We start from the raw sequence: 57,671 nt of genomic DNA on the forward strand, positions 1-57,671 counted from the left end.
TCCACGCCAATCACCCTATACTTGTTCATGGTCTTCTCCCGTCTTGAATGAAGTGACACTTTCATTCTGGCGCATTTTGACGCCGACAATGGGGGGGAGGAGACCATCTCATCATCCATGGGCGCTATTTTCGCCATCCATGGCGAAAGACCCCCGCTACGGGCTGATTCCGACCTCAATGAATAATTAACTTCTACCCATCTGTAACTCTTTAACCACGATATCACCATCAATCACAACCGGCTCATCATCGAGAAACAGTGAGCAGTTGCGCATCGGAATATCCAGGTGGCAGGCGGTATCGTTGGGGCCACCAAGTTCACTGTTGGGCCCTGTAGAGAACATCACGTTGCCATAGAAGCTGCGCGGTTCCATGCCCATACCACCGGGGAACTCACCCGGCACCATACGGTGCCACTTGGCATTAGGGTTCATACCCCAGCCCACATGGCTCATCCCCAGGCCGCGCGGGTCGTTAAAGCTATCCATATAGGATTTCACCAACTCGGCATCCAGCCCGCCGCGTATATCGCTAATCCAGCCCTTCTCAATGGTGTACGTAATGGGCTCTCGGACGTACATATTCTGCGGTAGCAAGATGTCGCCTGGCGCCACCACAATGGTGCCATCAACGCCATCGTCATCGCCGCCGGTAAATACAAAGCCAGAGGGCCAGTGATCCCAGCGACCAGGCTCATCGGTGCAGGCATACTCGGCGACGGTAGCGTACGTATTCAGTTGGTAGGTGACATCGGTGCCGTGGGGCGAGGTGATGCGCATCACCTTGGCTTTTTCCAGTAGCGCGGCGGCCAGCTCGACCTTTTCGCGTAACTCCTTTGAAGGCAGCATTCTGGCCAGCAGCTCGGGCGGCTCAACCGCTGTCAGTATGCGTGTACCGGCGGCTTGTATCGCCATTTGCTCCGGCGAGAACAGCAGGAAAATGCAGTCGATCAGCATGTCGCAATTCTTTAGCGCTTCCACTGCATCGGGCATGCTGGCAAGCCCCGTTGCTCCCACGGCCCAACCACCTGTGGGTAGCGGTGCGGGTAACCGCATATGGTACATATTGGCGCCTAAGCGCTGCCCCGCCGCCATAAAGGCATCGGCATAATCAAGGCGTTCGCTACCCTGGGTCAGCACAACGAGCTTTTCGCCTTCATGGACACCAGACATTTTTAGCTGGTGGAGACAAATTTCCGTAAAGCTTGCATGATCCATAACGTCTCCTAACTTCCCGGGCGCAAGCTCTGCTATAGCGTACCGGGAAGTGTTTGCTGAGAGCGCTTAAGCTCGCCAATGGGCATACCCAGCGCTCTATGGTTTGGCCGGGATAAGCAGCTAGGCAGCCGCCTCTTTAGACACCTGATCGGTAGAAGAGCGGCGTTTTTTACCCAGTTCTTCAGCGATGGCGGTAAAGAATGCATCCGTGGTGGCTTGATGGGGTTTGGTCACGAGACTGACGCCAACAAACAGCACACTGGCGACCACAATGCCCCATACGCCGGCAGGCAGGCCCAGCAGCGAGTTACCGGTGGCATACATCAACAGTACAAAGGCGCTAGTGCCCACCACACTCACCAATGCACCGGCAGCCGTGCCGCGTTTCCAATAGAAGGCGCCAATTAGTGCAGGCACCATGGCGACTAGGCCTGACGATGCAGCCACCGACAGCACCGCAATCAGGTCAAGCTGCAGCTCGGCAAAGGCTAACGCCATTAGCGCAATCACCGGCACCACAAACTTACCCACCAGCAGTTGACGCTTTTCACTAACGTTAGGTTTGACGTTGGCATACACATCTCGGGAGACCATGGAGGCCAGGGTCAGCATGATCGAGTCAATGGTGGACACAGCTGCGGCCATAATGCCGATCATCACGATGACGCCTAGCACGGGTGGGACAAACTCTGAAGCCAGCAGTGTCGGTGTGGCCAAATCCGCCCGTTCCAGACTCGGGAAAGCAGCCAAGGCGGAGAAGCCCCATAGCACCGACACCATGGTGTAGATAAAACCAAATACCAGGAAGCCAATCAGCATATGACGCATCGAGCGCAGCGAAGAGGGCATAAACAGGCGCTGACTGACTTGGGGATTCGAGAGGCTAAAGAAGAACCAGGGAATCGTCAGCCCCAGGAAAGTGACAAAGCTGAATAGTCCTGAGCCAGGCACCGTTAGCGACTGGGGGTGCTCCGTTGCTAGCGTATCGAATAACGCGCCAAAACCACCCAGGCCCTGAATAACCAGAAAGGCCACCAGTGTTGAGGCGACAATCATCATGATCGCCTGTAGGGAGTCGGTCCACATCACCGAACGAATCCCGGCGATATAAGAGAAAAAGATCGCGATCACCGTGGCCAATACCACCCCGGTGGTAAAGGTAATCGCCCCATCGGTAATGCCTTGCAGCAGGTAACCTACGCCAGCAAGCTGAACGGCCGAGTAGGGAATCAGGAAGATACAGCTGGCGATGGAGATGGCCATGGCCACATGCTTGCTGTTGTAGCGATGTCCTAACATCTCGCTTGGAGTCACAAAGCCGAACTTTTTGCCCACCGCCCAGAATTTGGGCCCAAAGATAGCCACCAGCGAAACACCGGCAAAGTAGATAATTTCAAAGCCCAGCGCGCCAACGCCACCGGCATAGGTAAGGCCTGCCAGACCCACCATCATAAAGGCGCTGTAAGTAGTGGCGCTGTAACTTAGCGCAGAGACAAAACCGTTCATTTGTCGGTTGCCCAGGAAGTATCCCGACATACTTTTGGAGGCGTCGTCTGAAGCGCCTTGGCGAGACATAATCGCGATGCCGATCGCAATCAATAAGTAGATGGCAATGGACCACCAGATGAGTGATTCAGTCATTGCTGTGCTCCTCAAAATCTTTAGTGATAAACACGTTCAGAGCAATAACCGCTAACCCTGCACACGCCCAAAACAGGAAGCTGCCGTACCAGAGCGCGACACCGCTCAATAGGGTGTAAGGCACTAAATAGCTCAGCAAGACGACGGCCCAAACTAGCCATATCCATTTACTACGTTTCATAGTCCACCTCGTTTTATTACGTCAGGGAGTAGAGTGAGTGTTGTTGTGGTGAGGCTGGCGTAAATCAGCAATGCGTTGTTCTACTTGTTGCCAAGGCGCTTTCTCTGGGGCAAAGCGCGCTCGAAGATAGGTCGCCAAATCAGCGACCTGGGTATTACTAAAACTGTCGGCAAAGCCAGGCATATTACCAACGCCGGGCACGTGCTCCGCGTGAACACCACCCAAAATTGACTGAATAACGTTATCGGGGTGATCACTATGCAAATTGGTATTCAGCGCCAGGTTGATCCTCGCGCTTGAAAAGGTCGGCACACCAGACGCCACATGGCAGGCAGCACAGGAACCTTCAAATAGCCGCTCGCCTGCCTCCAGTTCGGGGGCGCTAAGCGCTGCGCTTGCCACGCGCTGTTCTGCCCCCGCCACATCGGCATCGCTATTGCCTGTGGGCGCCTGCATTTGGGCGGCCACGTAATGGGCAATGGCGCGCACGTCGTATTCAGGCAACTCGCCCAAGCCCGCTACCACCGGGGCCATCGGGCCGGAAGCAACGCCATGCAGTGCCGATTCGCCCTGGCGTAGATAGTCGTAAAGCGATGCTTCACTCCACGGTACAGGGGCACGCGACAAGGTATTCAGCGGTGGCGCTTCCCAGCCATCCACAAAGGCACCGGCCAAATACGCCCCGCCACTTTTCTCGGCACCCATGGCATTGCGGGGGCTATGGCAAGCGCTGCAGTGGCCTAACCCTTCGGCAAGATAGGCGCCCCGGTTATACAGTTCGCTTTGCATAGGGTCTGGCTGGAAGGGCGCCGGGTTGTGGTAAAGGGTATTCCAACCCGCCATTAAGGCGCGCACGCTGAAAGGGAAAGAGAGTTCATTGGTGTTTTTTTCAGCCGCCACTGGCGGCTGGGCCATTAAGTAAGCATAAAGCGCCTGCAAGTCGGCATCACTGGTTTTGGCAAACGCCGTATAGGGGAAAGCGGGATACAGGTGGCTGCCATCACGGCTAATGCCGTGGCGCATGGCCCGCTCAAACGCCGCGTAGGACCACTGGCCAATCCCCGTTACTTCATCCGGGGTAATATTAGTGCTGAAAAGCGTACCAAAGGGGGTTTCGAAAGCACGTCCGCCCACATTGGTCACGCCACCTTCGGAGGTATGGCACGCCGCACAATCACCCGCTGCAGCGACCAGCCGCCCGCGCTCGATAGTCTCGGCGGAATAGAGGTTGGCAGCGGGCCGGGAAACGGGCGCGATTGCTCCTTTCCACGGCCAGGCCATGGCCGCAGTGCCTGCAATGGTGGTGAACGCAGCGGCGGCCAACCAGCGTCGCTTCGTGGAGCGCGACTGTTTAACTGGCTTAGATGGCCGCCCTGAGCCCTCGATCGCCGATTCTTCAAGTGCTTGGCGTACGCGGTTGGCGGTAAACGGCGGTTGGCGAAAACGCAGGCCGGTGGCATCAAACAGCGCATTGGCGATAACCGCAACCCCCGGCGACAGCTCTGCACCGGTTAATACGTCTTCCCCAACAGCGGCCACCGAAGCACTAGGCGAATAAATGGTTGGCGAAGACGTGGTTGGCGCTAGCGCTGAAGATTCATGTTTAGTCAGCGCACGACTGCCGTCGCCCCACTCGTCGAAACGGGGCTCATGCCCCAAAAAGGGGCGCGCTTCGCCCAACACGCGAGCCTGTAACGTCTGCTGCAGACGCGCCGTATCAATATCAGGGCCGGCATCCTGTCCCACCACCAGGCGGGTAAGCTGAACATCGCCGGTAATACGATTGACCTCCACATCGGCAATCCAGGCCGAGCGCACCCCCGCTTCCACCCGCTGATCACGATCGGGTAGTTGTGAGTAGGCAAAGCCACGCCCGCGCATCAACTGCCGGGGTAATGAATCCGCTGGTTGATCAGATGGCCTTTGCCACTCGGCCCGTTTAGCCACGGACTCAATCAACTCAATGCCCCGCGCATCCTCTAGATGGCGCAGCCGCAGCGCGATGGGGTCTTGTTCGCTCTCGCGGGCAACCTCATCTAAAAAGGATTCCCGCGCAAACGCCTGCTGTATACCGGTCAAGGTGGGGTTGGTGGTGAGCGAAGCTGGCTGGGAGCGTGCGGCAAGGTATTGATCGCGAAATACATAAGGCGAGAACGGCGGTGTGTCGTTATCTCCACTCGGGAACTCCGTCAGCTCGGCGATTGCGGCGGCGCCGCTTAGCCACAGCCCGACGGCGGCCACCTCACCGGTGAGATTGGCCTGCTGATAGCGATAACGGGCTATCTCACCGTCACTGGAGAGATCCGCATTTAGGGTAATCCGCTGCGCTTGCCCTAGCGCTTCAACGTCCTTGGCGTAGCGGGCATCAAGCCAAACGGCGACGGGGCTGCCCACTGCCCGCGACATCAACGCGGCATCTACGGCGGCATCATCGCCGCAGTGGCGGCCCAACCCCGACGCCTGCTGCGTTGAGTGGTTATTAACAGCACTGTAAAGCTCGATCTGGCTGACATCCAGCGCGGTTAACCGGCTTAAATCCTGCTTCAGCGCCACTGGGGTGGCAGTCGGCCCCCATACACTCAATTGCTGGTCGCTATAATCGGCGATTACCCAGCTGGGATGATTGCCCCAGCGCATTCGACTGGGCCAACCATACGCATGGCTCGCCGATGCGTATGGCGGATGACTCTCTTCAACGGGCATTTTAGCGGGCGATTTATCAGCGGCTTGACGAACAGTTCGCCACTCCACTTTCAACTGTTTAGCCGCATCGGTTGCCAAAGCCAAACTATCGGCCACCACCCCCACAAAGTCCCCTTCCACCACCACGTCGATAGGGCCGGAGAGTGAGGCGAGGCTATTTTTGTCGACGCCAACCAAGCGGTCACTTGCAAAGCGCCCGTCGCTCCAACGGTAGAAAGGGGGTCGCACCACCACACCGTAGCGTGCCTTCGAGAGCAGTGCGGAGGTACCGGCCGGTGCCTGCTGGCCATTGAGCATCGACCCATCACTCATAAGGTGCCTCCTCCAGCGCGACCGCATTAATCACTACGGCACGTTCAGCTGCCTGGAGAATTTCAACGTGGGTACCGCAACGGCAAAGGTTATGCTCTAACGCCGCGCGAATCTGCTCTGCAGTGGGCTGGGCATTATGATTTAACAGCCCGCGAACAGTGATGATCATGCCGTTCAAACAGTAGCCACACTGCGCCGCCTGGGCGTCGATAAAGGCCTGCTGCACAGGATCAAGCTGGCCATTCTGGGCAAGTCCATCAAGGGTCGTCACGTTATGCCCAACGGCGGCGGATACAGGCAGCACGCAGGAACGTGCCGCCATACCGTCGATCAGTACGCTACATGCACCACACTCGCCTAAGCCACAGCCATATTTCGGGCCATTGAGCGACAGGTCATTACGCAGCACATTGAGCAGCGGTGTCTGCGGCGGCACTGCTAGCTCACGTTCTTGCCCATTGATAGTTAGCTTTAGCGTCATAGGGGATCATCATCGTTATTGTTAAAGCAGCCATCTCGCTTACATAAAGCATTGGGACTGGCTTAGATACTACTAATAAATACTGCCTTCCAAACACGCTTCGAAGCACTTGATAGCTAGCCTATTTGCATCTTTGCCATCCGCTTTGCACCAGCAGTGTGCAGCGTTTTCCATGACCGCTCATTAAAGTGCATACGCCATAAAAAATAGACTATTAAACGTATAGCACTCAATTGAGGCGTCTTTCAAGTTTTTCAAAAAATCAGAAAAACCACCAAATAATCAATAAAATTCAATGTATTGAAGACAAATTTACCTATTTTACTCAAGAAAAATATTTTACGACTTAATTCTTGACCAATAATTAAATGGTGTATACGTTGTTTTATAGCATTCGCGACTGTCCCTGCAAAGGGCCTTATAGCGCTAACAGTCAAGCGAACACCCTCCCCTTAAGTGATGTACGCAGCAACCAGTACGCAGTGAATAAAACAGCGAGGAAATAACCCTATGAATAATAAACCCACCATTGCCGTCATTGGCGCAGGTCTTGGCGGTGCTGCTGCAGGCGCGCTGCTGCAGCAAGCGGGTTACCCCACCAAGGTGTACGAACAGGCCCCGGCATTTGCCCGCCTGGGAGCAGGCATTCACCTGGGCCCCAATGTGATGAAAGTCATGCGCCGCATTGGTATTGAAGAGCAGCTCAACGCCATGGGGTCGCACCCCGACTACTGGTTTAGCCGTAATGGCATGACGGGGGAGTATCAATCACGCATCCCGCTGGGTGAGTTTGCTCGTGACAACTACGGCGCGGCCTACATCACCGTGCACCGTGGCGATCTGCACGAACTAATGGTTAGCACGCTTGATCAGGACAATCTCTATTTCGATAAACGCCTGGTCGATGTGGATGACAGCGGCGACAAAGTGGTCATGACCTTCGCCGATGGCTCAATCGAAGAGGCCGATTTGGTGATCGGCGCTGATGGCGTTAACTCGCGCCTGCGCGAGAAGCTGCTCGGCCCTGAAGCGCCTATTTACAGCGGGTGGGTCGCCCACCGGGCGATTATCTCGGCGGAAAAGCTCAAAGCATACGACCTGGATTTTGAAGCCTGCGTAAAGTGGTGGTCAGAAGATCGCCATATGATGGTCTACTTCGTCACCGGCGACGAGAAAGAGTACTACTATGTCACGGGCGTGCCTGAACCCGACTGGAATCACGGCACCTCTTTTGTTGATAGCTCCCGGGAAGAGATGCGCAAGGCATTCGAGGGTTACCACCCCACCGTGCAAGCGCTAATCGACTGTACCGAAAGCGTTACCAAATGGCCGTTACTGGAGCGCAACCCGCTGCCGCTATGGCATGAAAACCGCCTGGTGCTGCTCGGTGACGCCTGTCACCCGATGAAGCCGCATATGGCCCAGGGCGCGGCCATGGCCATTGAAGATGCCGCCATGCTGGTGCGCTGCCTGGAAGAAGTGGGCGCAGAGAAGTACCAGCAGGCCTTTGAGCTTTACCGCACCAACCGATTTGAGCGCGCCTCCCGGGTACAGCAGGTTTCCCACGACAACACGTGGCTTCGTCAAGACGAAGACCCGGCCTGGGTATTTGCCTACGACCCCTTTGAGGTTCCGCTAAAACAGCCGATCAACGAAGGGAGCCCGGTATGAGCAGTACTTATCTTTATGGTGCCAACCTGCACGCCAACGATATTCGTCAGCACTACCTGCGCTTCGGCGACAGCACCGAGACATCGCGCCAGCCGTTGGTACTGATACCGGGCATTACCAGTCCGGCGATTACCTGGAGCTTTGTGGCTGAACGCTTGGGGCAGCACTTTGATACTTATGTACTCGACGTTCGTGGCCGTGGCTTATCCTCTACCGGCCCAGATCTCGCCTACGACACCGACACCTGCGCCGACGACGTGATCGCCTTTATCGAGGAACTGGGGCTCAACAACGTCATCCTGGCGGGCCACTCCATGGGTGCACGTTTTGCCCTGCGCGCCATGAGCCGTGGCGCCAAAGGCGTCGACAAGCTGGTACTGATCGACCCGCCGGTTTCAGGGCCAGGTCGTCGGGAGTACCCCAGTAAGCTGCCCTGGTATGTGGACTCGATTCGCGACTGCACACGTGGTGCCGATATCGAGACCATGCGCCACTACTGCCCCACCTGGAGCGATGACCAGCTGCGGCTGCGCGCCGAATGGCTGCACACCTGCTATGAACCCGCCATTGTTCAGGCGTTTGAAGAGTTTCATAGCGTCGATATCCACCAGGATTTTCCTGGCATCAAGGTGCCCACGCTGCTGATGTGTGCGGGTAAGGGCGGTGTCATCCAAGACGAAGATCGCACTGAAATTATCGACCTGCTGCCGACGATTCGCATCACCACCGCGGCACAGGCGGGCCATATGATTCCCTGGGATGACTTCGATGGCTTTTTCGCTGCGTTCGAAGACTTCCTGGGTACACAACTCTAACAAAGGCCAATGATCATGACCCACAACGCTATCACCCACAGTTCCATGACCAGGACATACCGTATCGGCCAGATCGTCCCCAGCTCCAATATCACCATGGAGACCGAAATCCCGGCGATGCTGGCTGCGCGGCAGTTGATACGACCAGAGCGTTTTACCTTCCACTCCAGCCGTATGCGTATGAAAACCGTCAGCAAGGACGAGCTGGCTGCCATGGACGCAGAGTCTGACCGCTGCGCTCTGGAGCTGTCTGATGCGGCGGTGGATGTCATGGGCTACGCCTGCCTGGTGGCCATTATGGCCATGGGCCCTGGCTACCACCGCGAATCCCAGCAGCGGCTGCGCAGCCGCACTAAAGAGAACGGCTGCGATACACCCGTGGTCACTAGCGCAGGCGCCCTTGTGGATGCCCTGGGTGTGATGAAAGCCAAGCGCGTAGTGGTAGTGGCACCCTATATGAAGCCGCTCACCGAGATGGTGGTCGACTATATCCGTCAGGAAGGTATTGAAGTGCTCGACTACCGGGCGCTTGAGATCCCCAACAATCTGGATGTTGCTCGCCACGACCCGGCTAATCTGCCGGAGATTGTCGCCAGTCTGGATTTAAGCAATGTGGATGCGATTGTGCTGTCAGCCTGTGTGCAAATGCCGTCGCTGCCTGCCGTTTCCAAGGTAGAGGCCCTAACCGGAAAGCCGGTAGTCACTGCCGCGATTGCGACGACTTACGCCATGCTCAAGGCGCTTGATTTAGAGCCTATTGTGCCGGGTGCGGGCGCTCTCTTATCAGGGGCTTACTAGGAGATAGCGCTATGACAAACCCCAGTCAGGCAACCAGCGGCAGCGATGTTAGTGGCAGCTCTTTAGATGACAACTTAGATAACAACTACAAAGGCGTTTGGGATGGCCGCATTGGTTTTGGCAAAAAACCGGTGCTCTTAGTGGTCGATTTTATGCAGGGCTACACCACCCCGGGCTCACCACTATTTGCCCAGGGCGTGGTAGACGCCGTGGCCAATATGCCGCCGCTATTAAATACCGCGCGGCGGACGGGCACGCCCGTTATCCATACCAATATTCTGTATCACGCCCCGGATCAGATCGATGGCGGCATTTGGGTTAAAAAGGCACCGGTGATGCGGGCCATGGTGGCGGGTAATCCCTACGCAGAGTTCTGCCCCGAGGTGATTCCTCGTGAAGACGAACTGGTAATGACCAAGCAGTATGCCAGCGCCTTCTTTGGCACCTCGCTGGCTTCCACACTGGTCGCAATGGGTGTCGACACGCTGATCATTACCGGCTGCTCCACCAGCGGCTGCATTCGCGCCACCGCGGTGGATGGCCTGCAGCACGGTTTTCGGGTCATGGTGGTACGCGACTGTGTCGGCGACCGCCACCCAGCGCCCCATGAAGCCAACTTGTTTGATATCGACAGTAAGTATGGCGATGTGATTGGGCTGGATGAGACGTTGGGCTACTTAATGAAGCGTTAGCAGTACTCGAAGAGCGCGGGTGAGAGGCGCACCTTTGCCGTGTTACCCATCCGCGTTCATTTTCTCCAGCAGATGCATCAAAGCGATTCGCTCTGCGGGGTTTAGATTTTTCATGGTCTGATCGCTGATCTGCTTGGCACTGGGCACCATGTTCTCGACTAACTCGGCACCGGGCTCGGTGATCACGACCATGACCTTACGTTGGTCGTTAGGGTCTGTGGTGAGCGAGATCCATTCACGTGCTTTAAGGCGTTTGATGACGCCGCGGATCGTGGCTGGGTCAATCGCCGTGGCGTTGACGATATCGGTCAACGAGCTGGGACCACGCTCCATCACCGTGCACAGCGTGACAAACTGAATGGCCGTGAGTTGTTTATCGCTGCTGTAGCGCTGAAAGATAGCGGTATGCCGCTGGTAGGCTTTACGTAGCAGATGCCCTACCTGTTCGGAAAAATCATAGCCCTGCTCACTGGGCGTAGGATGCTCGCCGGAAGACGAGTGGTGAAGCGCACGATCCGTTGTCATTCCCTCTCCTTTGAGTAATGGCGGCGTTGTAAAACGATTATGGCACTGGTCAGCATGGCGTTACATCAACGCACAAAATACTGCTTGCGCTGACACAATTCACCATGCTTTTATGGTGTACACGCTATAATTTTACCTTAGTTACCGCCATATCATCACCCCAAATATCAACCCAAACATTCATTTAAGCATAGCGCGGGAGGCAGACATGGCGGGTAAGCTGGACTATACAAGAGAGTCGCTGCTTAATGACCCCGACCTTCTGGTAGTCTACCGAGACCCGGTAACGCCTCCCAAGCCCGCCCCAGGACAGCCAGGTACACACTCAAACTTCACTCCGCTTGAGCCCGAGATATTCATTGCAGTATTGAGTGACAGCCATGTCGTGGCTTTCAACGGCCACGTAGACCTGGGCACCGGTATCCGCACCGCGCTGGCACAAATCGTTGCGGAAGAGCTCAACGTTGGTTTCGATAGCGTCACCATGGTACTGGGCAACTCCTGTGAAGCACCCAACCAAGGCCCCACCATCGCCAGTGCGACGATCCAGATCACCGCTGAGCCACTGCGCCGGGCCGCAGCTCAAGCGCGGGAGTATCTGTTAGCACTTGCTGCCAGCCACTTTGACACTGAGCGCGCTCTACTTGGTTGCCAAGACGGCACTGTTTATCTCAACGAGACTGTACATTCCAACGGCACTATTCATTTCAGCGACACTACTTATTCCAGCGACACTACTTATTCCAGCGACACTATTTATTCCAACGGCAGTATTAGTCCCAACAAGACGATTCAGCCCAGCGATAACCGTCCACAGGTAAGCTATGGTCAATTACTGCAGGGCGCCCGCCATGCGCTAAAGCTTGTCGATCACGTGCCGCTTAAGCCAACCAGTGATTACACCCTGGTGGGGCACTCTACCTCGCGTGTGGATATTCCCGATAAAGTCACCGGCAAGTTGACCTTTGTGCACGACCTGCGCCTGCCCGGCATGCTGCATGGACGCGTCATTCGGCCACCTTATGCAGGTTACGACAGTGGCGACTTTATCGGCACCAGCTTAGTGGCTGTGGATGAAAGCTCCGTGGCGCATTTGCCAGGGGTGGTCAGCGTCGTGGTAATCGGTGACTTTGTCGGCGTGGTGGCCGAGCGTGAAGAGCAGGCCGCCGCCGCAGCCAAACAGCTAAAGGTAGAGTGGCGGCCAATCAAAGGCCTGCCTCAACTGGACGATATCGAGAAAGCGCTGCTCGACCTGCCCAGCAAGCAGCGCGTGCTGCTCGAAGAGGGTGATCTCGACAGCGCCCTGGCCACCGCCGACCAACCGCTCAACCGCCACTATGTGTGGCCTTTCCAATTGCATGGCTCCATTGGCCCCTCGTGCTCCGTCGCCGATGCCCAAGAGGGTGCCCTGCATGTCTGGTCGGGCACCCAGAACCCGTATAGCCTGCGAGCCGACCTCGCCCGCCTTACCGGCCTGGATGAGAGTGTCATTACGATTACCCGCATGGAGACCTCGGGCTGCTATGGCCGCAACTGCGCTGACGACGTTGGTGCCGATACCGCGCTGCTCTCACGAGCAGTGGGCCGACCAGTCCGGGTACAGTTGACCCGTGAGCAGGAGCACAGCTGGGAACCTAAAGGGGCAGCCCAGTATATGGCCATTCAGGGCGGTTTGAACGCAGACGGCAGTCCGGCAGGCTATCGTTTTAGCACCCGCTACCCTTCGAACAGTGCGCCCACGCTAGCACTACTGCTGACTGGGACAGTAGCGCCTATCGATATCCCCTTTGAGATGGGCGACCGAACGTCGGTGCCGCCCTACCGCTACCCTCATCGGCAGATAATCTGTGACGACGTGCCGACCCTGGTGCGTGCCTCCTGGCTACGCGGTGTCTCAGCGCTGCCCAATACCTTCGCCCACGAAAGCTATATCGATGAGCTCGCCTATTTGGCAGGCGAGGATCCCATCGCCTATCGACTGCGCTACCTAACCGATGAGCGAGCCTGCGAGCTTGTCGAAGCGTTAGCTAAACACGCGAACTGGGAACCCGGCAGCGCCAATACCAACCCGAGAAGCGATGGTGATTGGCGCTATGGCCGAGGCTTCGCTTATGCCCAGTACGTGCATAGTAAATTCCCGGGCTTTGGCGCCGCACTCGCGGCCTGGGTGATTGAATTAAGAGTCAATGTGAAGAGTGGGCGTATTGTGGTCGAGCGCCTATACGTAGGACAGGATGCGGGACTCATGGTGAACCCTGCAGGGGTTCGCCACCAAGTGCATGGCAATGTGATCCAGATGCTCAGCCGCACCCTAAAAGAGCGGGTGACGTTTGAGAATGGCCTACCCACCAGCAGAGAGTGGGGCGGATACCCCATTCTGCGTTTCTCCGAGCTGCCCCCCATCGATGTGATGCTGCTTGATCGCCCTGAACTGCCCCCACTCGGCGTGGGAGAGTCCGCCTCCCTGCCTGGCGCCCCCGCGATAGCTAACGCCCTCTTCGACGCCACAGGGGTACGCTTTACCCATCCCCCTTTTACGCCTGCCGCCGTTCGCGAAGCACTACATGCGGCTCTTAGGCTCCCCATGGAGGCGGTCAGTTAATGCACCACCTAGACCTACAGGTGATTGAGCGCGCGCTGCAATGGGCCAATCAGGGGCTGACCGTTTGGCTGTGTACGGTGCTAAAAACCTTTGGTTCGTCTCCCCGGGAGCCGGGCGCCATGCTGGTAGCGTGTGACACCGGGGAGTACCTAGGCTCGCTTTCGGGCGGCTGTGTTGAGGAAGATTTTATTGCACGGCTACATAGCGGTGAATTTGCCCAGCCGGTGCAACGGGTAAGCTACGGTGGCGACAATGGCCCAGCGAATACCTACCTTCCCTGCGGAGGCAGCCTTGAGGTGCTGGTTGAGCGACTAGCGCCAACTACTGAAAATCTCACCCATCTTGAAGTGATGCATGCCACCCTGCTTGGCCGCCAACCGCTAACCCGCTGTATCAAATTGGATGGCAGCGGCAAGCGCTTTAATCCTCCGAATAACTCCGAGCCCGCCGTCACTTTCGATACGGCTAGCGTCAATATCCGTATTGGCCCCGCGCTACGGCTGATTATCGCGGGAATCTCCTCGATCTCTTCGCCCTGCGCGCTGTTTGCCCAATCGCTGGGGTTTGAAGTGATTGTCTGCGATCCCCGAGACGCAGCCCGTAAAAATTTCGCCGTAACCGGCGTGGAAGTCCAGGCAGTGCTGCCTTCAGTGTTTATCGCCTCGGGGGGGTGCCATGCCAATACCGCCGTTGTTGCTTTGACCCATGACCCGCGTATTGACGATTTAGCCATGATCGAAGCCGTCCGTACGGAGGCGTTCTACATTGGCGTCATGGGCTCCCAGCAAACCTCGCAACAGCGTGCCGAACGGCTACTGCGTTCTGGCGGGCTGACGGAAAGCCAAGTGGCCAGTATCTCCATGCCCATCGGGCTCAATCTGGGCAGCAAAACACCGGCTGAGATCGCGCTGGCCGTAATGGCCGATATTGTTCGCCTCTATCGAGGAAAACAGCGCCATGCCTTGTAGCGATATTATCGTCGTCGTGATGGCGGTAGACAAAACCTTAAGCATTATCGGCCGCTAATGACTAGCAGCAGCAATAAAAATTCCAGGGAACCATAAAACAACCAGAGTAAGACACTCTCCTGCATCTTCGTGTTCTGCTTCTGGCCAAACATATCGAGGCAACAAATGAAAAAAATTTCTCGTCTTTCTCTGACGCAGAAACTGCTGGTCGCTGTCGCTATCCCCCTATTAGTGGTGGCCGTCATTTTAGGGTTTGTCGTCAATCAACAGCTTAACCAGGCCATTCCTGCGTTAATTGATAATGCCGGTAAGCGGCAGGTAGAAGCGCGGGCCGATGAAATAAGCCGCTGGATTACCGGGTACCGCAATTGGATAGCAGTGTTGGCTAAAGATGAACGCCTAGTCGAAGACGTACCACTTGCATCGCACCGCGAATGGCTCGAAAAGCGCTACCCGCCCGGGGGCACCATTGAGTCACTGTTCTTTAGTGACGCATCTGGCGCGACCCTAACCCACGGGGGCGTTAATTTGCAGATATCTGAACGTCCTTATTTCAAAGCCCTAGTGACTGACGGCACCCAGGACAGCCTGCTAAGTGATCCTGTTATCTCTATGGTTAGCGGCCTGCCCACCGCTATTGTCGCCGATACTGTCTTCGATGAGCGCGGCAATCGAGCGGGGTTACTAGGTATGACTGTCTCCATGGCCGCCGTTTCTGATATCACCTCTGATATCAATGTAGGCGAGGACAGCTATGGCTGGTTAATCGACAGCCAGGGGCAAGTCATTGCTCATCCGGTGGAAGAGTATCTCATGTCGCTGAATTACACCGATGCCGACCAGCAGGGCTACCAGGGGCTGGATGCACTAAGCCAGCAAATACTCAGTGGCACCGCGGGCTCCGGCGAGATAACCATGCCCAGCGGTGAGCAGACCGTGCTCATGTGGAGCCCGGTAGAGGGCACCTCCTGGGTGGTGGGGGTCACCGTGCCTATCACCGCCTTTACGACGGTCACAAACAGGCTGCTAACATCGCTACTGTTGGCGGGCGGGGTACTGCTGGTCATATTGTTGGTGGTGGTTGCCTATGCAGCGCGGCGCTCCCTCGCGCCTATCAAGCATACTGCTAGCGCCATGGCCGATATTGCCAAAGGTAAAGGCGATTTGACGCGCCGATTGGAAGCCAAAACCCAGGATGAAATCGGCGATCTCGCCCACGGCTTTAATGCCTTTGTGGAGCGTATGCAGTCTACTCTTCAAGAAGTGCGCCAAAACGCCCGCACGGTACTTTCAGACGCCAGCAATATGGCGGATGGTACCCATGAGCTTTCGTCGCGTACCGAGCAAGCGGCAGCCAATCTTCAGGAAACCTCCGCCTCAATGGAGCAAATTCACTCCACGGTGGCGCATACCTCCCAGGCTTCCGAGCAGGCGAATAGTCTCGCGCTGGAAGCCGCCAGTGCTTCAGAGCGCGGCACGGAGTCCATGACTCAAATGGAAGCCAAGATGGCCGCGATTAACGAATCGGCCAATAAGATAAGCAACATTATCGGCTTGATTGACTCGATTGCATTTCAAACCAACATATTAGCGCTTAATGCGTCAGTAGAGGCTGCCCGCGCCGGTGAGCAAGGCCGTGGTTTCGCGGTGGTCGCCAGCGAAGTACGCACGTTAGCCAGTCGCTCGGCTTCGGCGGCTCACGATATTCGTGCGTTGATCGATATGTCCGTCAGCCACTCAAAAGAAGGCAGCGACATCGTGAAGGCGGCCGCTGAACGTATGAATGAGATTCGCCACAGCGTTACCCAGGTGTCGGATGTGATTGCCGAAATTGCCGCCGGTGCGCGGGAACAGACAGCGGGCATCCAACAGGTCAACACGGCGGTTGCCGAGATGGATATGATGACCCAGCAGAACGCCGCCATGGTCAGTCAAAGCGCTAGCCTTGCCACCAATATGCGCGACAATGCGCAACGGCTGGATCAACTGATGAGTGAATTTGTGCTCAGTGAAGGCGGCGCTACAAACGCCACGCTGCCCTATACCGCAGCGCATAAAGAGCGTTCGGCAGCACGTACTGCTTTACCTCAAACGCCTAGCCGCCAACCCCAGGCCGCCCAGCAAAAGCATGAAGTAGCGGAGTGGGAAGAATTTTAATCCTTCTTCATTATTGATGGCTAAAAGGCACCCGTTTTGGGTGCCTCTTAACGAGCACTTAATAAAAAGCCTGCATCCGAAGATGCAGGCTTACTTACACAAGAACTAAAGTGCCCAGTACTTAGTGTGAGCGCTTACGCGACGTCGAAGCGATCCGCGTTCATCACTTTCGTCCAGGCGGCGACGAAGTCTTTGACAAATTTCTCGTCGTTGTCGTCCTGGGCGTAGACTTCAGCGTAGGAGCGCAGCAGCGAGTTGGAACCGAACACCAGATCAACGCGGGTAGCCGTCCACTTTACGGTGTCGGTTTGACGGTCGCGGATTTCATAGGCATTTTTGCCCACCGGCTTCCAGCTGTTACCCATGTCGGTTAGGTTGACGAAGAAATCGTTGGTCAACTGGCCTTCACGGTTGGTGAATACGCCGTGCTTGGTGCCACCGTAGTTGGTGCCAAGCACCCGCATACCGCCGAGTAGCACGACCATTTCCGGCCCTGTAAGGCCCATCAGTTGAGCGCGATCCAGCAGCAACTCTTCCGGCTTCACGATGTAGTCTTTCTTCTGCCAGTTACGGAAACCGTCAGCCAGCGGCTCTAGCGGCTCGAAAGATTCGCCGTCGGTCATGTCGGCTGTAGCATCGCCACGCCCTTTCAGGAAAGGTACGCGAACGTCATAGCCTGCCGCTTTGGCGGCTTTTTCAATGGCTACGCTGCCCGCCAGCACGATCACATCCGCAAGGCTAGCGCCGGTATCGGCAGAGATCTTCTCGTAGACCGCCAATACGCTGGCAAGACGAGCGGGTTCGTTGCCTTCCCAGTCTTTCTGAGGTGCCAAGCGAATGCGGGCGCCGTTGGCACCGCCACGCATGTCGGAACCGCGGTAAGTACGCGCGCTGTCCCAGGCGGTGCTGACCATATCGCTGATGCTCAGACCGGCCTCGGCGATTTTCTGCTTAACCACTTCTTCGCTGTAGTCGGTGTTGCCAGCCGGAACAGGATCCTGCCAGATCAGGTCTTCAGCGGGTACTTCCGGGCCGATGTAGCGCGATTTCGGGCCTAGGTCACGGTGGGTCAGCTTGAACCACGCCTTGGCGAACGTTTGCTTGAAGTACTCCGGATCCGCCATGAATTTTTCACAAATGGCACGGTAGATCGGATCAACCTTCATGGCCATATCCGCATCGGTCATGATCGGGTTGTGGCGGATAGAAGGGTCGCTGGCGTCGACCGGCTTATCTTCTTCCTTGATGTTCACCGGCTCCCACTGGTGAGCGCCCGCCGGGCTCTTGCGCAGTTCCCACTCATAGCCGAACAGCAGGTCAAAATAGCCCATGTCGAACTGGGTAGGGTTAGTGGTCCAGGCGCCTTCAATGCCAGAGGTCACGGCATTGCTCGCCTTGCCACCCATGGTGGGGTTGCCCCAGCCAAACCCCTGGTTTTCAACGTCTGAGGATTCAGGTTCAGCAGCAAGAGCGGCTGCGTCGCCGTTACCGTGACACTTACCTACCGTGTGACCACCGGCGGTGAGCGCGGCGGTCTCTTCGTCGTTCATCGCCATACGGGCGAAGGTTTCGCGTATCTGTTGGCCGGTCTTCAGCGGGTCGGGCACACCGTTAACACCTTCAGGGTTAACGTAGATAAGCCCCATCTGAACCGCAGCTAGCGGGTTTTCCATGGTTTCCGGTTTTTCAACATCGCCATAACGCTCGTCGGAAGGCGCCAGCCACTCTTTCTCATCGCCCCAGTAGATATCTTTTTCCGGGGCCCAGATGTCTTCACGGCCAAACGAGAAGCCGTAAGAAGGCAGCCCCATGGATTCGTAGGCGACGGTGCCCGCCAGGATCATCAGGTCGGCCCAGCTGATTTTGTTGCCGTACTTTTTCTTGATCGGCCACAGCAGGCGCCGCGCTTTATCCAGGCTGACGTTATCCGGCCAGGAGTTGAGGGGAGCGAAACGCTGGCTACCGGTACCGCCGCCACCGCGGCCGTCGGCAAGACGGTAGGTGCCTGCGGAGTGCCATGCCATGCGGATCATCAGGCCGCCGTAGTGCCCCCAATCCGCAGGCCACCAGGACTGGCTGTCGGTCATCAGCGCGTGAACGTCTTGCTTGAGCGCGTCAAAATCGAGCTTTCTGACCTCTTCCCGATAGTCAAAATCTGCATCCATCGGGTTCGTTTTGCGGTCGTGCTGGTGCAAGATATCCAGGTTAATTCCTTCAGGCCACCAGTCTTTGTTTGACGTGCCTGTGGAGGTATTACCACCATGCATTACAGGACATTTACCACTCATAGCTCTCTCCCTCTCACTTCATTTTGTGCTAGCTGTTTTTGTCTTGGTTACCACCAAGCAATTAAACGGTGAGCGCCCTCACGATATGTTCGTTACTCCGCAGTTTACGCAGAAGTAAGAGCGCTTCACTCACTTGGTACTGTTTTAAAGCAGAAGTGTCATAGGCACAATTTGCTTTTAGCGACCGATCTAATAGTTTTTATGCATCGCCAGATCGCTAGCGCTACAGTGGTTAAAATTCTTCCGTGTCGATATCCGCCTGCTGAGCTTCGCTGTAGCGTGCGCCTGCCACTTGGTCTGGCGTCATCATGGCATTCAACTGAGACAAAGTAGTGGCATCAAGGTGCAGCGTTTCCGCGGCTAAGTTTTCGCGCATATGATCAGGCGAGCGAGTACCGGGAATGGGGATAATATTCTCACCTTGAGCTTTCAGCCATGCCAGTGCCAGTTGCCCCGGCGTCACGCTCAAGCCCTGCGCCAACGCCGCCAGGCGGGCAAATAGCGTTAGGTTGTGGGGGTAGTTCTCGGCACTAAAACGCGGCATATTGCGACGCATATCGCCCTCTACTAAACGCGCCGGATCCTGAATGGCACCGGTTAAAAAGCCTCGACCCAGGGGGCTAAACGCGACCAGGGCAGCTCCCACTTCGCGGCACTCCTCAATTAGGGCGATTTCTGGGTTACGCGTCCATAGCGAGTATTCCGACTGCACTGCGGCGATAGGGTACTCTGCCACCGCGCGGCGCAGCGTGATCGCTGATATTTCGGATAGCCCCACACCACCTATCTTGCCCTCTTCCACTAAACGCCCCAGCGCCCCCACGCTCTCTTCAATAGGGACTTGGCGATCCAAGCGGTGCAGGTAGTAGAGATCCAAATAGTCGGTGCGCAGGCGATCAAGGCTTGCTTCGCACTGTTTGCGCAGGGTTTCCGGGCGGCCGTCAATCACCCGCCTGCCCGATTCAGGATCCATCGCCATACCGCATTTACTGGCCAGAAAGAGCTGGTGCCGCTTGCCCTCCAGGGCGCGCCCGACCACTTTCTCATTGGCCGTGGCGCCATACAGCGTAGCGGTGTCGAAATGGCGATAGCCCATATCGAAGGCCTCATCCAGCGCCCGTAGAGCCGCGCTTTCCGGCACGATGCTGCCGTAACCGTGGGAGAGGTTCATACAGCCCAGACCAATCGAAGGGGCGTTGACGGCGTTAAGGCGCTGAAAAAAGGTCGACATCGGTATTCCCATCTTTAAAAGAATAGTTTTATAACGTTTCGCCGCCAAACTGCAACGCGGCTAAATGACGATAGAGTTCGCTGCTGTTGATCAATTCGGCGTGGGTGCCCGCCGCAACCAGCTTCCCACCATCAAGCACCAGCAGTCGATCAGCGGCAATAACTGTCGCCAGCCGGTGGGCGATCACAATGCTGGTGCGCCCGACCATCAATCGGTCTAACGCCTGCTGCACCAGGCGCTCGCTCTCGGCATCCAGGGCGCTGGTGGCTTCATCGAGCAATAGCACCGCGGGATTTTTGAGCAATGCCCTGGCAATAGCCAGCCTTTGACGCTGGCCACCAGAAAGCTGCACGCCACCGGGGCCGAGGGGCGTATCAAAGCCTTGGGGCAGCGCATCAATAAAGTCGAGAGCGCTGGCATCCTGGGCGGCAATACGCAATCTATCGATATCCGCGTCAGCATCTCCGTAACGCAGATTTTCGGCCACCGAGCCGCTAAACAGCACAGGCTCTTGGGCCACCAACCCCATGGCTCCGCGCAAGGCAGCAAGATCTAAGCTGCGGATATCGCTACCATCAAGCGTGATACGCCCCTGAATAGGATCATAAAAGCGTAGCAACAGTGCGAGCAGCGTGCTCTTACCCGCCCCCGAAGGGCCCACCACGGCCACCCGTTCCCCTGACTGGATATGCAGATCAAAGCCTTCAAGCGCTGCGGTTTCCCGGCCAGGGTAGGTAAAGCTGACGCTCTCCAGGGTAATCTCACCCCGTAAAGGTTTCGGTAGGCTATACGGCTCCATGGGCGAGTGAATAACAGGCGGGGTATCGAGCAATTCCAATAAGCGCTCCGCTGCACCCGCCGCGCGCTGCACATCCCCCGCCACTTCAGCGAGTGTCGCTATAGCGCCTGCCGCTAATACGGCGTAGAAAATAAACGCCGAAAGCTCACCGGCGCTCATGGTACCCGCCAAGACGGCTTGGCCGCCCTGCCAGAGCATTAAGCCAACGGCGGTGAACACTACCAGCATGGCAATACCGGTTAGCCAGGCGCGCTGCTGGGTGCGCTCGATGGCGCTGCCAAACGCCTGCTCTACGCGCTGGCCGTAGTGGGTTTTATCCACCGCCTCATGGGTAAATGCTTGAATCGTTTTAATACCGCTTAGCGCCTCTTCGGCATAGCGGCCAAGCTCCGCTACGCGATCCTGGCTGGTGCGGGAGAGCCGCCGCACCCGTCGGCCATACCATACGATGGGCAGAAGGGTCGCGGGGATACCAATCAGCACCATCGCCGAGAGCCATGGCTGAGTCACCAGCATGAGCACCACGGCCCCCACCAGCATGACCAGGTTGCGCAGCGCCAGCGACACCGAAGAGCCAAACAGGCTCTGTAAGACGCTAGTGTCCGCGGTTAGCCGAGAAGCGATTTCCCCGGCCGCGCGACCGTCGCTGGCGCTTTCAAAAAAGCTCGGTTCCAGTGTTAATAAGTGGTCGAACACGCGCTGGCGCAGGTCAGCAGCCAAGCGCTCGCCAATCCAGGTGACCTGGTAGTAGCGCAACGCGGAGGCCAGCGCCAGCACCGTGACCACTACCAGCATCAAACCCAGCATTTGCGCCAGCGCTTGCTCATCCGCCGCCAAAAATCCGCGGTCGATGACCAAGCGCAGTCCGTTGCCCAGCAGCAGCACGCTTCCAGAGGCCAATAGTAGTGCCAGGCCAGCAAGCGCTAAACGACTGCGGTAGGGGCGCAGTAGACCCAGCAGGCGTAGCAGCACACGGGGATTGGGGCGTTGATTCATAGCAGAAAGTGCTCAATAAAAGAGGCAGTAGCTGACCATAGCAGGAGTACTTAAAGCATGCAGCCAGGGATGTATAAGCCGCGACAAAAAAGCCCGCGAATAATCGCGGGCTCAGTACTTAATCACTCTTGATATTTAGCTTTTTGCTAGGTTGCATAGGTCGCTAGTTGCCTAGCCTAATCAATTAACGGCAGCAGCGTATTCAAGCTATCCCGGGCATCGCCGTAGAACATGCGCGTGTTGTCTTTGAAGAACAGCGGGTTCTCGATACCGGAGTAACCGGTACCCTGGCCGCGCTTGCTGACAAACACCTGTTTGGCCTCCCAAACCTTCAACACCGGCATACCGGCGATGGGGCTATTGGGATCCTCTTCGGCAGCGGGGTTAACGATATCGTTGGAGCCAATCACAATCACCACATCGGTTGTAGGGAAGTCGTCGTTGATTTCGTCCATTTCCAGCACGATGTCGTAAGGCACTTTGGCTTCCGCCAGCAGCACGTTCATATGCCCAGGTAAGCGCCCGGCTACCGGGTGAATCGCAAAACGCACGGTTTTACCCGAAGCACGCAGCTTGCGTACCAAATCGCTCACTGCGGTTTGCGCCTGGGCCACCGCCATACCGTAACCCGGCACGATAATCACGCTATCAGCATCGTTCAGCGCGCTTGCCACACCGCCAGCATCAATCGCGACCTGCTCGCCCTCAATTTCCGCTGCGGGCCCAGAGCGTCCGCCAAAGCCACCCAGAATCACGTTAACAAAGTTGCGGTTCATCGCCTTACACATGATGTAAGAGAGAATCGCACCGGATGAGCCCACCAGTGCACCGGTCACAATCAGCAGGTCGTTGGAAAGTGTGAAGCCGATGGCCGCCGCCGCCCAGCCGGAGTAGCTGTTGAGCATTGACACCACCACGGGCATATCCGCCCCACCAATGCCCATGATCAGGTGGTAACCGATAAACAACGACAGCGCTGCGAGCACGATCAACGTCCAGAAGCCTGCACCGTTCAGGTAGAGAATCGCCAACACTAGTGAAAGCACCGCCGCTCCGGCGTTAAGCATATGCCCACCGGGCAGTTGGCGCGGCTTGCCATCCACTTTGCCCGCCAGCTTACCGAACGCCACCACCGAACCAGTAAAGGTCACTGCACCGATAAAGATAGCGAACACGACTTCAATCTGCAGAAAGGTGAGCTCGTCAGGCGCCTTGGTGGCGACCAGTGCGGCAAACGCGGAAAACTCCTGCATAACGCCATCGGCCGCTTGTGCCGCCAGTACCCGGCGGCGCTCTAAATCTGCGCTCCAGGCGACAAACACCGCGGCCAAGCCGACAAAACTGTGCAGCGCTGCCACGAGTTGCGGCATTTCGGTCATCTCAACCTTGCCCGCCACATAGACGCCGATGCCAGCACCAATCACCATCATCGGAATTAACCACCAGTAGCCGCCAATACCCGGCCCTAAAGCGGTAAAACAAACAGCCAACGCCATACCCACAATGCCGTACCACACGGCCCGTTTGGCTTTTTCCTGGTTACTCAAGCCGCCCAGCGACAGAATAAACAGCACACTTGCCGCGATCGCCGCGGCAGATACGAATCCTTGACCTAACATATCGTCTCTCCGCCGCTTAGGATTTTTGGAACATGGCCAGCATCCGGCGTGTCACCAGGAAGCCACCCACGATATTGATTGACGCGATAAGCACCGAGATCGCCGCCAGCACGCCTACCACAGCGCTGCCGGAGCCAATCTGCAGAATCGCCCCCAAAATAATGATGCCCGAAATCGCGTTAGTCACCGCCATCAGCGGTGTATGCAGCGAGTGGCTGACGTTCCAAATCACCTGGAAGCCAATAAAGCAGGCCAGTACAAAGACGATAAAGTGCTGCATAAACGACACCGGGGCCACCTGGCCCAACAGCAGCATTAGTGCGCCACCGACAGCCAACAACCCCACTTGACGTTTGGTTTGCGCTTTAAAGGTGGCTAGCTCAGCGGCTTTTTTCTCCTCTGGCGTAGGCGCTTTCTCTTTCTTCTTCGGCTTAGCGGCCGCAATCGCTTTAACTTTGGGCGGAGGCGGCGGGAAGGTGATTTCGCCTTGGTGGGTTACCGTGGCGCCCCGAATCACATCGTCTTCCATATTGTGATTGATCACGCCCTCTTTCTCAGGCGTTAGGTCGGTCAGCATATGGCGGATATTGGTGGCGTAGAGCAGCGATGACTGGGTGGCCATACGCGAAGGGAAGTCAGTGTAGCCAACCACCACAACGCCGTTATCCGATACCACCCGCTCATCGGGCTTAGTGAGATCGCAGTTGCCGCCCTTCTCGGCCGCCAAATCGATAACCACCGAACCCGGTTTCATCGCCGCAACCATATCTTCCAGCCACAGTTTGGGCGCGGGACGGCCAGGAATCAGCGCCGTGGTAATCACGATATCCACATCGGCTGCCTGCTCGCGGAAGCACTCCAGCTGTTTCTCACGGAACTCTGGGCTTGAGGGCGAGGCGTAACCACCGCTTTCGGAACCGTCCTGGCTATCTTCGAAATCGAGGAACAGGAATTCAGCGCCCATGGACTCGATCTGCTCAGAAACCTCAGGGCGTACGTCAAAGGCGCGCACCACGGCGCCCAAGCTCGTGGCGGTGCCGATCGCCGCCAAGCCCGCCACCCCTGCACCGATCACCAGCACCTTGGCGGGGGGCACTTTACCCGCAGCGGTAACCTGGCCGGTAAAGAAGCGGCCAAAGTTATTGCCCGCTTCAATCACCGCCCGGTAGCCGGCGATATTGGCCATGGAGGAGAGCGCGTCCATTTTCTGCGCGCGGGAAATACGCGGCACCATATCCATCGCGATAACGGTGGCGCCCTGGGCCTTGCACTTATCCAGCAGCGCTTCATTTTGCGCTGGCCAGAAGAAGGCAATCAGGGTTTGGCCTTTGTGCAGCCGCTCAACCTCTTGATCAGAGGGCTCGCGGACTTTAATGACCACCTCAGCGTCGTTCCAGAGCGCTTCCGCTCCTTCGACCACGGTAACGCCCGCCTCACGATAAGTGTCGTCATTAAAGCCCGCCGCCAAGCCTGCGCCGCTTTCTACCAAGCACTCGTGGCCCAGCTTCTGGATCTGTTTAGCGCTCTCGGGGGTTAGCGCGACACGCGCTTCCCCCCGGGCACTCTCTTTCGGTGCACCTATTTTCACTCGCGTTCTCCTTTGTTGTTTTCTGCGTTGTTTCCTGCTGCTGTTACCTTCCCACAGCGCCACCACACAGAGATTGGGCACTGCCCATTTCGACGTTAGTCATACCATCTTTTAGCAGTCTAGGATCTAACGGGGCGGCCGCCAGATACTATTCAACCTTTGATTCAACTGGGTTGTTTAACTACAACATGGGCTGATCTGCAGCCTAGCGTCTGTTGATATATGATTTTTAAAATACCGACAGATACTTCTAGCAAAATGAAAAAGCCCCAGCAACTGTCTGGGGCACATGAGTTCCTGTATGGATTTAATTGCCCCAGCTATGAGGCGGTTAGCCAAGCTGCAGGCGCTAAAACGATGGATGGGAAAGCGGCAAGAAGCACCAATATCACGATATTAACGGCATAAAAAGGTAGCGCTGCGACGACTAGCCGCTCGACTGGCACTTTGGAGACTTGCGCAGTCGCAAACAGACACGTACCTACCGGGGGGGAGGCCAAACCCACTGCTAGGCTTGCTACCATAAAGATCAAAAAGTGGAGCGGATCAACGTTGGCATTCACCGCTGCGGGCATCAGAACCGGTATCAGCATCAGCGCGGCGGCGACGATGTCCATCAGCATTCCGACGAGGAGAAAGACAACGCCCATTAAAAGTAGCGTCGCGAATGGAGAAGAAGCAATGGTACCCAGCAGACCGGTGGTCTTTTGTGGCAACAGGTCGACGGTGAACACATAAGTGGCAATATTGGCCACCATAAGAATGAGTAGCACCGAACCCGCCGTTTGACCTGCGCGGATAATCAGCGGCACTAGGTCGCGCCAACCCATTTCTCGATGCACCACGATAGCCACTAGCAAGGTATAAATCACCGCCAAGCCAGCAGCTTCGGTAGGTGTCACTATGCCGGAGAACATGCCAGTGAGGATGATAACCGGAGCCCCTACCGACGGTACGGCTCTGAGTAGAGATCGCAGACTCTTTCGATAGCTAAATTTTGACATGGTGCCGTAGCCATGACGGCGTGCGGCGAAAGCATTGTAAGCGGCTAGCGCAAGGGCAAGGAGCAAACCGGGGCCTAATCCCCCAGCAAGAGCGGCACCCACGGATTGTCCCGCCGCCGCCGCAGCCACAATAATTAATATAGAGGGCGGCACCAGCGTTGCCAGAGTAGCGGTGATTAACGTAAGCGCTGCTGAATAAGGTAGCGGATAACCGCGCGTTGTCATGGCACGGATGGAGATAGGCCCTAAGCTTGCGATATCAGCGACCGATGAGCCAGAAATGCCACCAAAGACAAAGCTAGAAGCAATGTTTACGTGTCCAAGGCCACCTCGAAATCGACCCACCGCTACTTCTGCAGCATCAAAGATGCGCTCTGACAGCCCACCACGCTCCATGATCTGACCTGCCAGAATGAATAAGGGCACTGCGATGAGTAGAAAAGAATTGATCGACGAAGCCATCGCTTGAGTAACCATCGACATCGGCAGGTCGAACCACCATAGGGTAGTCAGGGCGGCCAGCCCTAGGGACAGCGAAAGAGGAATGCCGAGTAATGCAAGTGTAGCGAAGATGACCAACAGCCAGATACTCATGAAGAACCCTCCACCATCTTTGTTGCAGGCTGGTCGTCTTGGATAGGCGCCAGGGCGTGCATCAGTGCACCGAAAATGGCCAATGCCGAACCCATTACCAGAGGAACAGTCGTCAGCCACATGCCTAGTTGGAGAATCGCTGAAACTTCACCGAAGCGAAGCTGCTGTTGGACTAGCTTCACGCCATACCAGCAGACAATGGAAAAAAAGGCAGCGGCAGCAACCGCCTGGAGAATACGCAGCAGCGGCTGTATACGAGGAGGGGAGATGGCAGATAGAAAGTTGAGAGAGGGGTGCTGGCCCTGCCGGAAGCCGGCTGCCATACCTAGCCAAATCGTCCATATAAACAGAAAACGAGAGAGTTCCTCGGTCCAGGCCAGAGAACCTCCCAGCCATCTAGAGCCTACTTGCAAGGTGATAAGCACCACCATGCCAACTACCGTCACGAAGATCATGGCGTCGAGCAGGCGCCAGACCCAGGATTCAAATTTTTTCATCGTCCGTTCGCCTTAGAAGATGAATCCCAGGTGTCTGTAGCGGTTCAATAAAACCGGACACCTGGGATAGATGGGTTCATTCAGTGACGAAATTCAGGCTTTTTTGCATGAAATCTTCGCCAATGTTTTCGCTAAATTGTCCGTAAACACCTCTAGCGATTTCTTGAACCTTCTCTAACTCACCCTCGGCAAACACATTGACCTGCATACCTTCATTTTTGAGCTTCTCGACGATTGCTTGTTCCTGCTCTATCTCAATGGTGTTTCTCTCGTGGGCCATCTCACTTGCCGCCTGTTCAACCTCGTCGCGATATTCCTCTGGGATACGCTCCCAGGCAGACTGCGACAGCGACAACAGGAAGGCGTCGGCGATGTGCTGGGTCAGGTTGAGGTGATCTTGCACCTCGTAGAAACGATTGTTGTAGGGAACCTCAACCGGATTTTCCTGGCCATCGATGGCCTTAAGCTGGAGCGCACTATAGACCTCGGAGAAAGCCATTGGCGTCGGATTGGCTCCCAGCGCCTCAAACAAGCTAACGAACAGAGGATTGTTGGGCGTCCGCAAGGTAATGCCTTCAAAGTCCTCAGCTGTAGTGATAGGCGTTTCCCGCGTGGTCACATTACGAAAGGTGCGCAGGAAAAAGCCAAGCCCATGAATGTCCAACCGATCGAGTGATGAAAGCAACTCCTTCCCTGGTTCGCCGTTCAGATAAGCCTGGAACTGCTCATAGTCGCTGAACAGGTAGGGCAAGCTGATAGCGTTCATACGAGGTTCAAAAGAGGCATACACCGAACTAGCTAAGATAAGACCGTCGAGTGCGCCGGAACCCTGTTGATTGATAGCCGCATTCTGATCACCGCTAAACAGGACGCCGTCAGGAAAGACTTGAAAGGTGACCTCGCCGTCTGTTTTCTGCTCGACAAGCTCAGCGAATCGACTGGCCGCTTGTCCCACCGACGACTGGGCAGGATCGGGTACTGCTAAGCGGAGGTTAACCGCCGCTTGAGCCTGACTGGCGATCATGGGGATGGTCAGTGAGAACATAACGGCATAGCCGCATTTGAGCGCGTATGATTTAGTATTGTTACGCATGGTGTGACTCCTTAACGCTGTTGTTATTGAAGCTCGTTATTGAAGACTGCTATTTGACCTTATGAAGGCCCGTTGATGAAAAGCCATTGCGACGCCGCACTTCTAGATACAGCGCGCTATGGTCTAATTCACCTCCGCCCGCCTCAACAAGGTCGGCAAACAGGCGATCGGTTAACGCGAGCAGCGGCAGGTCAAGCTCGAGCTCTTGTGCCACTGCAGAGGCCGCTCGTGTATCTTTGAGCTGGTATTTAGCGGGCCCCCCAGGTAAGAAATTATCATCCAGCATTCGCTGGCCGTGCTGTTCGAGTACGCGTGAGTTGGCGAAACCTCCTAGCAGTGCTTCTCTGACCCGAGCGGGATCCGCGCCACCCGCCTCGGCGAGTAACAATGCCTCAGATACCGCACAAATAGTGCTGGCCACCGTCAGTTGGTTAACCAACTTCGCCAACGCACCAGTGCCTGCAGGGCCAATATGTACGGGGCGGCCCATGGCCAATAGAATTTCCTCAGCCAACGCAAAGGCCTCTGGGGTTCCCCCCGCCATAATTGACAGGCTGGCATCGATGGCGCCTTTTTCACCTCCTGAGACCGGCGCATCCAACCACTGAAGACCAAGCGCATCGCAGCGCTGTGCCATGCTGATGGCCTCCCCTCTACCAATGGACGACATAACGATAAGCAGGCTCCCTGCGTTCATCGCTTGGATGGCCCCTCGCTGGTCAAACAGCACCTCCTCGCATACCTGCCCGGAACTAACCATGACCACGACAGCATCGCAGCCCTTGACGGCTTCGCTGGGGCTTGCGGCCACATGCGCACCCGCGTCGCTCAGCAGAGCTGCCTTTTCAAGACTGCGGTTCCAAACGCTGACTACATAACCCGCCCGCAATAGGTTGCGCGCCATGGGGCGGCCCATGATGCCGGTGCCGAGCACAGCAATTTTTTGTTGGCTCATCTTCGCCGCCTTATGCATGTCGCCGAGTGAGAAAGCGCGCCGAAAGCTCGCGCTCGACCAAGGTAAGTGAGTCCCGGAAAGCCGCCAAGTGGGGCGTTTCTAGATGTGCGTCGAAGGCCTCTTTGGAGCGATATACCTCGTAGAACACCACGTTTGAGCTTGGCGATGACTCATCGACATTGATATCGAATTGCAGACAGCCCGGCTCGTCGGCTAACGAACAAGTGGCGTCCTGCCTAGCAGCCGCCAGAAACGCGTCAAGGTTTGCTGCGGCCACTTCAAACTCAGCGATGACAACAAAGTTAGATTGGCTTGCCATTACCGCGCCCTCCTAGGCATTACTGCCCATGGTGCGAAGCTGTTCGAGCCGTATGTCGATGACGTCTCGATCCTTGACCAATTCCACATCGGACATGCGTACCACCTGGTCTTTTTTGACCGGATTCTTAAGCTTGACGTTATGGGCGAGACCAATGGGCAGCGCATCCAGTTGCATACTAAGTGAAGCGGGAATGGCCTTGGCCCACACGGCGTACCCACCCTCACCATCGAGCATCTCCCCAGCGGCAAGATCCTTCTTGGCCGTGGCTACGGCATCAGCGCGATAGAATTTTGAACTGCCAGTAGGCTCGCCACGGAAGTAGGCCGAAAGAACACTCACTGACGTCTCTAGGCCAATCAGGTGGAAAGGCCGCCACATAGAGGCGTACCAGCCCGATTTGTCAGTCAGTAGTCCATACTGATCAAAGCAATCCCGGGTATAGACATCGGGCGCCTTGAAGGTGACAAACATGCCAAAACGGATATTGTTCAAGACTTCACGGCCATCCGGCTCCTGGCTCGCCGCTATATCGACAAGACCCGATCGCGGCAAGCGTCCGCCTTCACTTTGGGGCTTGAAGACCGAGGCAAGATCGTGAAGTCCAGACGGATAGAACGCCAAACCATCGTCAGGGCAATCAAGGCCGGTTCCATTGGCTACCGCCGCCATTTCGATGGCTGCTTTGGTGCCGTCGGTAAACGAGTTGTACATTTTGGGATTAAAGTCCCCTTCGGCTACTTTCTCCTCACTCCAGCCGAAGTACCCCCAAACAGTATCGGGGGTGGAATAGCGATAACGGGGTTCGAAATTCATGCCCTTGCCAGCCGAGGTGAGCTCGAAACCGCAGGAATGCACCCAATCAACCAATTCACAAATGGCAGCTGGCTGATCGCCATAAGCCATGGAATAGACCACACCCTTGGCACGGGCCTTTTGGGCTAAAATCGGGCCGCACATAACGTCGGCTTCCACGTTTACCATAATGACGTGTTTGCTATTATCGATCGCCATCAGGGCATGACGAACACCCGCAATGGGATGGCCAGTCGCCTCTATGATGCAGTCAATATCTTCAAACTCACACATGTCACGGGCATCGGGTGTGATGAAGGTCTTTCCGCTGGTAATGGCATCGCCCATTGACGTCGCGGAATACTCATTCTCTTCCCACCCCGTACGCTGGAACGACTCTCTAGCTTTCTGGGTATCAATATCTGCAACAGCAACAATATGATAGCCAGGAATTTTTCTTGCTTGCGCCAGCACCATGGAACCAAATTTTCCCGCGCCAATCAGCCCTACGCGAATTGATTTCCCCTGGGCATGATGGTCAGCGAGCATGGACGATAAATTCATATGGCTTTCTCCTAAGGATTGACGATACCGAATGGCAGTACCGAGCAATACAAGCGTTAGTTAAAATTATTAGCAGTGGCGATTCGTTGTTAGCACTAACACTATTGAAGGTAGGAGCATTCCATCCTTAGGAAAATTTACTTTTTCTTGGCGATAATTAAGATTAACTAAAGAGTTGAGCGTCGTTCTGATCGCTCCATTGACTGGCTTTATCCTGTATCCATTCTACAAAGCGTCTGACGTGAGGAAGGCGAAGGCTTTGGTTGGGGCACACGATCCACTGCGTACATACCGGCATTTTTGGCGTCACTGTCGATGGGATGATTAACTGACCCGTCGTTAATTCACTTTCCATCATCAGATTGCTTTCAAGAGCAATACCCAAGCCAAGGGCCGCTGCGTCCACTGACATATGAGATCGATCAAAATAAAGTCCCCCTGAGAAGACGTCCCTTTTACTGCCAATGGAAGCGAACCAATGGCGCCACTGAACCTGTGCCTTGACCGAGTGAATGAGACGATAGTCCTTGAAGTCGTTTGGCGATAACGAGTTAGGCAGGGCAAGCGTAGGAGAACATACCGGTAAAAAGTGCTCTGTAATCAGAGGCTGAACATAAAGACCAGGCCAACGGCCAGTGCCATGGCGAATTTCGATATCCACCCTTTCCCGACTAAAGTCGGTAGGTTCATTTGAGCCATCAAGTCTGACCTCCAAATCTGGATGAAAAGAGAGGAATTCACTGAGACGTGGAAGCAGCCACTTGGTGGCGATAGTTGGGGTGGCACGGATGTTAATACGGGTCAGTGTTTTAGTGCCTTTGATTTGGTCGGTGACCTTAATGATGTGCTCGATATCTTCTGAAATTAAATCAAAGTAATGCTCGCCTGCTTCAGTGAGTCGTAAGGCACGCCCAGACTTTACGACGAGGGTTGTGCCAAGGTGTTCTTCTAAAGACCGAAGCTGTTGGCTGACAGCAGAGGAGGTGATATTGAGGTGCTCCGCCGCGCCGGTAACGCTTTGGATCCTCGCCACATGGAAGAAAACGGCAATGTTACGAAAAGGAATCATTGGCACCACCACTATTAAATATAATTATTATTCACTCAAGATACTAATATTAAAGATTTTCCCTAAATCCAGCACTGAATTAATAGCATGGCTACAACGCCATAAACGGCTAATCCCACGCCCTCATGCCCCTTTACCAATGACCCAAGAGTATTCAACTCCCCGCATTACAGCTGTTATTAACGGGGTCACTAAACGCTTGCGCAAACGCCATGAGTTGCTGGTATAACCAAACCACTGCAGGATCATTGGCATACAGCCCATGCTGAATCAGGGTCATTTTCAGCACTGGTAGCTCTTTAGGCGGCTCTACCAAGCGTACCGGTAGCATCGCAACGAAACGCTCAGCCATTTGGCGTGGCAGCGTCATGATCGCCTCGGTTAGCGCGACTACCCTAGCCGCGGCGATATAGTTGAGGTTTTTAGAGATGACCCGGCGGGATAAGCCGTGCTGAGTCAAGCAGCTTTCAATATTGCTGGGGCGCAGTCCACTGATATCAGCCAGCTCCACATGGAGCGCTTGAGCAAACTGGGCAATATCCAGCGCATCGCCGACGCGGCCATTATGGGTAGCGGCTAAGCAGACTAGCTCCTCATCCATCCACGGGGTCTGAATCACGCCGCTAGGCAGCTCGCGTTGGCTATCCAACCCTACCACCATGTCGATTTGGCGCTGCTTCAGCCCCTCACTCAGCACATCCGGAGTAATCAGCTCAATAGAGAAGCTAATGCCCGGCGCATAGGCCAACAGCTGGCTTAAAAAGAGCGGGTACATGACCTCTTCAAAGTAGTCGGTGGTCGCTAACGTAAAGCGCCGCGTGCTAGTAGCAGGCAAAAACATCGCGGGAGGCGCAAGGCCCTCCCTTAGCTGCCCCAGCGCCAGCTGTACGACGGGCAAAAGTGCCAGCGCACGTGGGGTTGGCTGCATGCCGTTTTCGGTGCGCACCAGCAGTGGGTCATCCAGCGCTTCACGCAGTCGTTTTAAGGCATGGCTCAAGGCGGGTTGGCTTAAATGCAGCTTTTCTGCCGCGCGTGTAACGTGGCGCTCGTGCATCAGCGCTTCAAATACCAGCAGCAAATTCAGGTCGAAATGGCGTAGCGAGCGCATGGTTTCTCATTATTCATATCACGAATGATTAAATTCTAAACATTCATTTAATTTATCACCAGAAATTGCTTATTGTCTGCCGCTTATTCGCCCATCAGCGATCATTCAGCACGAAAGGAGAAGCACACCGGTGACCCACCCACTGTCTCAAACTATGCCCAGCCTGTATGGCGATATGATCTCTACCTTTATGGGCGTAGAGAAAGCAACGGATCCCAAGGCAAGCGACGCCGACGTTGTGGTGAGTGGCGTACCCTTCGACCTGGCTTGCTCTGGCCGTGCGGGCACCCGCATGGGGCCGAATGCTATTCGTCAGAGTACCGCCAACCTGATCTGGGAAGGTAAACGCTGGCCATGGGACTTTGCCTTAGAAGATCGCCTCAAAGTATGCGATGCAGGCAACGTTGATTACGCCTATGGCGAACCTGAAAGCCTGGTCGACAACCTGGAAAGCCATGCTGGCCGCTGGTTAAAAGCGGGCAAAAAGATGCTTACGCTGGGCGGTGATCACTATATTTCGCTACCGCTGCTGCGTGCCCACGCCCGTGAGCATGGCCCGCTAGCATTAATCCACTTTGATGCCCACACCGACACCTACGAGCAAGGCACACGCTTTGACCATGGCACGATTTTCCACCACGCCCTTAAAGAGGGGCTGGTAGTGCCTGAGCACTCGCTGCAAATTGGTATCCGCACCAGCTACGACCGCCACAACCACCCTTACGAGGTACTGGATGCGGACTGGGTAAACGATCATGGGCCGAAAGCCGTGCTGGAGCGCATTCGCGCCAAAGTAGGCTACCACCCAGCTTACGTGAGCCTGGATATTGACGGCCTCGACCCCGCCTACGCTCCTGGCACCGGCACACCGGTCTGCGGTGGCATGTCGACAGACCTAATGCTAAAAGTCATCCGTGGCATGGTGGGTATGGAATTGGTCGGCATGGACGTGGTGGAAGTAAACCCCGCCTATGATCACGGCGACATTACTTCGCTTGCCGCCGCGACGTTAGGGCTGGAGTTTTTGTATACGTTGGCGGCGTCTAAAAGCGTTTGATGGCTAAACGCTTAACGCACCATTAGTGTCAGAAGCCCCGCCGCCGTTGCATTCATAGCAATAAGGCGGCGGGAAAAGCAAAAGAACTACCCTTGAGAAGCCGCCAGCGCTTGATCAATATCTGCCAGCAGGTCGTCGATATGCTCAATGCCGATCGACAGGCGAACCATATCCCGCGTAACACCCGCGGCTTTCAGCTCCTGCTCGTTGAGCTGGCGGTGTGTGGTTGAGGCGGGAATGGAGGAGCAGCTTTTGGCATCGCCGATATTCACCAGGCGAAGAATCAGCGCCAGCGCATCGTAGAAGCGCTCGCCGGCGGCCTGGCCACCTTCAATACCAAAGCTAAGAATCCCCGAGGCGTGGCCGTTCATGTAACGCTTGGCCAGCGCGTGATCGGGGTGGTTTTCCAAGCCTGCATACTGCACCCAGGTGACCAACGGATGGCTTTCCAAGTGATTGGCAACGGCTAAGGCGTTGGCGCAGATACGTTCGATGCGCAGTGACAGTGTTTCCAGCCCTTGAAGCAGGTTCCAGGCTGCCTGGGCAGACAGCGCCGCGCCCATATTGCGCAGTGGCACCACCCGAGCACGGGCAATAAAGGCCGCATCGCCTACATCGCGGGTATAACTCACGCCGTGATAGGAAACATCAGGCTCATTAAGTAGCGGAAAACGGTTGGCGTTTGCGGCCCAGGGAAAAGTGCCCGAATCCACAATCACACCGCCCACCGTGGTGCCGTGGCCGCCGATATATTTTGTCGCGGAGTGGATGACAATATCCGCCCCATGCTCAATCGGCCGACACAAGAACGGCGTCGCAGTGGTGTTATCGACAATCACCGGCACCCCATGACGATGGGCCGCCTCGGCGAGCTTCGCCAGATCGACCACTCCCCCCGAGGGGTTGCCAATACTTTCGCAGAAAACCGCCTTGGTTCGTTCATCGATCAGCGCTTCGATGCCGTCAATATCGTCTTTATCGGCAAAGCGTACCTGGATGCCTTGGCGTGGCAAGGTGTGGGCAAACAGATTGTAGGTGCCGCCATACAGCTCGCTGATCGAGACGATGTTATCGCCCGCTTCAGCAATAGTCTGGATCGCATAGGTGATCGCTGCCATCCCCGACGCCACCGCTAGCCCGGCGATACCGCCTTCCAGCGCGGCTACCCGCTGCTCCAACACAGCGCAGGTGGGGTTCATAATGCGCGAGTAGATGTTTCCTTCCACTTTAAGATCAAACAGATCCGCCGCGTGCTGCGCGTTATCGAAGGAAAACGACGTGGTTTGATGAATCGGTACCGCCACGGCGTTTTGTGAATCAGGCGAATAGCCATGGTGGAGGGCAATGGTTTCTGGCTTCATGAGGGCGGCTCGCTAGTTTTTATTGAGTTCGTTATTGATCCTAAACAAGCGCCGCTCGGAAGGCCAATAATCGTTTAGAGTCTAGTAACAAGCGACCCCAACATGTTCACCAATTCCACTCACTCCGCGCCACCGCGTCATGGGCGTGAAGGCTCTCGGCGTGCACCACCTTGAGCTGAAACCCGGTTACGCCCGGTGCTTGCCGCAGGGCTTTATCCAGCCGCCTTGCCGCATCTTCACAGAACATCAAGTTCTGGCCGTTAGCAAGGGCAAAGGCCTGCTCATCGATGCGTTTAACGGCGGTTTGCAGCGCCGTACCGAGGGTTTGTTCGATACGATCAATCGAACGCTCAATGGGGAGCTCTGCGTTATCGTCCTCAGCTAAGCGTAACCTACACTCCACAAAGCTGCGCTGGCTATGGGGCGTCGCCAGGATGCCCTCTTCGCTTCCCAACCACGCAGCCACTGCCGTGCACAATAGCTTTAATACGCAGCATCTTGTCGCCCATTAATGACATCCAAATATCCAGCCAATCCTCCAGGGCATCAGGCTCAATAAGCTCGCTGACACTAAAACAGAAATCATTAATATTAGCGCCGTGATGGGCAAGCGTATCAGGCTGATGTGGGCTCAATGGTGAATTTTTCAGCGGAGCAGAAAAATCGGCTGGACGAGTATCGGTCTGGTGCAAAGCGTAGCTGCCTGCTTTGAGCCACCGCTCCCCCTGAAAGCCCTTGGTGTCGCCACCATGCCCCCACCAGCAGATCCGCCGAAAGTTCGCTGTTAATCACCTGCCATTGCTCTGCCGCCGGATTTAGCTTGGCCAGTTGATTGGCTCTACTTGAGTAGTTACAAAGAATTAAATTGATAGATACGCCCGTTTTCATTGAGCTTTGCAACTGTTTCCAGAGCAAGTTCTTCGGAGTAATTAAAATGGGTAATTAATGTTGAGAACAAGTGATAAAATTCATTTCGCATATCTGTCGCAAAAATTCCAGGATCATCGGAGCCTAGTACAACCACCATTGTACTATCGCCTTCAAATACTCGATCTTTTATGCCTAGCCAGCGGAAAATATGGTGATCACGAATATGTTGATAATGACTAATCCGTAGATTGCTGGTGGGTAAGGTCTCAATGATAACATGTCTTTTAACGACTAACTGCTGAACATACTGCTGTGCAGTTAGCAAGAGCTCATTAGTAGTTTCTGTAAGAGAAATTTCTTGCTTGTGTTCATATCGTCCAATAACTTCTGGATCAAACCAGCGCTGGTATAAACAATCGTATACTCCTTTTCTTGGCTCTGGAATTTTCTTAATCCTTTTATATTCCTCGCTTCGCATAAATAAATATGATTCATTTTGATGCTCTCTGACTTGTCGAATGAGCTGTGGATCAAGATCTCGATGAGAGAAAAACTGCTGTAATGTATTTATATCAATAGAGTGATTGAATATTTTATGCGCTAATTGGTGAGTATGTGCCTCAATGTGAGCTAAGGAAATAGATGGAGACAACTGAGGTTGCTTAAGTGCAATCTGCCGTAAAAAAAGTAAGTTTTCTAACCACTGGCCACGAGCAATGAATAAAGATTCTGGCATTTTATCTAACCAAATTTGTGGATTTATTCCAATGGCAGTGGCATGACCAAGACGGTCACCATTACGCAAATCTAAAAATTGTACTGCTTCATAAATAGCTCTTATACCGCTTAGGAGATGCTCAAAATCTTCTCCTACATGATAGGTGAAGTGTTCAATTCTTTGGCGCCTACAATGTCGAAATAGCACCGCAAAAACTTCGGGTGGCGCTTCTAATTCATTAGCTGCTGCATCAATCCCAGTGATAATCTTACGTAATTCTGGAAATTCTCGGATTACCTCTAATAGTTTTTCCCCATCTTGCAAGAGCGTTTCACGTAACTCACCAAAATGAGGGCGTTTTTCAATTAACCAAGGCTTCTTAATAAAGTGTGCTACTAATCGTAAAGCAGGCCTTTTTTTCTGATAGGCTTGTTTCGCTAACTCATTTAGGTCGGCATAGTGCTCATGAGCTGGCTTATTATCGTGGTAGTGAAGAAAGCCGCGCAAGATACTCTCGATGAGCGCTTTATTCTTTTCTGTCGTTTTCTTGGGCGCAAAGCGTCCTTCTAAAGAGTATAGATCTGCATCGCCAGTGGCGTTGGGACCATGCAATTGGTAAAAGCGATTTTGATAGTCTTTTTCATAGAGTTCACGAATACCATCATCAGCAAACTTCTGGAACTGATCAAAGCCGTATTGATCATCACGCTGTACTAGTAAGCGCTGAAAACAATTTAAACAAAGTAGGTAAAGTAAATAGCTAATATCCATTTTCTGAGATGGAGTGTTATTGAGCTTTTTGATGATATCAACATGCAAACTCAGCTCTGTTATATGTGTCCATTGATCCGGCTCACCGAAGTATTCCTTTTCAATTTGGAAGCCACTTACAACTTGCTCTTCTTCATCCTGTGTCTCTTGATTCACGAGTGGATCAAGTGTTTGGTGTACTCGATGAAGATATTGATGTAATTGTGAATGATTCTGTGTCCACGCGAGTAACATCTGACGCAGTTCGCGAGCAAGTTTGAGTAATTGTTGATAATGCTTAGGATGAGTCAGTGGTGGCGTTGCTACATAAAGCAATTTCACACGAGGCTGCTTTTCAAATTCGGCTTCTAAATCCAGCAAAATGGGGTCAGGATGACATAGTGAAAAATGCCACATGGCCTCAAGAGTGGTAGTACCATTGAGGTGCATATGGCTTTCATTCAGTCCATTGCGTTGGATATAGTCTTCGATCATTGGGCGATAGGGGCAAATCAAGCTGCGATAACCTAGTCGAGATTTAAGCCAGTCACGTTGTTGGAACGAAGCAAAAGGGCGACTTTCTATTGGAAGAATCTTTACCGCTTGATAAGCGATAACAGGTAGGCCTGACTGATTGGCGAGCCAATTTTGCCACGCATCAAAGCGAGACATTTTAATCGCAATTCGCCGAGAATCGTCACCATCAAGGTGATACCGTGCCACTTGATCTAGAAGCGCAAGTGTCAGTGATCCGTGTTGCTTCATCCGTTCTTGCAGGTTCTGCCAATGACTATGGAAAGTTTGATCGATTTGCTGCGGATGGCGTTGGTGCCAACTTGCATAGGTAATTTGCTTGATACGATCGAGATCAAGTTTGCCATAACTGCTTAGTAATGAAGGTAAATGTCCACGTAGAAAATCATAAAGAAGCGGTTCTGAAAGGATATGTGTGTTAATGAACATAATACTCTAGCTCCTAAAGCAGCCAACAATAGCGAGAGCTGAAACAATTAATTTAGATGGCTCTGAGTTTTCAGCTATACTCCTGAAGGATGGAGCGTCCGTTGATGAGCTACTTTGATCTTTATCTGGCTCAATCACTTCAGATATAATGTCAAATAAATCGCTTTGCTCTTCTCCTCTGCCATTAATATATTTTCCTAAGAAAGGCCATAATAAAGGACAAGTAATCAGAGCGTATGTTAATGGGAGATTATTTTTCCAATCCAAATCCTCACTATTAATAGCTTTTATATTCTTAATCAATTCTGTTGGTGAAGTACTAGTATTTTTTGCTTGAGATATTTTTTTAAGTTCAACGTCATTAATATTGATAGAATAGCGAAACTCTTCGATTAGCATAGAATTTATAATAGCCCAAATAAATCTAGAAAAAGCGACACCAAGAACAATATCTCTTTTTTCTCCTACGGAATAAGTCATTTTTTTGCGAGCATTTTCTGACACTTGATTGAGAGAATATATAATCCGTGATGTGACCTTACCAATTAGTAATGATGAAAAACCGTGTGAAACATCATTACTACTATTACACTCTTGCCAATGATTAATACTTTCTATAAAGCTGCCCAGCGGTGTATTTTCTTGTACATTTTCCGAAAAATCATCATCCACATTATCTTCTTCACCTTTAATTTTACCATTAAGAAAAGCCGGATAAATATAGTTTTTTAAAGTAATCAGCTTTTGAATATTTTTATCAGTATTTTCAAGCAACTCTGCAATTGATGATAACAAGGTATAGATAGAGATATAGTCTCTACCCTCTGTAGAAGTGGCTGCACTATGGGCTGAAAAAAGCACTGCTTTAATTGAAAATATATTTTTATAGTCTTCGCTTTCACTTGGCTCTGTTTTTTCTAGAGCAGAAAGTGTCTTTACTCTCTTGATGTCTATATGCTTAGACAGAAACTCTTCAAAACTTTTTGTGTTACTTCCCATATATCGAGTTGTTCTTATCACACCTGAATGTATTGCTTTTTCATCATTATTTTTATGATGAAGAATTATTGGACTAATATGCGAGGCCAAGCTATGCATATCTCCCTCGTTACGACTCAGGCCAACGTAGTCAAGATAATCTTTTTCTGAATATTTTTCTTCTAGATTATTAGCAACATAAGTTTGGTATACATTAGACACAATACCAGTTGACAACATTATCTTTATTACTTTGCTTATGTTTTTTAAATTAGAGGAACTTTCAAATAATGATGCAATGGATGCAGATAGATAAATCTTAGCAGCATTATAACCTGATTGGTCATAGCTACTATCTGGCCGCGAGTAAAACCCTGTTTCTAGATCTCTATTTCGATAAATAATTTTAAACAACTCATAGCTAATAGCATTAATATGAGGCTCTTTCTGCATTAAGTTCTCCAACTTCAAATCTTCATTAACCAAATCACCAATAAAACTCTGATAAATCGCATTTTTTAATGTTGATGCTTTAAATTTTCTTTTCTCATCTTCTTTTACATCGATTGCATCAAGCATAGTCTTTATTAATTGCAATACTGAACGAACAGGTTGACTAAGTAAAAAATCCAAATGAGAACTAACATGATCTTGTCGGAAATTGAGTGCTTGTGAAAAGATATCAGCAACTATTTTTTTTATTTCTATAGATTTTTCACTACCTTCATAAATAAGATTAATATGTTTGATTTCAATTTCATATTTTCCACTTAGCTCATCCAGCTTTTTAAGCTGGATACGTTGCTCAACAGGAAGCACTTTGGCTAAATATTGTTGTTCTAGGTGGCCAATTAAAGCTTCGACCTTCTCGTCACTCTGACTTTGCTGCTCATTTAGCTCCTTACGTTTATTATTACGTACGATATGACTATACAACTTTAGATCACCTGAAATCAGGATAACCAGTTTCGGATGGGTAAGATAGCAACGCAGCACTTCTAATACTTCATCTGCTTTTTCTGTTTGTGTATCCACATCGTCAATAGCAATTAAGAACAGATCGATATCAAGCATATCTGCGATACTATCGAGTAGTTGGTGGAAGTGTCGTTCTAAATCTTGACCATTGGTGGCTTTGTTTAGAGCTTTTTCTAAAAACCAGCTTGCATCAGCAGGTTCTTTGTTTGTCTTTTCTTTTTGATTAAGCAGTTTCAATCCTTCTGCCATGACATCGAGATGTTCACGGAATTGTTGATATTTTCTTTCATCTTGGCAACACTTTAGCTTCTTATCTAACTGTCTAACAAACTTGGTAACAATTTCAATTAGAACATGTTGATGTGTCTCTACTAGTGTTGGATCGATAAGCGGCAAGGGGCAAACATTTAAATCTTTAGCAATATTGTATTTTTTGAGTATGGTGTGTAAAAAAGTTGTTTTTCCTGCACCACGTTCACCATCAATAAAAATTGTATTATTACAACGTATTGGATTAAAATCATCATGAGTATTTTTTGTAATTTCTTTCGCTTGAATATGAAAATTATTCAGTAATATTTCAATTCTTTGAGCGGCGTCTTCTTGAAGGATTCGTGTTTCGTTATTGTCGTTTGAAGATGCGCTTAGCAAGTTACTAAGCGGTTGGTTTAGATCGATAACTATTTCAGTTTTAGCTTGTGCTCTGGTTGGCTTTGTCATAAAAAATCCTTGTAATAAATTTTCTTAATCATACGCCTCATTGACTTACCAAGCGATGATTTTACGGCTGTAAACATCCGTGATCAGTTAAAGATATCACTGCTGGCCACGCACAACGGAAGAACAATAGTTGAACGTTCCTCAAGCGGCGTCAATCGTCCTCGCCTCTGTTCGGGTCGGCGCCGTACTGGACATCGAGCTTTTTTGAGAGTACTAGCAATGACGTGGTTTCCGCTAAGGCTCTGTATTTGCGGTGAACTTCCGCTTTGAGCTGTTTGATCGTCTTAATGTCTTATTTATGCTGCTTTTATGCCGTTTTTGGTGGCCTTCTTGTTGACAAGTGGCTTTCCACTGCTGGATCTGTTCAGAATAACGGTCTTTTTCGCGGCAGTAAGCACTAAGCTCTGTTTCTGACAAGGTGGCGGTTTCGAAGATCACAGCGAGCTTGGCATCAAGCGACCAGCCGTTGTTGCTTTGGTTTAACCCGGCACAGGCACTCCTTTTTCTCGGCACTGTTTTAACCAACTATACAGCGTCGCGTCAGAGATGCTTTCTTCGGTGACGACTGATACCACACTGTGATTGTCGGGTAGCAGCAACTTTTTCAGGACAACAGCTTTACGTCTTTTAGAATAACGTGGCACACGGGCTCCATGCCGCTCCCTCTGGATTAGATTAAGGCGCCGGTGATTTCACTCAGAGCTTGTTGGGCTTCTTTGAGATATTCCGCGAGTAATTCCACTGCGCCGTAACCGTGAAGTTGCTCGTTGCCCGCGTCTAAAAAGCGGTTGGCTTTTCAGTGCTTAGATGTGGCGACGAGGCGCGACAAAACCACCTTCAGTGGTGCTGTCGAAGCCCATGATTGGTTTTACGCGTTTAGGCTGTGCCTAAAAGTGGCATCGCCTCTTAACATCGTCGACTTAAAACATCGACATCAACCGGGTAGGCCACGCGGCCTACCCTCGATCACCAATTCCACTCACTGCGCGCCAGCGCGTCATGGGCATGCAGGCTTTCAGCATGCACAACCTTGAGCTGAAACCCTGACACCCCCGGCGCTTGCCGTAGTGCTTTATTCAGCCGCCTTGCCGCGTCTTCACAGAACATCAGGTTTTGCCCGTTGGCGAGGGCAAAGGCCTGTTCGTCGATACGTTTTACTGCGGTTTGCAGCGCGGTACCGAGTGCTCGCTCGATACGGTCAATCGAGTTTTCAATAGAATCCGCGAGGGGCCATTCTTCGTTTTCGCTTTCGGATAAACGTAAACTGCATTCGACACTGCTGCGCTGACTATGGGGCGTTGCGAGTATCCCTTCTTCGCTGCCTAGCCACGCAGATACCGCCGATTTGGTTAACGGGATTTCCGCAAAATCTTCCTCAAAGGCCTGCTGAATCAGCTGCCTTGCCAGTGCCGCCGAGCAGGGGCAGGTGGACGAATAGCCCACTGTAAGGTCGAGTTCAGCCTGAAAGCCAGCGGGCGTTAATTGGCAGCGCAAGGTGAAGGGGTAACTTTTCCACCCGGCTAAAGGGCTGATCAAGGCTTGCCGCTTAAGCGCAAGCTCGCCTTCGATGCTGAGATAAGCATGCTGCGATAAGCCATCTTGGCTGGTTAAAAATGCATTCAATACATCCTTAACCGCTTGAAGTGTCAGCGGTGCTTCTTCAAGCGGTGCCAGCGCCAAATACAGCCGAGACATATGGATTCCCCGTGCATCAGCGTCATCCAGGCTAACCCCTGCATTGAGCTTGGCCGTCACACTGCGGTTGCCTAGTCGGACGGGGAGTGCGATGCCCTCCATGCCCACCCAGGTCAAAGCGGCCGGAGAGCGGGCGGTTTGGTTGGCTACATCAGGCAGGGTTAAAACAGTCATTGGGCCACCTCTTGGGATGTGTGAAAAAAGCGGTATAACTCAGCCACTGTTTCCGGCGTCACGTTTTGGGTAATAAATACAAAGCGAGATACACGGTCTCCCACGCTGTTCTTGGGCAGCGGCGCGGGCGGATGAAAAATGTGCTGCACACCATGCAGCGCGAGCGGCGTATCCCGGTCAGTAAGATGGACAATGGCTTTAATCCGCAGCATTTTATCGCCCATTAGCGACATCAAAATATCCAGCCAATTCTCCAGCACCTCAGGCTCAATAAGCTCGTTAACACTAAAACAGAACGACTTAATGTTGTCGCTGTGGGAGGTGCCTTCGGGCTGATAAGAACCGAGTGGCGCGCCGGTGAGCAGCCTGGGCGTTAACGGAGCTGCTTGATGCACGGCGTAACTGCCGGCTTTGAGCCACTTCTCGACCTGATACTCCTGGGAGTCCTTGTGAGCGTCGTTGCCCGTGTCGGCATAAGGGGCATGGCGGGCCAGCCCTGCCCCCACTAACAAGTCCGCCGAAAGTTCGCCGTTGATGACCTGCCACTGCTCAGCCGCCGGGTTGAGTTTGGCTAGCCTGTTCGCCAACTGGGAAACCGTCTCCTCGCTGGCCAGGTCGGTTTTGGTGATTAATAGCTTTTCGGCCACCGCCACCTGCTGCTGCGACTCCCGGTGTGCATCAAGAGTCCCCATGCCGTTCGCCGCATCGACGCAGCACACCACACTATCCAGTTTAAAGCGGTGCGCCAGCCAGTGATCCGTCATCAACAGTTGCAGCAGCGAGGTAGGCGATGCCAGCCCGGTGGTCTCGATCACTACCCGGGAGGGCAACGCTTTGCCTTGGGCCTCAATATCTTCCAGCGCTTGTTGTAGTGTGCGGCTCAGGTCACCCCGTAGCGTGCAACATAAGCAGCCGCTGCTCATTTCGATCACCGCCTGCTCATCGCTGTGGGTAATCAGTTGGTGATCCAGCCCGATGGCACCAAACTCATTGATCACCACCAGGGTGTTGTGCATGGAGCTCTGGTGAACCCAGCGGTTGAGTAGTGTGGTCTTTCCGCTACCCAAGAAGCCGGTGAGTAGATTGACCGGTATTAATGGCGCTTCCTGCATAACCGCTTACTCCCAGCGCGCTTTGCGATAATGGTGTTCCTGTTGCTCCTGACGCTCTTTTGCCTCAATGCAGAGTTTCGCGGTGGGCCTGAACATCAACCGGGGTAGTCCAATGGGCTCGCCGGTCTCTTCGCAGTAGCCGTACTCGCCGCTCTCAATGCGTTTTAAGGCTGATTCAATGTTTTTGAGCAAACGGCTCTCGCGATCCGCTTGGCGCAATGCCAAGCGCAGCTCCTCCTCAAAGGAGGCTTGATCCGATTCATCGCTGTCGCGCTCACGGGTGGCGATGACGTCCTTCATCTCTCTTAAGTGCGTTTCAATCTCGCCACGCTCGGCCAGCAGCCGCTGCCGGAAAAACCTCAATTGCTCGTCGTTCATATAGTCGCTGGCGGGCATCGCCAGTAGCTTGGCTTCCCTGGCTTTATCAGCGGATGCACGTTGAGCATCGGCGTTGACCATTTTTACATTCATACTTTGGCACCCATACATTGCTCTCGCGATATTGATCTGAACTGATCAAGACATAGGTGAACGCGTCGGTGATCGTTTCCAGAGGTCGTGATAGCTACGCCTAAGCGGGATCAATGCTCATCAGCAGCCGCTTACCTTCGCCATCCAACGTGGGGCTTCTATGCACTAACCCCCGCTCTTCGCAGCCCACCCATCCGCTACCCTTGAGTAACGCGATATCCCCCGGCGCAAGGCGCTGAATAGCACTGACGTCGGTTGCGATATCGGGACGGTCGGGGTGCGGCGCGCCTAGCCCGGCACGGTTAATGGCGTACTCTGGCAGCCATTCGCTGCCTGGGCCGACATAGGTGGTGACCATGCGCACGGGGAGGTTATCGCAGTGAAAACGCGGGCACATGGCGCTAGTGAGCAGGCGCACGCGGATGCCGACGGTCTGGGTATCAAACAGAAAGGCGATCGCTTCGGCAATTGTCGCTATATCCTCAACCAGCGGGGTTGCCGCCTCCGGGGCGGGAAGGTGGCGGCGCAGGTCAGCGATGAAGGTTTCATCAGGATGGCCAAGCCAGCTATATTGCCAGGCGCGATTCGTTTGGCACTGCGCCTGGGCGCTGAAGGCTATATCGGCGGGCAGTGGGCGCTGGAAGATCGCGATATTAATAGCGTCTTCAAAGATGCGCGGCAGCACGCTGATATCATTATCACCGGCGGCATGGTCTGGCAACGTCCAATGAGTAGCGGGTGGCGAAGACATAAGCGAAGACATAAATGACTCCATAAGCGTTGTTGAGATAGCCGTCATTGAATGCGCTGACGCAAGAAGCGCCAGCTTTGTGTCGTGACCGTCGCCAGGGTAAACAGCACAGCGGCGAGCGTGACGATCGTTGGCCCGGTCGGTGTATCCATCACATAGGCAGCTCTAAGCCCCACCGTCACCGCCAGCATGGCGACCCCAGCGGCCACCATCGCCATGACTTCTGGCGTGCGGCAAAACGGGCGCGCCGTGGCCGCTGGAATAATCAGCAACGCGGCAATCAGCAGTACGCCCACCACTTTTAGCGCCACGGCGACGACCAGCGCCAGTGCCAGGGTGAGCACCAGCTGTTCGCGGCGCGGGTGGAGGCCGCTGGCATGGGCAAGCTCGTCGCTTAGTGTCGCGGTCAATAAGGATGACCAGCGCCAGAAAAGCAGTATTAGCACCAGCAATACACCGCCGCCGATGATCCACAGGTCGCTTTTCCCGACAGCCAGAATGTCGCCAAACAGATAAGCATTGAGGTCAATACGCACCCCAGCAAGAAACGACACGGCCACCAGGCCAACCGCCAAGGCCGAGTGCGCCATGACCCCGAGCAGGGTATCCATGGCATAGCCGCGCCCGCTAAGTAGCGACACACAGCCTGCCATCACCAGGGCGACCGTCAGCACCCCCAAGAAAATGGAAACGTTCAGTAACAGCGCTAATGCGACGCCCAGAATGGCGGCATGCGCCGTCGCATCACGAAGTAGGCCATGCGCCGCCACACCACGAAACACCCCAACGGAGCAGCCGCCATCGCCACCAGCACCCCGGCGAACAGCGCACGCCACATAAAATCATCCAACATTGGCTGCCTCCTGATGATGGTGGCGATAGAGCGCCAATGTCTGGGCGGTCTGGTCGCCAAACAGCGCCTGATAATGCGGTGATGAGGCAACGTGCTCGGGTTCACCTTCGCAACAAATAACCCGATTTAGGCACAGCACGTGATCGGCGGTGCGCATCACCACGTGGAGATCATGACTGACCATCAACACAGCGCAGCCGTAGGTGTGGCGTACGCTCTCGATATGCTGATAGAACGCAGCAGTACCGCGGTGGTCGAGCCCTTGGGTCGCCTCATCAAGAATCAGAATGTCGGGCTTTGCCAGCAGCGCCCGAGCCAACAGCACACGTTGAAACTGGCCGCCCGAGAGTTCGCTCATGGCGGCATGAATCAGCGCCTCGGCACCGGCATCTTCCAGCGCCTTGTGTAAATCGCGACTCGAATGGCGACGCGGCAAGTTGATAAAGCGCTTGACCGTCATGGGCAAGGTGGGATCCAAGTGCAGCCGCTGCGGCACATAGCCGATACGCTGCTGGGGGGCGATGGTCACCTGTCCCGAGGTCGGCGTGACCGCACCGATCAGCGTTTTCACCAGCGTGGATTTCCCCGAGCCGTTGGGGCCAATCAGGGTCACCACCTGCTGTCGATACAAGTCGAGATTGATGTTCTCAAGAATCTGCTGTCCACCGAAGCGAACGCCCAGTTGGCGGACGCTCAGAATCGCATCGCTATCAGGAGGGTGAGCAAGCCGCATGGTTAACATTCACTCTTGGCGTATTTGTTATGTTATAACATATGAGTGAAATATAGGCGAGCCTCGACTCACTGTTGCGTTTATTAACCATTAACTTTTTTATCAGGAGAACCCCATGAACAACCGTTTAGCCCGTTTATCATGGCCGCTACTGGCGGCTTTCCCCCTTGTGGCCGCCGCAGAGGTGCCGCGTGTTGCGGTGGATATTCCGCCCGTTTATTCGCTTGTTGCCAAGGTAATGGGGGAGCGCGGCGATCCTGAGCTATTTATTCAGCCCGGCGCTTCACCCCATGGCTATTCGCTACGGCCGTCTGAAGCGCAATCCCTCGATGATGCCGACCTGGTTATATGGGTAAGCGACGCGCTCACACCCTGGCTATCAGGGCCTATTGAGAACCTGGCGGGAGATGCACGCCATCTTGAGCTAATGGACGTGTCCGGGATCACGACACTGGAATACCGTGAAGGCGCGACCTTTGCGCTAAACGATGCTGATGAACACGGCCATGCCCACGGCAATGACGACCATGACCACGCTCATAACCATGGACATGACCACGACCACGCCCACGCCCACGCCCACGATGAGCATGATCACGGCGATCACGAGCACCACCATGAAGACAGCCATGACGATGGTCATGAAGGCAGCCATGACGAAAGTGGCCATGACCGTCATGACCACCACGGCCATGATCACAGCCATACCGGCATGAATCCGCATGCTTGGCTGGATCCTGCCAATGCACGTCGTTGGCTGGATGTCATCGCCGAGCAGCTAAGTGAGATCGACCCTGATAACGCCGCGTACTATCGCGACAACGCCGCCCAGGGCAAAGAGGAGTTAACCAGCCTTCAGGAGCACATCCAGGATCGTTTGGCCAACAGCGCCGACACACGCTTTATTGTTTTCCATGATGCTTACCAGTACTTCGAGGAGGCCTTTAACGTGCACGCGGCTGGCGCCATTTCCATTGGCGATGCCTCTTCACCTAGCCCCGCGCGTATCGAGAAGCTGCAGACGCTGGTGAATGATGAAGGTATCCAATGTGTGTTTAGTGAACCCCAGTTCAATCCGCAGATGGTCAATAACGTTTTCGGGGATACATCGGCGTATATCGGTGTCATGGATCCCCTGGGTGTGGGCCTGACGCTGGATGCTGACCTCTACGATGCGCTGCTGGAGCAGTTGGCCGATGAAATCACCCGCTGCACTAACGCCTAAACAGCTTTTTCTTAAACAGCTTTTTTCTGAAACAGTTTGCCGAGTTGATAGAGGTCGTGCATATATCTATCAAACGCCGAAATAAGCAGTGAGGTAAAGATTAAGGCATAAATCAGCAGCATCACTGCCATGGGGTCGTTTAGCCAAGCCAGCCAAGGCGTCGACATTGGATAACCCAGCGTATAAACACTCATGGCAGCCAATAGCTGAACCAAGAAACAGTTCAAAATAACCAGTGTAATCAACGCTGCGCGTATATCGACACGTGGCAGCGTTGTTTTCCAAAACGGCCAGTGGCGCACTTTTACGCTGATTATATTCGCACTGCTTTTATTTACACTGCTTTTAGCCACACCGCCTTCGCCGTTAAAACGCAACCGCGCTTTGCGGCGCAATAAGGGGATCGCATAGGCGCCTTTTTCCTCTTCAGCAAACGCCTTCAGCGCGATATCCCGATCGAGATTAGGGCCCAAGGCATCGACTGCCGCTTGATCAAAATCTGACCGGGCATGGGTTTGCGTGGCGATTTTGGCTTGGTCAGAAAGCACTTTTAAGTGGCTTTTATCAGCCTTCGACAACTTTTTATCGTTGCCGACGTTGATGTTGTAATGAATTTCATACACCTGATATAAAGCAGCGGTCACGCCCACAAAAATCATAAAAAAGACAATATATATCAGCATATTAACAGACACCTCCTAAACGAAAACTCACCTAGTCAGGTGAAAACAACTTCATTAGCCTTCAAACTAACTTGCTGACTATGCCTGTATGCCGCTTATCTGTACAGGCTCAGAGAGCTGCAAAAAAGGCGGATCAGATTGCAACCCTACAATCAGTCATATCTAACATATAGTGACTACTCCCCCGCAGGCCCCAGAAAGCGTGTTTCACTGACGCTTACTATTGAGGGGTCGTCAAATGCAATGAAGCGCAGCTCAATAGAGTGGCTGGGCCGTGATAGATCACCAGCATCGGCGGTGAGGGCTAAACGTAGGCTGCGTGTCTCGTTCGCCGATACCTCAATAGTATCCATCCCCTGCAGGCGAAGTCCTGGCAAGCCCGTTGCCGATACCGCGTAGCGATGGGTCTGATCATCCTGGTTGCGTAGCGTCACGTTGTAATAGTTGATGATGCGACCCTCCGCCGTGCTTTCAAACAGCGTTTGGCGGTCGCGCACAACATCGACATCGATGGGCACGCGAGAATTCAAGAAACCGACTAACAGCACCACCATGGAGAGTAACGCCGCCGTATAAGCCAACAGCTGAGGACGCCAAAAGCGGGTCGTTTTACCCTCCAGCGCGCGTTCGGTGGTGTACCGAATCAGGCCAAGCGGTTTATCGATCCGCGCCATCACGCTATCGCAGGCATCAATACACGCCGCGCAGCCAATGCACTCGTACTGCAGCCCGTCACGAATATCGATACCGGTGGGGCATACCTGAACGCACAGCTCGCAGTCGATACAGTCGCCAGCGCGAGTGGCTTCAACGCCCTTCTGAGAGTGATTTCGGCGCGGCTCACCGCGGGCGGCATCGTAGGAAACAATCAGCGTATCGGCGTCGAACATCGCCGACTGAAAGCGTGCATAGGGGCACATATGCAGGCACACCTGATGGCGAAGCCAACCGGCATTCAAGTAGGTAAACAGGGTAAAAAAGCCAATCCAGAACAGCGCCAGGGGGTGCGCATCCAAGGTAAACGTATCCACTACTAACTCTCTGATGGGCGTGAAGTAGCCGACAAAAGCTATCCCCGTTGCCAGGGCAATCAGCAGCCAAACCATATGTTTAGCGGTCTTTCTCCAAAGCGTATCAATGTTATTAGGTGCTTTATCACGCCGAATGCGCCGGTGCCGAGGCCCCTCCAGACGATGTTCAAACCAGATAAACAGAAACGTCCACACGCTTTGCGGGCAGCTATAGCCACACCACACGCGCCCAGCCACCACCGTGATCAAAAACAGACCAAAGGCGCAGAGCACCAGAATCCAGGTGAGTAAGATAAAGTCCTGTGGATAAAACGTCGACGCAAACAGGTGAAATTCCTGGGCAGAGAGGTCAAACCACACCAGCGGTCGGTCGCCCCAATTGATCCACGGCAAACCGAAATACAGCGCCATCAGCAGCCAGTTTGAGTGGCGCCGAATACGCTGAAAAAAACCACCTATTTCTCGCACATAAATATGCCCCAGCTTAGGAGACTGAGAGCTAGGAGACTGATAATTGGGAGACTTAGACGGAGGCGTATGGTGTTCAACCGCCGCCTCGGTGGTCAGGTCTTGCAGTGGAATGCGTTGCGTCATACCGATATCCAAAAAAGAGGGAATGGAGGTTTATGCGGTCGAGGGGCGTCGCGGGGTAGATGATTAAGCATTTGTTAGCAGGAGCGACTTTTAAGTTAGCCGCTACTATGCCCATACAGAGATGACACAAACAGACGCAGTTTTAGAGAAATAAAGCGTATCAGTTAGTACCAGCGCACCCACACCACTGCTTTCTGATATGCTGTTTATTACTATATTTGAGCCTGTTTTACGCTTCTCACATGAGACACAGTGGTATTTCCTATAAGCAGAGAGCCGCGCTGTGCCAGCTAACACTGTGATCGAGTATTCGGGCGTTCTACTCAATGCACCGACGGTTTACCCCATGAAACGCTACGAACAGTTTGCCGATGAAATAGCCACGCTGATTCGCCAGGGCGTGCTTGGCCCTGGGGAGCGCATTCCTTCGGTACGCCAGGCCAGCCGCCATCACGGCATCAGCCCATCCACGGTATTCCAGGCTTACTACTTACTGGAAAACCAAGGGCTTATCACAGCACGGGCGCGCTCGGGGTATTTTGTTCGTGAACACGCCCGGCGCTTACTGGACGAACCGCGCGTGACACTGCAGCCCACCGACCCAGCAGAGGTGGAAGTCAGCGAGTTGGTGTTCTCGGTGCTGGGCTCGCTGCAGGATGACCGAACGGTGCCCTTTGGGTCGGCTTTCCCCAGCCCCGAGCTGTTTCCGCTTTCTCGCTTGGCCACTAGCATGACAAGGGGATTGCGCGCGCTTTCGCCCCAACAGATAGTGGCTGATATGACTACCGGGCACACCGACCTGTGTCGGCAGATTGCCCTGCGCTACATGCTGGGTGGCATTCAACTGCCGATGGAAGAGCTGGTGATTACCAATGGCGCTATGGAGGGACTTAATCTAGCCCTGCAGTGTGTTACCCAGCCGGGCGACCTGGTAGCGATAGAGTCCCCAGCGTTTTATGCCAGCCTGCAAGTGTTGGAGCGGTTGAAACTACGCGCGGTGGAGATTCCGGTTCACCCACGGGAGGGTATCGACCTCGACGTATTGGCAGAGCGACTAGAGACACTGCCGATCAAAGCCTGCTGGTTTATGAGCCACCTGCAGAACCCCATCGGCGCCAGTATGAGTAAAGAGCGCAAACAAGCCCTTTATCAGCTATTGAAACAGCACCAAGTCCCCATGTTAGAAGATGATGTATATGCCGAGTTGTATTTTGGCAGCACGCCGCCCGCACCCGTAAAAGCCTTCGATGATGAGGGCTTGGTGATTCACTGCAGCTCTTTCTCAAAGTGCTTGGCGCCGGGCTACCGGGTTGGCTGGGTTGCAGGCGGCCGCTACGCTGAGGCAATATCGCGGTTGAAACTGATGACCACCATTTCACCTTCCGTGCCCGCCCAGGCGGCGATTGCCGACTATTTGCAGCACGGCGGTTATGACCGCCATTTGCGCAAGCTCCGCCATGCTCTGGAAGCCCAACAAAGCAGCATGTTGGCGGCGGCGGATCGCTACTTTCCTGCCCATACCCGTATCACCCGCCCGGCAGGCGGCTACTTTTTATGGGTAGAGTTTCCCGAGCAAGTGGATTCGCTGCGGCTATTTAATACCGCGCTCGAACATGGCGTAAGCATCGCGCCAGGCCCGATTTTTTCCGCGACGCAGCAGTTTCGCCACTGCGTGCGGTTGAGCTATGGCCACCCCTGGACGCAACGCAGCGAACGCGGCATGGAAACCCTGGGCAGGTTACTGACGCTCTTTTGATCCGTTCTTTTGGCCCTCTATTCCAACTCAGTTACCAACGCAACTGATATGGTTTTTTAATAGAAATATTAGCCTGTTATGCAACACAGCAAACGATAAACTATTCCATCCATCTAGCTCTCGAGTATGGGCGTTCTATTGCTGATTTCGTTGGGGCTTAAGTTTGTGATGGGAATGGCGGGATTGATCAGCTAACAACCTCTTTTGCACTCATCGCTTAAAAAGAAAATGCTGAATCCTTTCTAAGCAAGGATCCAGCATTTATATCTACTTTAGCAGGCGCTTTTCTAACACTCTATGGCATTCACGGCTAATCCACCTTTGGATGTTTCTTTGTACTTATCCAGCATATCTCTGCCGGTATCACGCATGGTACGAATCACTTTGTCCAACGAGATAAAGTGAGTGCCATCGCCGCGTAAGGCCATTTGAGCTGCATTGATCGCCTTTACCGTTGCAATGGCGTTACGCTCAATACAGGGAACCTGCACCAGACCACCAACGGGGTCACAGGTTAATCCCAAATTGTGCTCCAGTCCGATTTCCGCCGCGTGCTCTACTTGTTCGGGTGTACCGCCCATTACATCAGCCAAGCCAGCGGCTGCCATGGCGCAAGCCGACCCTACCTCCCCTTGGCAGCCCACTTCGGCACCGGAGATCGAGGCATTTTTCTTACAGAGAATGCCAATGGCGCCTGCCGCGAGCAAAAAATCCACCACGTTTTTCTCGCAGGCGTTGGGCTGAAACTTCATATAGTAGTGTAAGACAGCAGGGATAATGCCCGCGGCGCCGTTGGTGGGCGCTGTCACCATGCGCCCCCCTGCAGCATTCTCCTCGTTAACGGCGAGGGCAAAAATATTCACCCACTCCATCGCTGAAAACGTCGAGGCTATCAGGCAATCGTTCTGCTCTGCCGCTTGAAGGCGCTGGTGAAGCAGCTTGGCCCTGCGCTTAACTTTTAACCCGCCCGGCAGTATCCCTTCATGGGTTAACCCATTGTCGATACATTCACACATCACTTGCCAGATACGCCACAGCTCGTTTCTGACCTCCTCCTCCGTCCGCCAGACTTTCTCATTTTCCATCATTAGTCGGCTGACACTTAGCTGCTCTTTTTTACATAGCGCCAAGAGCTCGTCAGCGGTGTCGAAGTTGTAAGGAATGGTCGCCCCATCCAAATCGTCTAGCGGCATATCCACCTGGGCTTGTTCAACGACAAAACCGCCGCCCACCGAGTAATAGGTATTTTCGTACACCAAGTCACCCTTATGCGTGAACGCTGCGAGCCTCATGGCATTAGGGTGATGGGGCAAGCTCTCTTCGTGAAAATAGAGGTCACTATCCCACACAAACGTCACTGCTTTTTGGCGTCCAAGCTGTAATGACTGGCTCTCTTTAAGCGCCTGAATGGCTGGCTCGATAATCGAGGGATCTATTGTGCTAGGGCGTTCACCCATTAAGCCCATAATAATCGCGTGATCGGTGGCATGGCCTACCCCCGTCGCTGATAGCGAACCATATAGATGCACTTCAAGATGGCCTACCTCATCGAGCAGGCTGTTTTCGCGCAGGGTGGTAACATATTTAAAAGCCGCCTGCATGGGCCCGACGGTATGGGAACTGGAGGGGCCTACTCCAATCTTAAAAAGGTCGAAGACACTGATAGGCATTGGAGCACCTCTTGACGTATAAACAGGGGAAAATCAGGCGGTGCCTGAAAGTTTTAATAAGTTATTGATGTGGTGACAAATAAAGCGACGCTATCTTTTATTGATAAGTTTTTATTTTTATAAACCGAAATTTTTAAGCACACATTAGCCTATTAATGCATAACTAAAGGCTACCTAGCGCACTGAAAAACGCTTAGCGGCGACAGTAGCCCAGTTATAAAAGCGAGCTCGAACTGTGTGTGTTTATCGTTAACCGCTATAAGCCAAAAACCTTAGTTACCAAACACCACCGTACGCCCAGAATAAAAGAATACGCGGCGTTCCAAGTGGTAGCTAATCGCTCTAGCCAGCGTCAGGCACTCGATATCCCGTCCCTTGGCAACCAGATCCTCTGGATAGTGTGTGTGATCCACAGGCTCAACCCCTTGGGCAATTATCGGCCCTTCATCAAGGTCATTATTAATGTAGTGCGCCGTTGCGCCGACAAGTTTGACCCCTTTTTCGTAGGCCTGATGATACGGTTTAGCGCCCTTAAAACCGGGTAGTAGCGAGTGATGAATATTAATCGCCCGCCCCGCCAATAGCTCACACATGGAGGGTGAAAGCACCTGCATATACCTGGCCAGCACCACCAGTTCAGCGTCAGTCTCCGCGATGATTTCGCGTATCTGGGCTTCCTGCTGCAATTTCGTCTCTGGCGTGATCGGCAGATAGTGATAGGGTAAGTCATGCCATGTTGCCAGCTGCTCCAGATCTGGATGGTTGGAAACCACTGCTTTGATATCCAGCGGAAGCTGACCCGTCCGATAACGGTAGAGAAGATCGTTCAAGCAGTGATCGGCCTTGGAGACCATAATCACGGTGCCGGTGCGCTTACCGGGCGCCGTCAGTTCAAACTGCATGTCGAATTCGCTTGCCCGTGCCGCAAAATCGGCGTGAAAGCGCTCTTCATGGAAGTCGTCTCGCTCTGGGCGAAACTCGGCACGAATAAAAAAGCGTCCGCCCAGCCGATCATCGAAAGAGTTGAGTTCAGTGATATAGCACTGCTGCTCTTTCAAGAAGCGCGTGACGACGTCCACCGTTCCCAAGCGACTCGGGCATTGGGCGGCAAGAATCCAGGTATCACTCATTCGGCTCATAGTGAATGTATCTCTATTAGCGGCAGACCGTTGCGGAAGATCATAGCGGCCGAAACAGTGCTCCGGCCTGCCAACTTATTGTTCTACGTTAACGCCGTATTCTGACCCGGCATCCAATAACCAGCGATAGCAGTAGTCGGCAAAACTGCGCCGCACTACTAACTCCCAGCGCTCTTCACTAGGGCGACGAAGAATAGTAGTCGCCTTGGCGAAGACAGTCGTGACCCCCTTACCCACTGGAAAATTGCTGGGGTGAACATCGTAGATCACCGTTTTCATCAACAGCTCTCGGGCCGCCTCACCAGAAATCTCCAATAGCGTCTGCCCACCGCTAACGTCGCTGATGGCGAAATGGGCGTCTCCCAAACGCTCACGCAGTTGCGTCTCCAGCGGGAACTCTTCCCCACCGGGCACGATCACCAGCCACTCGTCTGGGGATAGCCACTGGATAGAGCGCTCGCCGCTGGCATCCTGCACCAGCCCCTGGGGCTGGCCAGGTAGGCTGATCCCCAGCACGTCGCGTACCGCCTCGTCGAGAACGATAGCCCCGCCGCGCAGAATCAGATGCCCAAGCATTGCCCGCTCGCGTAGCTTAAGACGGTAACCACTGCCCCGAGGGGCGCCGCTGTGACGATAGCTATAGGCTAACGGGGACTCTACCGGGATAGCGGTATCAGTACGGGTATCGAAGGTGGCCGCGTTAGACATTCTGGCGCTCTCCCTTGGGGTCGTAGAAAATAGTGCTGACGATTTCGGCTTCATGGGTCTGGCCGTCTGCCATGGGCAGATAGACGGTTTCGCCCATTTTCTTATGCCCACCTTTAACCACTGCTAAGGCAAACCCAGAATCCAGAATCGGGCTGTAGTAGCTGGAGGTGACATGGCCCACCATCGGCATGGGGATCGCGTGCTTGGGATCCAATACGATCTGGGCGCCCTCTTCGAGCACCACTTTCGGATCCTTGGGGCGCAGCCCTACCAGTTGCTTACGGTTCTCACGCTTGGTGTCACTGCGTGTCAGCGCTCGCTTGCCAATCCATGAGTAAGGCTTGTCGTAGCCGACACACCACTGCATGCCCAGGTCTTCCGGCGTGACCGAGCCGTCGGTTTCCTGACCCACGATGATGAAGCCCTTTTCAGCCCGCAGGACGTGCATGGTTTCGGTGCCATAGGGCGTCAAGCCATACTTCTCGCCATGCTTGAACAGGGTCTGCCAGACATGCATGGCGTAGTTGGCTTGCACGTTGATCTCGAAGGTCAGCTCACCAGTAAAGGAGATGCGGTAGACCCGCGCGGGTACCCCCGCCACCGTCCCGGATCGCCAATCCATAAACTTAAAGCTATCCCGGTCGAGATCAATATCGGAAATCTCGGCGAGTAACTTGCGCGCTTCTGGCCCGGTGATAGTCATCGTGGCCCAGTGGTCGGTCACCGAGGTGAAATAGACATCCAGTTCCGGCCATTCGGTCTGATGCCACAACTCCAGCCACTCGAGGATCGCCGCAGCGCCACCGGTGGTGGTGGTCATCAGAAAGTGGTTTTCGGCAAGGCAACTGGTCACACCGTCGTCGGTGACCATACCGTCATCCTTACACATCAGGCCGTAACGGCACTTGCCGACCGCCAGCTTTTCCCACTTATTGGTGTAAATCCGCGCCAGGAATTCACGCGCGTCCGGCCCTTGAATATCAATCTTGCCAAGCGTCGAGGCATCGAGAATGCCCACCTTCTTGCGCACCGCCAGGCACTCGCGGGCGACCGCCTCGTGCAGCGTCTCGGTCTTGCCATTCACCTTCTGCGGATAGTACCAGGGGCGCTTCCATTGACCGACATCCTCGAACTCGGCACCGCGCTCTACGTGCCACTGGTGAAGCGCGGTGTAGCGTTCAGGGTCGAACAGATCACGACTGTGGCGACCCACGATGGCACCGAAAGTCACTGGAGTATAGTTGGGACGGAACACTGTGGTGCCCACTTCAGGAATGGAGCGCCCCAGGCAGCGGGCGGCAATCGCCATGCCGTTAATATTGCCCAGCTTGCCCTGGTCAGTACCAAAGCCCATCGCGGTGTAGCGCTTGATGTGTTCGATGGACTCAAAGCCTTCCC

General features: G+C 53.9%; 44 protein-coding genes and 3 pseudogenes (1 of these 47 running past the window's edge). 10 read left to right on the plus strand and 37 right to left on the minus strand.

Features of this window, described 5'->3' with window-relative positions; genetic code table 11:
- Positions 1-186: 186 nt before the first annotated feature.
- The 5 genes from QT231_RS16025 to QT231_RS16045 all read right to left on the minus strand — a co-directional run bounded on the left by QT231_RS16025 (position 187) and on the right by QT231_RS16045 (position 6,536).
- The gene (locus tag QT231_RS16025) at positions 187-1,218 is read right to left on the minus strand and encodes a leucyl aminopeptidase (protein WP_308337861.1); all 1,032 of its coding nucleotides are present in this window, start codon (positions 1,216-1,218) and stop codon (positions 187-189) included.
- A 120-nt stretch (positions 1,219-1,338) separates the two neighbouring features.
- Entirely contained in the window at positions 1,339-2,859 is a 1,521-nt protein-coding gene (locus QT231_RS16030; RefSeq protein ID WP_308337862.1) for a sodium:solute symporter family protein, read from the minus strand.
- Complete coding sequence (locus QT231_RS16035; RefSeq protein WP_064235471.1) at positions 2,852-3,040, minus strand: hypothetical protein; 189 nt, start codon at positions 3,038-3,040, stop codon at positions 2,852-2,854. The genes QT231_RS16030 and QT231_RS16035 overlap by 8 nt, the downstream gene beginning before the upstream one ends.
- 21 nt (positions 3,041-3,061) lie before the next feature.
- Positions 3,062-6,055 (minus strand): c-type cytochrome, encoded by a 2,994-nt coding sequence (locus QT231_RS16040; RefSeq protein WP_308337863.1) that lies wholly within the window; start codon positions 6,053-6,055, stop codon positions 3,062-3,064.
- Positions 6,048-6,536, minus strand: a complete 489-nt coding sequence (locus QT231_RS16045) for a 2Fe-2S iron-sulfur cluster-binding protein (RefSeq protein ID WP_308337864.1) — start codon at positions 6,534-6,536, stop codon at positions 6,048-6,050. The genes QT231_RS16040 and QT231_RS16045 overlap by 8 nt, the downstream gene beginning before the upstream one ends.
- A gap of 510 nt (positions 6,537-7,046) precedes the next feature.
- On the opposite strand from QT231_RS16045, the gene QT231_RS16050 reads away from it, so the two are divergent.
- From QT231_RS16050 to QT231_RS16065, 4 genes are read left to right on the plus strand one after another with little or no spacing between them, the layout of a single operon-like run.
- Positions 7,047-8,207, plus strand: a complete 1,161-nt coding sequence (locus tag QT231_RS16050) for an FAD-dependent monooxygenase (protein WP_308337865.1) — start codon at positions 7,047-7,049, stop codon at positions 8,205-8,207.
- Positions 8,204-9,022, plus strand: coding sequence for an alpha/beta hydrolase (locus tag QT231_RS16055; RefSeq protein ID WP_308337866.1), 819 nt, complete (start codon positions 8,204-8,206; stop codon positions 9,020-9,022). The genes QT231_RS16050 and QT231_RS16055 overlap by 4 nt, the downstream gene beginning before the upstream one ends.
- 15 nt (positions 9,023-9,037) lie before the next feature.
- Entirely contained in the window at positions 9,038-9,820 is a 783-nt protein-coding gene (locus QT231_RS16060; protein WP_308322475.1) for an Asp/Glu racemase, read from the plus strand.
- Positions 9,821-9,831: 11 nt separating this feature from the next.
- Entirely contained in the window at positions 9,832-10,512 is a 681-nt protein-coding gene (locus QT231_RS16065; protein WP_308337867.1) for an N-carbamoylsarcosine amidohydrolase, read from the plus strand.
- Between the two features lie 42 nt (positions 10,513-10,554).
- On the opposite strand, the gene QT231_RS16070 is transcribed toward QT231_RS16065, so the two are convergent.
- The gene (locus QT231_RS16070; RefSeq protein ID WP_308337868.1) at positions 10,555-11,037 is read right to left on the minus strand and encodes a MarR family transcriptional regulator; all 483 of its coding nucleotides are present in this window, start codon (positions 11,035-11,037) and stop codon (positions 10,555-10,557) included.
- 208 nt (positions 11,038-11,245) lie between these two features.
- Between QT231_RS16070 and QT231_RS16075 the strand changes: the two genes are divergently transcribed.
- From QT231_RS16075 to htc1, 3 genes are all read left to right on the plus strand, one after another.
- Complete coding sequence (locus tag QT231_RS16075; RefSeq protein ID WP_308337869.1) at positions 11,246-13,639, plus strand: molybdopterin cofactor-binding domain-containing protein; 2,394 nt, start codon at positions 11,246-11,248, stop codon at positions 13,637-13,639.
- Positions 13,639-14,607 (plus strand): XdhC family protein, encoded by a 969-nt coding sequence (locus QT231_RS16080; protein WP_308337870.1) that lies wholly within the window; start codon positions 13,639-13,641, stop codon positions 14,605-14,607. Before QT231_RS16075 ends, QT231_RS16080 begins: the two co-directional genes overlap by 1 nt.
- A 165-nt stretch (positions 14,608-14,772) precedes the next feature.
- On the plus strand, positions 14,773-16,764 hold the full coding sequence (htc1, locus tag QT231_RS16085) for a methyl-accepting chemotaxis protein Htc1 (RefSeq protein ID WP_308337872.1): 1,992 nt from the start codon (positions 14,773-14,775) through the stop codon (positions 16,762-16,764).
- A gap of 134 nt (positions 16,765-16,898) precedes the next feature.
- Here the strand turns inward: htc1 and katG are convergent, their stop codons facing one another.
- The 13 genes from katG to QT231_RS16150 all read right to left on the minus strand — a co-directional run bounded on the left by katG (position 16,899) and on the right by QT231_RS16150 (position 33,283).
- Complete coding sequence (gene katG / locus QT231_RS16090; protein ID WP_308337873.1) at positions 16,899-19,052, minus strand: catalase/peroxidase HPI; 2,154 nt, start codon at positions 19,050-19,052, stop codon at positions 16,899-16,901.
- Positions 19,053-19,284: 232 nt separating this feature from the next.
- Positions 19,285-20,283 (minus strand): aldo/keto reductase, encoded by a 999-nt coding sequence (locus QT231_RS16095; protein WP_308337874.1) that lies wholly within the window; start codon positions 20,281-20,283, stop codon positions 19,285-19,287.
- Between the two features lie 28 nt (positions 20,284-20,311).
- Positions 20,312-22,078 (minus strand): ABC transporter transmembrane domain-containing protein, encoded by a 1,767-nt coding sequence (locus QT231_RS16100; protein ID WP_308337875.1) that lies wholly within the window; start codon positions 22,076-22,078, stop codon positions 20,312-20,314.
- Between the two features lie 176 nt (positions 22,079-22,254).
- Entirely contained in the window at positions 22,255-23,697 is a 1,443-nt protein-coding gene (locus tag QT231_RS16105) for an NAD(P)(+) transhydrogenase (Re/Si-specific) subunit beta (RefSeq protein WP_308337876.1), read from the minus strand.
- 16 nt (positions 23,698-23,713) lie between these two features.
- A complete protein-coding gene (locus QT231_RS16110; RefSeq protein ID WP_308337877.1) occupies positions 23,714-25,285 on the minus strand; it encodes a Re/Si-specific NAD(P)(+) transhydrogenase subunit alpha in 1,572 nt (523 codons plus the stop codon).
- Positions 25,286-25,605: 320 nt separating this feature from the next.
- Positions 25,606-26,883 carry a TRAP transporter large permease gene (locus tag QT231_RS16115; protein WP_308337878.1) on the minus strand — a complete coding sequence of 426 codons (1,278 nt, stop codon included), beginning with the start codon at positions 26,881-26,883 and terminating at the stop codon, positions 25,606-25,608.
- Positions 26,880-27,380: a TRAP transporter small permease gene (locus QT231_RS16120; protein WP_308337879.1), complete on the minus strand. Its 501-nt coding sequence runs from the start codon at positions 27,378-27,380 to the stop codon at positions 26,880-26,882. The genes QT231_RS16115 and QT231_RS16120 overlap by 4 nt, the downstream gene beginning before the upstream one ends.
- Positions 27,381-27,456: 76 nt before the next feature.
- A complete protein-coding gene (locus QT231_RS16125) occupies positions 27,457-28,473 on the minus strand; it encodes a DctP family TRAP transporter solute-binding subunit (RefSeq protein WP_082906712.1) in 1,017 nt (338 codons plus the stop codon).
- Positions 28,474-28,522: 49 nt separating this feature from the next.
- Entirely contained in the window at positions 28,523-29,428 is a 906-nt protein-coding gene (locus QT231_RS16130; RefSeq protein WP_064235490.1) for an NAD(P)-dependent oxidoreductase, read from the minus strand.
- Positions 29,429-29,438: 10 nt separating this feature from the next.
- Complete coding sequence (locus tag QT231_RS16135; RefSeq protein WP_064235491.1) at positions 29,439-29,747, minus strand: putative quinol monooxygenase; 309 nt, start codon at positions 29,745-29,747, stop codon at positions 29,439-29,441.
- A gap of 12 nt (positions 29,748-29,759) precedes the next feature.
- Positions 29,760-31,106, minus strand: a complete 1,347-nt coding sequence (locus QT231_RS16140; protein ID WP_064235492.1) for an NAD(P)H-dependent oxidoreductase — start codon at positions 31,104-31,106, stop codon at positions 29,760-29,762.
- 163 nt (positions 31,107-31,269) lie between these two features.
- Positions 31,270-32,175 (minus strand): LysR substrate-binding domain-containing protein, encoded by a 906-nt coding sequence (locus QT231_RS16145; protein ID WP_064235493.1) that lies wholly within the window; start codon positions 32,173-32,175, stop codon positions 31,270-31,272.
- Between the two features lie 154 nt (positions 32,176-32,329).
- Positions 32,330-33,283 carry a LysR family transcriptional regulator gene (locus QT231_RS16150; RefSeq protein ID WP_064235494.1) on the minus strand — a complete coding sequence of 318 codons (954 nt, stop codon included), beginning with the start codon at positions 33,281-33,283 and terminating at the stop codon, positions 32,330-32,332.
- A gap of 154 nt (positions 33,284-33,437) precedes the next feature.
- On the opposite strand from QT231_RS16150, the gene speB reads away from it, so the two are divergent.
- Entirely contained in the window at positions 33,438-34,340 is a 903-nt protein-coding gene (gene speB / locus QT231_RS16155) for an agmatinase (RefSeq protein ID WP_064235495.1), read from the plus strand.
- An 86-nt stretch (positions 34,341-34,426) separates the two neighbouring features.
- Here speB and QT231_RS16160 read toward each other — a convergent pair whose 3' ends face one another.
- The 12 genes and pseudogenes from QT231_RS16160 to QT231_RS16215 all read right to left on the minus strand — a co-directional run bounded on the left by QT231_RS16160 (position 34,427) and on the right by QT231_RS16215 (position 47,467).
- The gene (locus tag QT231_RS16160; RefSeq protein ID WP_308337880.1) at positions 34,427-35,701 is read right to left on the minus strand and encodes an aminotransferase class I/II-fold pyridoxal phosphate-dependent enzyme; all 1,275 of its coding nucleotides are present in this window, start codon (positions 35,699-35,701) and stop codon (positions 34,427-34,429) included.
- Between the two features lie 106 nt (positions 35,702-35,807).
- Positions 35,808-36,170: pseudogene (locus QT231_RS16165) on the minus strand (GTP cyclohydrolase, FolE2/MptA family); the annotation flags it as partial.
- The gene (locus QT231_RS16170) at positions 36,118-36,393 is read right to left on the minus strand and encodes a hypothetical protein (protein WP_308337881.1); all 276 of its coding nucleotides are present in this window, start codon (positions 36,391-36,393) and stop codon (positions 36,118-36,120) included. The pseudogene QT231_RS16165 and the gene QT231_RS16170, both read right to left, overlap by 53 nt.
- Positions 36,394-36,551: 158 nt before the next feature.
- Positions 36,552-39,002 carry a hypothetical protein gene (locus QT231_RS16175; protein WP_308337882.1) on the minus strand — a complete coding sequence of 817 codons (2,451 nt, stop codon included), beginning with the start codon at positions 39,000-39,002 and terminating at the stop codon, positions 36,552-36,554.
- A 6-nt stretch (positions 39,003-39,008) separates the two neighbouring features.
- Positions 39,009-41,678, minus strand: a complete 2,670-nt coding sequence (locus QT231_RS16180; RefSeq protein ID WP_308337883.1) for a P-loop NTPase fold protein — start codon at positions 41,676-41,678, stop codon at positions 39,009-39,011.
- A 670-nt stretch (positions 41,679-42,348) separates the two neighbouring features.
- Positions 42,349-42,550: pseudogene (locus QT231_RS16185) on the minus strand (tRNA uridine-5-carboxymethylaminomethyl(34) synthesis GTPase MnmE); the annotation flags it as partial.
- A gap of 94 nt (positions 42,551-42,644) precedes the next feature.
- Positions 42,645-43,547, minus strand: coding sequence for a GTP cyclohydrolase FolE2 (gene folE2 / locus QT231_RS16190; RefSeq protein ID WP_308337884.1), 903 nt, complete (start codon positions 43,545-43,547; stop codon positions 42,645-42,647).
- Positions 43,544-44,659 carry a GTP-binding protein gene (locus QT231_RS16195; protein WP_308337885.1) on the minus strand — a complete coding sequence of 372 codons (1,116 nt, stop codon included), beginning with the start codon at positions 44,657-44,659 and terminating at the stop codon, positions 43,544-43,546. Before QT231_RS16195 ends, folE2 begins: the two co-directional genes overlap by 4 nt.
- Before the next feature lie 6 nt (positions 44,660-44,665).
- Positions 44,666-45,130 (minus strand): RNA polymerase-binding protein DksA, encoded by a 465-nt coding sequence (gene dksA / locus QT231_RS16200; RefSeq protein ID WP_308337886.1) that lies wholly within the window; start codon positions 45,128-45,130, stop codon positions 44,666-44,668.
- Positions 45,131-45,230: 100 nt separating this feature from the next.
- A complete protein-coding gene (locus QT231_RS16205) occupies positions 45,231-45,893 on the minus strand; it encodes a DUF1826 domain-containing protein (RefSeq protein WP_308337887.1) in 663 nt (220 codons plus the stop codon).
- Positions 45,894-45,925: 32 nt separating this feature from the next.
- Positions 45,926-46,734 (minus strand): annotated as a pseudogene (locus tag QT231_RS16210) (metal ABC transporter permease).
- Positions 46,724-47,467 carry a metal ABC transporter ATP-binding protein gene (locus QT231_RS16215; RefSeq protein ID WP_308337888.1) on the minus strand — a complete coding sequence of 248 codons (744 nt, stop codon included), beginning with the start codon at positions 47,465-47,467 and terminating at the stop codon, positions 46,724-46,726. Before QT231_RS16215 ends, QT231_RS16210 begins: the two are co-directional and overlap by 11 nt.
- 115 nt (positions 47,468-47,582) lie before the next feature.
- Between QT231_RS16215 and QT231_RS16220 the strand changes: the two genes are divergently transcribed.
- Positions 47,583-48,692 carry a metal ABC transporter solute-binding protein, Zn/Mn family gene (locus QT231_RS16220; protein WP_308337889.1) on the plus strand — a complete coding sequence of 370 codons (1,110 nt, stop codon included), beginning with the start codon at positions 47,583-47,585 and terminating at the stop codon, positions 48,690-48,692.
- Between the two features lie 11 nt (positions 48,693-48,703).
- Here QT231_RS16220 and QT231_RS16225 read toward each other — a convergent pair whose 3' ends face one another.
- Positions 48,704-49,375 carry a hypothetical protein gene (locus tag QT231_RS16225; protein ID WP_215091583.1) on the minus strand — a complete coding sequence of 224 codons (672 nt, stop codon included), beginning with the start codon at positions 49,373-49,375 and terminating at the stop codon, positions 48,704-48,706.
- A gap of 176 nt (positions 49,376-49,551) precedes the next feature.
- Positions 49,552-51,000 (minus strand): cytochrome c oxidase accessory protein CcoG, encoded by a 1,449-nt coding sequence (gene ccoG, locus QT231_RS16230; RefSeq protein ID WP_308337890.1) that lies wholly within the window; start codon positions 50,998-51,000, stop codon positions 49,552-49,554.
- A gap of 346 nt (positions 51,001-51,346) precedes the next feature.
- On the opposite strand from ccoG, the gene mapR reads away from it, so the two are divergent.
- On the plus strand, positions 51,347-52,756 hold the full coding sequence (gene mapR, locus QT231_RS16235; RefSeq protein ID WP_308337906.1) for a GntR family transcriptional regulator MpaR: 1,410 nt from the start codon (positions 51,347-51,349) through the stop codon (positions 52,754-52,756).
- 287 nt (positions 52,757-53,043) lie between these two features.
- Here the strand turns inward: mapR and QT231_RS16240 are convergent, their stop codons facing one another.
- The 4 genes from QT231_RS16240 to QT231_RS16255 all read right to left on the minus strand — a co-directional run.
- Entirely contained in the window at positions 53,044-54,426 is a 1,383-nt protein-coding gene (locus QT231_RS16240; protein ID WP_308337891.1) for an L-serine ammonia-lyase, read from the minus strand.
- Between the two features lie 272 nt (positions 54,427-54,698).
- A complete protein-coding gene (gene purU / locus QT231_RS16245) occupies positions 54,699-55,565 on the minus strand; it encodes a formyltetrahydrofolate deformylase (protein WP_308337892.1) in 867 nt (288 codons plus the stop codon).
- Between the two features lie 75 nt (positions 55,566-55,640).
- Positions 55,641-56,273 carry a sarcosine oxidase subunit gamma family protein gene (locus QT231_RS16250; RefSeq protein WP_308337893.1) on the minus strand — a complete coding sequence of 211 codons (633 nt, stop codon included), beginning with the start codon at positions 56,271-56,273 and terminating at the stop codon, positions 55,641-55,643.
- Positions 56,266-57,671: the final stretch of a sarcosine oxidase subunit alpha family protein gene (locus tag QT231_RS16255; protein ID WP_308337894.1), read on the minus strand. The gene runs 1,654 nt beyond the window's last position; 1,406 of the gene's 3,060 nt are visible here — the last part of the coding sequence; its start codon lies off the right edge, out of view; its stop codon occupies positions 56,266-56,268. Before QT231_RS16255 ends, QT231_RS16250 begins: the two co-directional genes overlap by 8 nt.

Source organism: Halomonas sp. SpR1 (assembly GCF_031010175.1).
GTDB lineage: Bacteria > Pseudomonadota > Gammaproteobacteria > Pseudomonadales > Halomonadaceae > Vreelandella.

What these genes read in the sequence shown, in the direction of transcription:
- QT231_RS16195 (WP_308337885.1), bottom strand. Translation starts at nt 44,659, where the DNA reads ATGCAGGAAGCGCCATTAATACCGGTCAATCTACTCACCGGCTTCTTG.
- ccoG (WP_308337890.1), bottom strand. Translation starts at nt 51,000, where the DNA reads ATGACGCAACGCATTCCACTGCAAGACCTGACCACCGAGGCGGCGGTT.
- QT231_RS16080 (WP_308337870.1), top strand. Translation starts at nt 13,639, where the DNA reads ATGCACCACCTAGACCTACAGGTGATTGAGCGCGCGCTGCAATGGGCC.
- QT231_RS16045 (WP_308337864.1), bottom strand. Translation starts at nt 6,536, where the DNA reads ATGACGCTAAAGCTAACTATCAATGGGCAAGAACGTGAGCTAGCAGTG.
- QT231_RS16075 (WP_308337869.1), top strand. Translation starts at nt 11,246, where the DNA reads ATGGCGGGTAAGCTGGACTATACAAGAGAGTCGCTGCTTAATGACCCC.
- QT231_RS16205 (WP_308337887.1), bottom strand. Translation starts at nt 45,893, where the DNA reads ATGTCTTCGCTTATGTCTTCGCCACCCGCTACTCATTGGACGTTGCCA.
- QT231_RS16115 (WP_308337878.1), bottom strand. Translation starts at nt 26,883, where the DNA reads ATGAGTATCTGGCTGTTGGTCATCTTCGCTACACTTGCATTACTCGGC.
- katG (WP_308337873.1), bottom strand. Translation starts at nt 19,052, where the DNA reads ATGAGTGGTAAATGTCCTGTAATGCATGGTGGTAATACCTCCACAGGC.
- QT231_RS16095 (WP_308337874.1), bottom strand. Translation starts at nt 20,283, where the DNA reads ATGTCGACCTTTTTTCAGCGCCTTAACGCCGTCAACGCCCCTTCGATT.
- QT231_RS16180 (WP_308337883.1), bottom strand. Translation starts at nt 41,678, where the DNA reads ATGACAAAGCCAACCAGAGCACAAGCTAAAACTGAAATAGTTATCGAT.
- QT231_RS16145 (WP_064235493.1), bottom strand. Translation starts at nt 32,175, where the DNA reads ATGATTCCTTTTCGTAACATTGCCGTTTTCTTCCATGTGGCGAGGATC.
- QT231_RS16150 (WP_064235494.1), bottom strand. Translation starts at nt 33,283, where the DNA reads ATGCGCTCGCTACGCCATTTCGACCTGAATTTGCTGCTGGTATTTGAA.
- QT231_RS16225 (WP_215091583.1), bottom strand. Translation starts at nt 49,375, where the DNA reads ATGCTGATATATATTGTCTTTTTTATGATTTTTGTGGGCGTGACCGCT.
- dksA (WP_308337886.1), bottom strand. Translation starts at nt 45,130, where the DNA reads ATGAATGTAAAAATGGTCAACGCCGATGCTCAACGTGCATCCGCTGAT.
- QT231_RS16025 (WP_308337861.1), bottom strand. Translation starts at nt 1,218, where the DNA reads ATGGATCATGCAAGCTTTACGGAAATTTGTCTCCACCAGCTAAAAATG.
- QT231_RS16125 (WP_082906712.1), bottom strand. Translation starts at nt 28,473, where the DNA reads ATGCGTAACAATACTAAATCATACGCGCTCAAATGCGGCTATGCCGTT.
- folE2 (WP_308337884.1), bottom strand. Translation starts at nt 43,547, where the DNA reads ATGACTGTTTTAACCCTGCCTGATGTAGCCAACCAAACCGCCCGCTCT.
- QT231_RS16130 (WP_064235490.1), bottom strand. Translation starts at nt 29,428, where the DNA reads ATGAGCCAACAAAAAATTGCTGTGCTCGGCACCGGCATCATGGGCCGC.
- QT231_RS16065 (WP_308337867.1), top strand. Translation starts at nt 9,832, where the DNA reads ATGACAAACCCCAGTCAGGCAACCAGCGGCAGCGATGTTAGTGGCAGC.
- QT231_RS16160 (WP_308337880.1), bottom strand. Translation starts at nt 35,701, where the DNA reads ATGAAGCCAGAAACCATTGCCCTCCACCATGGCTATTCGCCTGATTCA.
- QT231_RS16140 (WP_064235492.1), bottom strand. Translation starts at nt 31,106, where the DNA reads ATGAATTTATCGTCCATGCTCGCTGACCATCATGCCCAGGGGAAATCA.
- QT231_RS16215 (WP_308337888.1), bottom strand. Translation starts at nt 47,467, where the DNA reads ATGCGGCTTGCTCACCCTCCTGATAGCGATGCGATTCTGAGCGTCCGC.
- QT231_RS16055 (WP_308337866.1), top strand. Translation starts at nt 8,204, where the DNA reads ATGAGCAGTACTTATCTTTATGGTGCCAACCTGCACGCCAACGATATT.
- speB (WP_064235495.1), top strand. Translation starts at nt 33,438, where the DNA reads ATGCCCAGCCTGTATGGCGATATGATCTCTACCTTTATGGGCGTAGAG.
- mapR (WP_308337906.1), top strand. Translation starts at nt 51,347, where the DNA reads ATGAAACGCTACGAACAGTTTGCCGATGAAATAGCCACGCTGATTCGC.
- QT231_RS16030 (WP_308337862.1), bottom strand. Translation starts at nt 2,859, where the DNA reads ATGACTGAATCACTCATCTGGTGGTCCATTGCCATCTACTTATTGATT.
- QT231_RS16040 (WP_308337863.1), bottom strand. Translation starts at nt 6,055, where the DNA reads ATGAGTGATGGGTCGATGCTCAATGGCCAGCAGGCACCGGCCGGTACC.
- QT231_RS16175 (WP_308337882.1), bottom strand. Translation starts at nt 39,002, where the DNA reads ATGTTCATTAACACACATATCCTTTCAGAACCGCTTCTTTATGATTTT.
- QT231_RS16100 (WP_308337875.1), bottom strand. Translation starts at nt 22,078, where the DNA reads ATGAATCAACGCCCCAATCCCCGTGTGCTGCTACGCCTGCTGGGTCTA.
- QT231_RS16070 (WP_308337868.1), bottom strand. Translation starts at nt 11,037, where the DNA reads ATGACAACGGATCGTGCGCTTCACCACTCGTCTTCCGGCGAGCATCCT.
- QT231_RS16120 (WP_308337879.1), bottom strand. Translation starts at nt 27,380, where the DNA reads ATGAAAAAATTTGAATCCTGGGTCTGGCGCCTGCTCGACGCCATGATC.
- QT231_RS16240 (WP_308337891.1), bottom strand. Translation starts at nt 54,426, where the DNA reads ATGCCTATCAGTGTCTTCGACCTTTTTAAGATTGGAGTAGGCCCCTCC.
- purU (WP_308337892.1), bottom strand. Translation starts at nt 55,565, where the DNA reads ATGAGCCGAATGAGTGATACCTGGATTCTTGCCGCCCAATGCCCGAGT.
- QT231_RS16105 (WP_308337876.1), bottom strand. Translation starts at nt 23,697, where the DNA reads ATGTTAGGTCAAGGATTCGTATCTGCCGCGGCGATCGCGGCAAGTGTG.
- QT231_RS16220 (WP_308337889.1), top strand. Translation starts at nt 47,583, where the DNA reads ATGAACAACCGTTTAGCCCGTTTATCATGGCCGCTACTGGCGGCTTTC.
- QT231_RS16050 (WP_308337865.1), top strand. Translation starts at nt 7,047, where the DNA reads ATGAATAATAAACCCACCATTGCCGTCATTGGCGCAGGTCTTGGCGGT.
- QT231_RS16250 (WP_308337893.1), bottom strand. Translation starts at nt 56,273, where the DNA reads ATGTCTAACGCGGCCACCTTCGATACCCGTACTGATACCGCTATCCCG.
- QT231_RS16135 (WP_064235491.1), bottom strand. Translation starts at nt 29,747, where the DNA reads ATGGCAAGCCAATCTAACTTTGTTGTCATCGCTGAGTTTGAAGTGGCC.
- htc1 (WP_308337872.1), top strand. Translation starts at nt 14,773, where the DNA reads ATGAAAAAAATTTCTCGTCTTTCTCTGACGCAGAAACTGCTGGTCGCT.
- QT231_RS16060 (WP_308322475.1), top strand. Translation starts at nt 9,038, where the DNA reads ATGACCCACAACGCTATCACCCACAGTTCCATGACCAGGACATACCGT.
- QT231_RS16035 (WP_064235471.1), bottom strand. Translation starts at nt 3,040, where the DNA reads ATGAAACGTAGTAAATGGATATGGCTAGTTTGGGCCGTCGTCTTGCTG.